The 57671-nt window shown below is 71.5% G+C and carries 43 protein-coding genes and 1 pseudogene (2 of these 44 cut by a window edge); 18 read left to right on the plus strand and 26 right to left on the minus strand.

Annotated elements, in window-relative coordinates; genetic code table 11:
- Positions 1 to 1309: the 3' portion of a glucose-6-phosphate isomerase gene (gene pgi, locus ACIQ9G_RS15210; protein ID WP_403608976.1), read on the plus strand. The gene continues 338 nt to the left of window position 1, outside the view; 1309 of the gene's 1647 nt are visible here — the last part of the coding sequence; its start codon lies beyond the left edge, outside the window; the stop codon is at positions 1307 to 1309.
- A gap of 6 nt (positions 1310 to 1315) precedes the next feature.
- A complete protein-coding gene (gnd, locus tag ACIQ9G_RS15215; protein ID WP_403608977.1) occupies positions 1316 to 2200 on the plus strand; it encodes a phosphogluconate dehydrogenase (NAD(+)-dependent, decarboxylating) in 885 nt (294 codons plus the stop codon).
- Between the two features lie 58 nt (positions 2201 to 2258).
- Here gnd and ACIQ9G_RS15220 read toward each other — a convergent pair whose 3' ends face one another.
- A complete protein-coding gene (locus ACIQ9G_RS15220) occupies positions 2259 to 4049 on the minus strand; it encodes a bifunctional sugar phosphate isomerase/epimerase/4-hydroxyphenylpyruvate dioxygenase family protein (RefSeq protein WP_403608978.1) in 1791 nt (596 codons plus the stop codon).
- Between the two features lie 49 nt (positions 4050 to 4098).
- A complete protein-coding gene (locus tag ACIQ9G_RS15225; protein ID WP_403608980.1) occupies positions 4099 to 4977 on the minus strand; it encodes a shikimate dehydrogenase in 879 nt (292 codons plus the stop codon).
- 142 nt (positions 4978 to 5119) lie between these two features.
- On the opposite strand from ACIQ9G_RS15225, the gene ACIQ9G_RS15230 reads away from it, so the two are divergent.
- Positions 5120 to 5785 carry a TetR/AcrR family transcriptional regulator gene (locus tag ACIQ9G_RS15230; protein WP_403608981.1) on the plus strand — a complete coding sequence of 222 codons (666 nt, stop codon included), beginning with the start codon at positions 5120 to 5122 and terminating at the stop codon, positions 5783 to 5785.
- 225 nt (positions 5786 to 6010) lie between these two features.
- Entirely contained in the window at positions 6011 to 7369 is a 1359-nt protein-coding gene (locus ACIQ9G_RS15235; RefSeq protein WP_403608983.1) for an MFS transporter, read from the plus strand.
- A 156-nt stretch (positions 7370 to 7525) separates the two neighbouring features.
- Here ACIQ9G_RS15235 and ACIQ9G_RS15240 read toward each other — a convergent pair whose 3' ends face one another.
- The gene (locus ACIQ9G_RS15240) at positions 7526 to 7936 is read right to left on the minus strand and encodes a VOC family protein (RefSeq protein ID WP_403608984.1); all 411 of its coding nucleotides are present in this window, start codon (positions 7934 to 7936) and stop codon (positions 7526 to 7528) included.
- A gap of 125 nt (positions 7937 to 8061) precedes the next feature.
- Positions 8062 to 8664 (minus strand): TetR family transcriptional regulator, encoded by a 603-nt coding sequence (locus ACIQ9G_RS15245; RefSeq protein ID WP_403608986.1) that lies wholly within the window; start codon positions 8662 to 8664, stop codon positions 8062 to 8064.
- A gap of 104 nt (positions 8665 to 8768) precedes the next feature.
- Between ACIQ9G_RS15245 and ACIQ9G_RS15250 the strand changes: the two genes are divergently transcribed.
- On the plus strand, positions 8769 to 9686 hold the full coding sequence (locus ACIQ9G_RS15250) for an NAD(P)-dependent oxidoreductase (RefSeq protein WP_403610023.1): 918 nt from the start codon (positions 8769 to 8771) through the stop codon (positions 9684 to 9686).
- Between the two features lie 49 nt (positions 9687 to 9735).
- Here ACIQ9G_RS15250 and ACIQ9G_RS15255 read toward each other — a convergent pair whose 3' ends face one another.
- Together ACIQ9G_RS15255 and ACIQ9G_RS15260 are read right to left on the minus strand one after the other, a co-directional pair.
- On the minus strand, positions 9736 to 10158 hold the full coding sequence (locus ACIQ9G_RS15255; RefSeq protein ID WP_403608988.1) for a hypothetical protein: 423 nt from the start codon (positions 10156 to 10158) through the stop codon (positions 9736 to 9738).
- Positions 10159 to 10307: 149 nt separating this feature from the next.
- Complete coding sequence (locus ACIQ9G_RS15260; protein ID WP_403608989.1) at positions 10308 to 10790, minus strand: PPOX class F420-dependent oxidoreductase; 483 nt, start codon at positions 10788 to 10790, stop codon at positions 10308 to 10310.
- Positions 10791 to 10865: 75 nt separating this feature from the next.
- On the opposite strand from ACIQ9G_RS15260, the gene ACIQ9G_RS15265 reads away from it, so the two are divergent.
- From ACIQ9G_RS15265 to ACIQ9G_RS15275, 3 genes are all read left to right on the plus strand, one after another.
- Positions 10866 to 11447, plus strand: a complete 582-nt coding sequence (locus ACIQ9G_RS15265) for a TetR/AcrR family transcriptional regulator (RefSeq protein ID WP_403608991.1) — start codon at positions 10866 to 10868, stop codon at positions 11445 to 11447.
- The gene (locus tag ACIQ9G_RS15270) at positions 11444 to 12898 is read left to right on the plus strand and encodes an MFS transporter (protein WP_403608992.1); all 1455 of its coding nucleotides are present in this window, start codon (positions 11444 to 11446) and stop codon (positions 12896 to 12898) included. Before ACIQ9G_RS15265 ends, ACIQ9G_RS15270 begins: the two co-directional genes overlap by 4 nt.
- A 67-nt stretch (positions 12899 to 12965) precedes the next feature.
- A complete protein-coding gene (locus ACIQ9G_RS15275) occupies positions 12966 to 14195 on the plus strand; it encodes a serine hydrolase domain-containing protein (protein ID WP_403608994.1) in 1230 nt (409 codons plus the stop codon).
- A 126-nt stretch (positions 14196 to 14321) separates the two neighbouring features.
- Here the strand turns inward: ACIQ9G_RS15275 and ribA are convergent, their stop codons facing one another.
- Positions 14322 to 14981: a GTP cyclohydrolase II gene (gene ribA / locus ACIQ9G_RS15280; protein ID WP_403608995.1), complete on the minus strand. Its 660-nt coding sequence runs from the start codon at positions 14979 to 14981 to the stop codon at positions 14322 to 14324.
- 38 nt (positions 14982 to 15019) lie between these two features.
- Here ribA and ACIQ9G_RS15285 point away from each other — a divergent pair, with 38 nt between their 5' ends.
- The gene (locus ACIQ9G_RS15285) at positions 15020 to 15856 is read left to right on the plus strand and encodes a creatininase family protein (protein ID WP_403608997.1); all 837 of its coding nucleotides are present in this window, start codon (positions 15020 to 15022) and stop codon (positions 15854 to 15856) included.
- A gap of 371 nt (positions 15857 to 16227) precedes the next feature.
- On the opposite strand, the pseudogene ACIQ9G_RS15290 reads toward ACIQ9G_RS15285, so the two are convergent.
- From ACIQ9G_RS15290 to ACIQ9G_RS15310, 5 genes and pseudogenes are all read right to left on the minus strand, one after another.
- Positions 16228 to 17310: pseudogene (locus ACIQ9G_RS15290) on the minus strand (lysylphosphatidylglycerol synthase transmembrane domain-containing protein); the annotation flags it as partial.
- Positions 17310 to 18479, minus strand: coding sequence for a trans-aconitate methyltransferase (locus ACIQ9G_RS15295; protein WP_403608999.1), 1170 nt, complete (start codon positions 18477 to 18479; stop codon positions 17310 to 17312). The pseudogene ACIQ9G_RS15290 and the gene ACIQ9G_RS15295, both read right to left, overlap by 1 nt.
- Before the next feature lie 8 nt (positions 18480 to 18487).
- The gene (locus ACIQ9G_RS15300) at positions 18488 to 19687 is read right to left on the minus strand and encodes a glycosyltransferase family 4 protein (protein ID WP_403609001.1); all 1200 of its coding nucleotides are present in this window, start codon (positions 19685 to 19687) and stop codon (positions 18488 to 18490) included.
- Positions 19684 to 20082, minus strand: coding sequence for a 6-pyruvoyl trahydropterin synthase family protein (locus tag ACIQ9G_RS15305; RefSeq protein ID WP_403609003.1), 399 nt, complete (start codon positions 20080 to 20082; stop codon positions 19684 to 19686). The genes ACIQ9G_RS15300 and ACIQ9G_RS15305 overlap by 4 nt, the downstream gene beginning before the upstream one ends.
- A gap of 325 nt (positions 20083 to 20407) precedes the next feature.
- Complete coding sequence (locus ACIQ9G_RS15310; RefSeq protein ID WP_403609005.1) at positions 20408 to 21385, minus strand: zinc-binding alcohol dehydrogenase; 978 nt, start codon at positions 21383 to 21385, stop codon at positions 20408 to 20410.
- Positions 21386 to 21494: 109 nt separating this feature from the next.
- Here ACIQ9G_RS15310 and ACIQ9G_RS15315 point away from each other — a divergent pair, with 109 nt between their 5' ends.
- Complete coding sequence (locus ACIQ9G_RS15315) at positions 21495 to 22307, plus strand: CDP-alcohol phosphatidyltransferase family protein (protein ID WP_403609006.1); 813 nt, start codon at positions 21495 to 21497, stop codon at positions 22305 to 22307.
- A gap of 100 nt (positions 22308 to 22407) precedes the next feature.
- Here the strand turns inward: ACIQ9G_RS15315 and ACIQ9G_RS15320 are convergent, their stop codons facing one another.
- The 3 genes from ACIQ9G_RS15320 to ACIQ9G_RS15330 form a co-directional block, all read right to left on the minus strand.
- Positions 22408 to 22947, minus strand: a complete 540-nt coding sequence (locus ACIQ9G_RS15320; protein WP_403609008.1) for a hypothetical protein — start codon at positions 22945 to 22947, stop codon at positions 22408 to 22410.
- 131 nt (positions 22948 to 23078) lie between these two features.
- Positions 23079 to 24635: an Hsp70 family protein gene (locus ACIQ9G_RS15325; protein ID WP_403609010.1), complete on the minus strand. Its 1557-nt coding sequence runs from the start codon at positions 24633 to 24635 to the stop codon at positions 23079 to 23081.
- Positions 24636 to 24650: 15 nt separating this feature from the next.
- Entirely contained in the window at positions 24651 to 26537 is a 1887-nt protein-coding gene (locus ACIQ9G_RS15330) for a DNA/RNA helicase domain-containing protein (RefSeq protein WP_403609012.1), read from the minus strand.
- A 592-nt stretch (positions 26538 to 27129) separates the two neighbouring features.
- On the opposite strand from ACIQ9G_RS15330, the gene ctaD reads away from it, so the two are divergent.
- Both ctaD and ACIQ9G_RS15340 read left to right on the plus strand, forming a co-directional pair.
- A complete protein-coding gene (ctaD, locus tag ACIQ9G_RS15335; RefSeq protein ID WP_403610025.1) occupies positions 27130 to 28749 on the plus strand; it encodes a cytochrome c oxidase subunit I in 1620 nt (539 codons plus the stop codon).
- A 2-nt stretch (positions 28750 to 28751) separates the two neighbouring features.
- On the plus strand, positions 28752 to 29357 hold the full coding sequence (locus tag ACIQ9G_RS15340; RefSeq protein WP_403609013.1) for a hypothetical protein: 606 nt from the start codon (positions 28752 to 28754) through the stop codon (positions 29355 to 29357).
- Positions 29358 to 29507: 150 nt separating this feature from the next.
- On the opposite strand, the gene ACIQ9G_RS15345 is transcribed toward ACIQ9G_RS15340, so the two are convergent.
- The 4 genes from ACIQ9G_RS15345 to ACIQ9G_RS15360 form a co-directional block, all read right to left on the minus strand.
- Positions 29508 to 30872, minus strand: a complete 1365-nt coding sequence (locus tag ACIQ9G_RS15345; RefSeq protein WP_403609015.1) for a GH1 family beta-glucosidase — start codon at positions 30870 to 30872, stop codon at positions 29508 to 29510.
- A gap of 29 nt (positions 30873 to 30901) precedes the next feature.
- Positions 30902 to 31741: a carbohydrate ABC transporter permease gene (locus ACIQ9G_RS15350; RefSeq protein ID WP_403610027.1), complete on the minus strand. Its 840-nt coding sequence runs from the start codon at positions 31739 to 31741 to the stop codon at positions 30902 to 30904.
- A gap of 76 nt (positions 31742 to 31817) precedes the next feature.
- Entirely contained in the window at positions 31818 to 32813 is a 996-nt protein-coding gene (locus ACIQ9G_RS15355; protein ID WP_403609016.1) for a carbohydrate ABC transporter permease, read from the minus strand.
- A 14-nt stretch (positions 32814 to 32827) separates the two neighbouring features.
- Complete coding sequence (locus ACIQ9G_RS15360) at positions 32828 to 34144, minus strand: ABC transporter substrate-binding protein (RefSeq protein WP_403609018.1); 1317 nt, start codon at positions 34142 to 34144, stop codon at positions 32828 to 32830.
- A 477-nt stretch (positions 34145 to 34621) separates the two neighbouring features.
- On the opposite strand from ACIQ9G_RS15360, the gene ACIQ9G_RS15365 reads away from it, so the two are divergent.
- Both ACIQ9G_RS15365 and ACIQ9G_RS15370 read left to right on the plus strand, forming a co-directional pair.
- On the plus strand, positions 34622 to 36463 hold the full coding sequence (locus ACIQ9G_RS15365) for a coagulation factor 5/8 type domain-containing protein (RefSeq protein ID WP_403609019.1): 1842 nt from the start codon (positions 34622 to 34624) through the stop codon (positions 36461 to 36463).
- An 820-nt stretch (positions 36464 to 37283) separates the two neighbouring features.
- Complete coding sequence (locus ACIQ9G_RS15370) at positions 37284 to 38228, plus strand: hypothetical protein (protein WP_403609020.1); 945 nt, start codon at positions 37284 to 37286, stop codon at positions 38226 to 38228.
- A gap of 449 nt (positions 38229 to 38677) precedes the next feature.
- Here the strand turns inward: ACIQ9G_RS15370 and ACIQ9G_RS15375 are convergent, their stop codons facing one another.
- Genes ACIQ9G_RS15375 through ACIQ9G_RS15395 form a run of 5 tightly spaced genes read right to left on the minus strand, consistent with a single transcriptional unit; the run spans position 38678 to position 45614 of the window.
- Positions 38678 to 41791, minus strand: a complete 3114-nt coding sequence (locus ACIQ9G_RS15375) for an SUMF1/EgtB/PvdO family nonheme iron enzyme (protein WP_403609021.1) — start codon at positions 41789 to 41791, stop codon at positions 38678 to 38680.
- Positions 41788 to 42984 carry a hypothetical protein gene (locus ACIQ9G_RS15380; protein ID WP_403609022.1) on the minus strand — a complete coding sequence of 399 codons (1197 nt, stop codon included), beginning with the start codon at positions 42982 to 42984 and terminating at the stop codon, positions 41788 to 41790. The genes ACIQ9G_RS15375 and ACIQ9G_RS15380 overlap by 4 nt, the downstream gene beginning before the upstream one ends.
- Before the next feature lie 47 nt (positions 42985 to 43031).
- Entirely contained in the window at positions 43032 to 44186 is a 1155-nt protein-coding gene (locus ACIQ9G_RS15385; protein ID WP_403609023.1) for a hypothetical protein, read from the minus strand.
- 6 nt (positions 44187 to 44192) lie between these two features.
- Complete coding sequence (locus tag ACIQ9G_RS15390; protein ID WP_403609025.1) at positions 44193 to 45161, minus strand: radical SAM protein; 969 nt, start codon at positions 45159 to 45161, stop codon at positions 44193 to 44195.
- A gap of 39 nt (positions 45162 to 45200) precedes the next feature.
- Positions 45201 to 45614 (minus strand): NUDIX domain-containing protein, encoded by a 414-nt coding sequence (locus ACIQ9G_RS15395; protein WP_403609026.1) that lies wholly within the window; start codon positions 45612 to 45614, stop codon positions 45201 to 45203.
- Positions 45615 to 45969: 355 nt separating this feature from the next.
- Between ACIQ9G_RS15395 and ACIQ9G_RS15400 the strand changes: the two genes are divergently transcribed.
- On the plus strand, positions 45970 to 47421 hold the full coding sequence (locus ACIQ9G_RS15400) for a serine/threonine-protein kinase (RefSeq protein WP_403609028.1): 1452 nt from the start codon (positions 45970 to 45972) through the stop codon (positions 47419 to 47421).
- Between the two features lie 52 nt (positions 47422 to 47473).
- Here the strand turns inward: ACIQ9G_RS15400 and ACIQ9G_RS15405 are convergent, their stop codons facing one another.
- Positions 47474 to 50578 (minus strand): SpoIIE family protein phosphatase, encoded by a 3105-nt coding sequence (locus tag ACIQ9G_RS15405; RefSeq protein WP_403609029.1) that lies wholly within the window; start codon positions 50576 to 50578, stop codon positions 47474 to 47476.
- A 313-nt stretch (positions 50579 to 50891) separates the two neighbouring features.
- On the opposite strand from ACIQ9G_RS15405, the gene ACIQ9G_RS15410 reads away from it, so the two are divergent.
- The 3 genes from ACIQ9G_RS15410 to fxsT all read left to right on the plus strand — a co-directional run bounded on the left by ACIQ9G_RS15410 (position 50892) and on the right by fxsT (position 57185).
- Positions 50892 to 51200, plus strand: coding sequence for a trypco2 family protein (locus ACIQ9G_RS15410; protein WP_403609031.1), 309 nt, complete (start codon positions 50892 to 50894; stop codon positions 51198 to 51200).
- Positions 51201 to 51371: 171 nt separating this feature from the next.
- On the plus strand, positions 51372 to 52817 hold the full coding sequence (locus ACIQ9G_RS15415) for a hypothetical protein (RefSeq protein ID WP_403609033.1): 1446 nt from the start codon (positions 51372 to 51374) through the stop codon (positions 52815 to 52817).
- Positions 52818 to 53231: 414 nt separating this feature from the next.
- Positions 53232 to 57185 carry an FxSxx-COOH system tetratricopeptide repeat protein gene (gene fxsT, locus ACIQ9G_RS15420; protein ID WP_403609034.1) on the plus strand — a complete coding sequence of 1318 codons (3954 nt, stop codon included), beginning with the start codon at positions 53232 to 53234 and terminating at the stop codon, positions 57183 to 57185.
- Between the two features lie 58 nt (positions 57186 to 57243).
- On the opposite strand, the gene ACIQ9G_RS15425 is transcribed toward fxsT, so the two are convergent.
- Positions 57244 to 57671, minus strand: partial view of an aKG-HExxH-type peptide beta-hydroxylase gene (locus tag ACIQ9G_RS15425; RefSeq protein WP_403609035.1) — the 3' end only. Its footprint extends 1504 nt past the window's final position; the window shows 428 of its 1932 coding nt (coding positions 1505-1932); its start codon lies off the right edge, out of view — the gene reads right to left on this strand; its stop codon occupies positions 57244 to 57246.

Here is a 57671-nt window from a genome sequence, read left to right on the forward strand (position 1 = left end):
CGGGGAGAATGTGGTGCCCGCCGTGCACGCGGTCCTGGACAAGATGGCCGGTTTCGCGGAGCGGGTTCGCTCCGGCGAGTGGACCGGACACACCGGGCGGCCAATCAGGAACGTCGTCAACATCGGCATCGGCGGCTCCGACCTGGGCCCGGCGATGGCCTATGAGGCGCTGCGGACCTTCACGGCACGTGAGTTGACGGTCCGGTTCGTGTCGAACGTGGACGGCTCGGACCTGCACGAGGCGACCCGTGACCTGGACCCGGCGGAGACGCTGTTCATCGTCGCGTCGAAGACGTTCACCACCATCGAGACCATCAGCAACGCCACGTCGGCGCGTTCCTGGCTGCTGGCCGGTCTGGGAGGCGACGAGAAGGCGGTGGCGCGGCACTTCGTGGCGCTGTCGACGAACGCGGAGAAGGTGGCCGGGTTCGGGATCGACCCGGACAACATGTTCGAGTTCTGGGACTGGGTCGGCGGACGCTACTCCTACGACTCCGCGATCGGCCTGTCGCTGATGATCGCCATCGGCCCGGACCGCTTCCGGGAGATGCTCGACGGCTTCCACGTCGTCGACGAGCACTTCCGCTCCGCCCCCGCCGAGGCCAACGCGCCTTTGCTGATGGGCCTGCTGGGCATCTGGTACAACGACTTCTTCGACGCGCAGACGCACGCGGTCCTGCCGTACTCGCACTACCTGTCCAAGTTCACCGCCTACCTCCAGCAGCTGGACATGGAGTCCAACGGCAAGTCGGTGCAGCGCGACGGGGAGCCCGTGGAGTGGCAGACCGGCCCGGTCGTGTGGGGCACGCCCGGCACCAACGGGCAGCACGCCTACTACCAGCTCATCCACCAGGGCACCAAGCTCATCCCGGCCGACTTCATCGGCTTCGCCAACCCCGTCGACGAGCTCAGCGGTGAACTCAAGGCGCAGCACGACCTGCTGATGGCCAACTTCTTCGCCCAGACGCAGGCACTCGCCTTCGGCAAGACACCGGAGCAGGTACGCGCCGAGGGAGTGCCCGAGGAGCAGGTGCCGCACCGCGTCTTCAGGGGCAGCCGGCCCACCACCACGATCCTGGCCCCCGAGCTGACCCCGTCGGTCCTCGGCCAGCTCGTGGCGCTGTACGAGCACAAGGTGTTCGTCCAGGGGGCCGTGTGGAACATCGACTCCTTCGACCAGTGGGGCGTCGAGCTCGGCAAGGTCCTCGCCAAGCGGGTCGAGCCCGCCCTCACCGAGGGGGCCGACGTGCCCGGCCTCGACCCGTCCACCGCCGCCCTCGTGGCCGCGTACCGCACGCTTAGGAAGTGAACTGACATGCAGCTGGGTTTGATCGGCCTCGGCAAGATGGGCGGCAACATGCGGGACCGTCTCCGCAACGCCGGCCACACCGTCGTCGGCTACGACCGCAATCCCGAACTCTCCGACGTCAGCAGCCTCGCCGAGCTGGTCGAGAAGCTCGAGGCCCCGCGTGTGGTGTGGGTGATGGTCCCGGCGGGCACCGCCACCCAGACCGTCGTCGACGAGCTCAGGGACCTGCTCCAGCCGGGCGACACGGTCGTCGACGGCGGCAACTCCCGGTGGACCGACGACGAGAAGCACGCCGCCGAGCTGGGCATCAAGCGGATCGGCTTCGTCGACGCCGGCGTCTCCGGCGGCGTCTGGGGCCTGGAGAACGGCTACGCGCTGATGGTCGGCGGCGACAAGGAGCACGTCGACCGCCTCCAGCCGATCTTCGACGCGCTCAAGCCGGAGGGCCCCTACGGCTACGTCCACGCCGGCCGGGTCGGCGCGGGCCACTTCGCCAAGATGGTCCACAACGGCATCGAGTACGCCATGATGCAGGCCTACGCCGAGGGCTGGGAGCTGCTGGAGAAGGTCGACTCGGTGGAGAACGTCCGCGAGGTCTTCCGCTCCTGGCAGGAGGGCACCGTCATCCGCTCCTGGCTGCTGGACCTGGCGGTCAACGCCCTCGACGAGGACGAGCACCTGGACAAGCTGCGCGGCTACGCCGAGGACTCCGGCGAGGGCCGGTGGACCGTCGAGGCGGCCGTCGACAACGCGGTGCCGCTGCCGGCGATCACCGCGTCCCTGTTCGCGCGGTTCGCCTCCCGCCAGGACGACTCCCCGCAGATGAAGATGATCGCCGCGCTGCGCAACCAGTTCGGCGGGCACGCGGTGGAGTCCTCGAAGAAGGACTGACCGGGCAGGTCGGCCTACCGGCCGGACGGGCGCCCGGCGCGGGCGGGGCGGTGACGCCTCACCGCGCCGGGCGCTGCGCGTGCTGGGCGGCGAGTCGCACGGAGGCGTTCGGGGCGCCGTAGCCGCGGTGGCCGGGGTCCCGCTGGACGAGTTCGAAGAAGACCCGGCCGACGGTCTCGGTGTAGCAGTGCCGGAAGGCGCCGTCGGCGTCCCGGTCGTAGAGGATGCCGAGGTCGCGGTAGGCCGCCAGCTCCTCCTCGGGCAGCTCGAACCGGGCCGCCAGGTCGTCGTAGTAGTTGGCCGGGATGCGCAGCAGGCGGCCGCCGGCCGCGCGGAAGCGGCCGGCGGCGGCGACCACGTCGCCGGTGGCCAGCGCGATGTGCTGGGCGTGGACGGTGTCGTCGGTGGGCGCCGCGCCGACGGAGAGGGCGATGCGGACGCTGCCGTCGGTGTTGCCGACGGCCCGGCTGCGCAGCAGTCCGTAGGGGTCGGCGACGTCGACGCTCTCCCGGGCGTCGAGCCCGAGCACGCTGCGGTGGAAGAGGGCCGCCTCGTCGAAGTGGTGCCAGGGCTGGGTGAGCGCGAGGTGGTCGACGGACGTCACGCCCGTCTCCGGCCGGCCGGTGCCCAGGGCGTCGAAGTCGGCACGCCAGTCGGGCAGTTCGGGGTGGCCGGTGGCGCAGAAGAAGAGTTCGGTGCCGTCGGGGGCGGCCACCGCGTCCAGCGGCGCGTCGTGCGGGCCGCGGCGGCGCGGCAGCACCGGGGCGAGCAGGGCCTCGGCACGGCGGGCCGCGGCCGCCGGGTCCGGCGACTCCAGCCCGATCGCGGCGAGCTGCGTGCCGTCGCGGCGTGCCGCCCCCGCCGTGTTGACGAGGATGCGGGCCTCGCCCTGCTGCCAGAGGTCGACGGGCTTGCCGTGGTGCCGTGCCGTGCGGGCGAAGCCGAGGGCGCCCAGGACCGCGGCGACCGGCTCGGCGTCCGGGGTGAGGAGCTCGGCGAAGGCGATGCCGGTGGGGACGACGGGCGCGGGCATGTCCGCGACGCCCACGGCCTCCTGGAGCAGGAGCAGCGAGCGGTGCGCGTCGACGGCGGTGGGGCCCGCCTCGGCCTGCCGGAAGACGTCGTTGAAGACCTCCAGGGAGAGCGGGCCGTCGTATCCGGTGCGCAGCACGTGCCGCACGAGCCCGGCGACGTCGAAGCCGCCCTGCCCGGGGAAGCAGCGGTAGTGGCGGCTCCACTGGAGCACGTCCATCGCGAGCTGCGGGGCGTCCGCCAGCTGGAGGAAGAAGATCTTCTCCCCGGAGATGTCCTCGATGCCCTTGGGGTCACCGCCGCGGGAGAGGATGTGGAAGCTGTCCAGGCAGGTGCCGAGCGCCGGGTGCCCCGCCGCCTCGACGATGTGCCAGGCGTGTTCGTAGGTGCTGACGTGCCGGCCCCAGGCCAGTGCCTCGTAGGCGACCCGGATGCCGAAGTCCTGTGCCAGGTCGGCGAGTTCGCTCAGCTGCGCGGCGGCGAGGGCGTCGTCGTCGACGGCCGACGGGGAGACGCTGGAGCAGACGAGGACGGTGTCGGCGCCGAGCCGGCGCATCAGCTCGAACTTGTGCCGGGCGCGGCGCAGGTTGCGCGCGAACTCCGCGGCGGGGACGGCCTCGATGTCGCGCATCGGCTGGTAGAGCTCGATGCGCAGCCCGAGGTCGGCGCAGCGCGTGCGGATCTCCTCGGGGGCGAGGGGGCCGGCGAGCAGGTCGTTCTCGAAGATCTCGACGCCGCCGAAGCCGGCCCGGGACGCGGCCGCGAGCTTCTCGGTGAGCGATCCGCTGAGCGAGACGGTGGCGATGGACGTACGCACCCTGAGTACCTCTCCTTGGCTTCCGGGCTTTCCGTGTTCCGGCCGCCCGCTACTTCCCGGCCCCCACCGCGCCGCCCGCCAGCTCGGCGATGTCCGCCAGCATCCGCGCGCTGTCCGGTTCCCGCCCGGTGAACAGCCGGAAGGCGTCGACGGCCTGGAAGACGGCCATACCGCCGCCGTCGAGCGTGGCGCAGCCGCGTGCGCGGGCGGTGCGCAGCAGCTCGGTCTCCAGCGGGCGGTAGACCACCTCGGCGACCCACAGGCCGGGGTGGAGCAGCTCGGCCGGGAAGGGCAGGCCGGGGTGGGCGGCCATGCCGGTGGGGGTGGCGTGCACGATGCCGTCGGCGTGCGTCAGCAGTTCCGCGAGGGCGTCGGGGGGCGCGGCGGCGGCCCGTCCCGCGCCGAAGTGGCGGGCGAGGGAGCCGGCGAGGGCGGCTGCCCGCTCGGGCAGGGCGTCGACGACGGTGACCCGCTCGGCGCCGAGCGTCAGGGTGGCGTGGGCGACGGCGGCGCCGGCTCCGCCCGCGCCGAGCTGGACCACCCGCTCCAGCGGCGCGTCGGGCAGCCCGCGGGCGAAGGACGCGGCGAAGCCGGTGACGTCGGTGTTGTGCCCGATCGCGCGGCCGTCCTCGAAGACGACGGTGTTGACCGCGCCCAGCGCCTCGGCCTGCGGGGCGAGGGCGTCCAGGTGCCCGATGACGAGCTGCTTGCACGGGTGGGTGACGTTGAGCCCGTCGAATCCCAGGGTGCGGGCGGAGCGCACCAGGTCGCCCACCGCCTCCGGCGGCAGACCCAGGGTGTCGATGTCGAGGAGCCGGTACAGCAGCCGCAGGCCCTGGCGGTCCGCCTCCCGCTCGTGCAGCGCCGGGCTGAGCGACGGGCCGATGCCGGAACCGATCAGACCGACGAGATACGAGTCCTTGGCCACCGCTGACCTCCTGGGCAGACGCCTAATGTACGAACTAGTACGTTAGCTATATCAGCACGTCGAGTCCCGTGGGAAGACCCTCGGGGCCGGGACGCCCGCTGCTTCTAGAATCACGGCACTGGACCTACGCCGAAGGAACGTGATGACCAGCGTCGACGAACCGGCACGACCGAACGGGCGCATCCGCGACGCCGCCCGCACCCAGGCCGAGATCCTCGACGTGGCCACGCAGGAGTTCGCCCGGGCCGGCTACGACGGCGCCCGCGTGGACGAGATCGCCGCCCGCACCCGCACCACGAAGCGGATGATCTACTACTACTTCGGCGGCAAGGAGCAGCTGTTCACAGCCGTGCTGGAACGGGCCTACGGCGTGATCCGCGAGGCCGAGCAGCAGCTCGACGTCGACCACCTGGACCCGGTCGCGGCCATCCGGCGGCTGGCCGAGCTGACCTTCGACCACCACGAGCAGCACCCCGACTTCATCCGCCTGGTCAGCATCGAGAACATCCACGAGGCGGAGCACATCGCCGCCTCGGAGAAGCTCGGCAGGATCGGTTCGCCGGCGCTGGACGTGATCCGCAGGATCCTCGCCTCGGGCCAGGAGTCGGGCCTGTTCACGGCGGACGTCGACGCGGTCGACCTGCACGCGATGATCAGCTCGTTCTGCTTCTTCCGGGTCGCCAACCGGCGTACGTTCGGCGCCCTGTTCGGGCGCGACCTCGTCGACCCGGCACGGCGCGAGCACTACCGGACCATGCTGGGCGACATGGTGATCGCCTATCTGACGGCGGACCGCGCCGCGGACTGAGCCCGCGCCGGGCCTCCGCGGCCGGCGTTTCCGCACGGGCGCGGCACGACCTCTTGACACCCGGGAAACGTGGGCGCAACATCACTGGCCAACCGCTACTAACTACCCAGTGGGTTAATTAACCGGGACGCGCACCCGGTGTGGCCGGCCCGTCACCCCAGGGACCCGGCACTTCTCGACGTCCGCTCTCTCCGCATACGTTGGAGCCCCCCGAAGGAGCCCGCCGTGTCCGTCCCCGCCGCACCCCACGACGCCACCGCCCCGCCCGGCCAGCCGAAGAAGGCGGCGGCCGCCGCCTGGATCGGCAGCGCGCTGGAGTACTACGACTTCTTCATCTACGGCAGCGCGGCCGCGCTGATCTTCCCGAAGGTCTTCTTCGACGCCTCCGACCCGGCCACCGCGACCCTGCTGTCGCTCGCCACGTTCGGCGTCGCCTACGCCGCCCGCCCGGTCGGCGCGTTCTTCCTCGGCCACTTCGGCGACCGGCTGGGCCGCAAGAAGATCATGGTCTTCACGCTGATCCTGATGGGCGTGTCGACCTTCCTGATCGGCTGTCTGCCCACCCGGGGCCAGGTCGGCGGCGCGGCCCCGGTGCTGCTCGTGCTGTGCCGGGTGCTGCAGGGCATCTCGGCGGCGGGCGAGCAGGCCAGCGCCAGTTCCATGAGCCTGGAGCACGCGCCGCCGGACCGGCGCGGCTTCTTCACCAGTTTCACCCTCAGCGGCACCCAGGGCGGCCAGCTCATCGCCACGCTCGTGTTCATCCCGGTCGCCGCGCTGCCCGAGGACCAGTTGCTGAGCTGGGGCTGGCGGCTGCCCTTCTGGCTGAGCATCGCGGTCGCCGTCGTCGGCTACCTGATCCGCCGCAGGCTGGCGGAGACCCCGGCGTTCGCCCAGCAGGCCGCCGTCGAGGGCGTGGCCCGGCTGCCGCTGGCGGTGCTGCTGCGCGAGCACTGGGCGGACGTGCTGCGGGTGGTCGCGGGCGCGCTCGTCGCCTCGGTGAGCACCATCTTCACGGTGTGGGCGCTGGCCTACGCGACCAGCGACGCGGTCGGCATGTCCCGCTCGTCGATGCTGTGGGTGGGTGCCCTCGCCAACGTCGTCGCGCTCGGCGCCATCCCGCTGTGGGCCACGCTGTCGGACCGGATCGGCCGGCGCCCCGTGTACCTGATCGGCGCGGCGGGCAGCGCGGTGACGATGTTCCTCTACCTGTGGGCGATCTCCACCGGCTCCTACCCGCTGACCCTCGTCCTCGGCATCGTCGCCTTCGGTGTCGTCTACAGCGCCGCGAACGGCGTGTGGCCCTCCTTCTACGGCGAGATGTTCTCCACCCGGGTCCGGCTGTCGGGCATGGCGATCGGCACGCAGATCGGCTTCGCGGTCGCCGGGTTCGCGGTCACCTTCGCCGCCGAGATCGCCGGTCCGGGCGGCACCGACTGGTCGTCGGTGGCCCTGTTCACGGCGGCCCTGTGCGTCCCGCCGGTGATCGCCGCGCTGTCGGCCCGCGAGACCCACCGGGTCCCGACCGAACTGCTCGGCGAGCGGACCGGCCGGCCGGCGTCCCAGCCGGAGGCGGTGTCGGCCTGAGCCGCCGGTACGCGGCGCGTACGGCACACAGGACGCACACGGCGCGCAGGACGTATACGGCACGCACGGCGCCCACGGGCAGGAGGCACCTCCTTGCCCGTGGGCGCCGGGCTTCGTGCCCTCTGTTGCCCGTTACCCGTCGCCCCTTGCCCGTGGTCAGGCGTTGGACCACGACCGCCGGCACAGCACCAGCCGGTAGCCGTCGGGATCCTCGACGGTGACACCCCACTCGTTCCAGTACGGGTTGGGCGCCACCACCCGCCTGCCGCCGTGCTCCTCGAGGCGGGCGACCAGTTCGTCCGGCACGGGGCCGTCGACGTAGACCACGAGGAGGTCCTCCTCGGTGGGGCGGGGCTCGACGGGCCGGGCGGGTTCGTGGACGAGCTCCAGATGCCAGCCGGCGTCGGGCCAGCCGACCATCAGCAGGTCGTGCGCGCCGGGCCGGGTGCCACCCTCGGCCCGCCAGAGCACGTTCAGCCCGAGCCCTCCGACCCAGAACCGCTCGGCCGCGGCCAGGTCCCGGGAGGGGCGGGCGACACGGAGGTGACTGCGGCCGCCGACGGGCATGGGTACCTCTTCTCGTCCGCTTCTCGGGTCGTCCCGGATCGTACTGTCATGTCCTCCGGTTCAGCGGCCGGGGGGCTTGTCCGGTCCCCCGGTTCCGCGGCCGGGGGCTTGTCCGGTCTCCCGGTTCAGCGGCCGGAGGGCGGGGCCGCCGCCGCGTCGAGGAGGGGGCCCAGTTCGCGGGCCACGGTCGTCAGGGGGCGCACGTCCCGCTCCGCGCGGGCCATGAGGAGCGCGCCCTCCAGGGCGCTGATCATCAGAATGGCGAGCGACCCGGCCCGGGCGGCCGGCACCCCCATGCCCGTCAGGGCCTCGGCCACCGCCTCCCGCCAGGCCGCGAAGGCCGCGGCCGTGGCCTCCCGGGTGGAGGCGCCGGTGGCGGCACAGTCCACCGTCGCCGCGGCGACGGGGCAGCCGGTGGCGAAGCCCTCGGCCTCGCACTCGTCGGTCCACTGCCGCACCATCGCGGCGAACAGGCCGCTCGGCGTCGGCTCGTCCAGGCCGGCCAGGAACCGGGCGACGCGCTTCCCGGCGTACCGCCCGGCCCAGGCGACCGCCTCGCCGACCAGTTGCTCCTTGCCGCCGGGGAAGTAGTGCTGGAGCGATCCGCGCGGGGCCCGGGCGTGGGCGGCGACGTCCCGCATCCCGGTGGCGCCGACCCCCTCGCGCCGGATGAGCTGGGCCGCGCTGAAGACCATCCGCTCGCGCGGCCCCCGCTGCGACTCGGCCATCGCCGACCTCCCTGCTCGTTGCCCTGCTCCAGCCTATGACCGCCGTCATAAACACCGCTACTATGACCGGTGTCATAACGGTCGCGTCCGGAGGGCGGTCCCTCGTGAACGTCGGTTTCCTCGGCCTCGGAGTCATGGGGCGGCCCATGGCACTCCGGCTGGCCCGCGCCGGTACTCCCCTGATCGTCTGGAACCGCACGGCGGCCCGTACCGCTCCACTGCGCGCGGCCGGCGCCGAGGTGGCGGCGGACCCCGGCGAGGTGTTCGCCCGCGCGGACGTGGTCCTGCTGATGCTGGCCGACGACACCGCGACCGATGCCGTCCTCGGCCGCGGTACCCCCGCCTTCGCCGCGCGCGTCGCCGGACGGGTGGTGGTCCACATGGGCACGACCTCGCCCGCGTACTCGCAGGGTCTGGAGGCCGATGTCCGCGCGGCGGGCGGCCGTTACGTCGAGGCGCCGGTCTCCGGGTCGCGCGTCCCGGCGGAGAACGGGCGGCTGGTGGCGATGCTGGCCGGGGACGAGTCGACGGTGGAGCTCGTACGGCCGCTGCTCGCGCCCCTGTGCCACCAGACCTTCCGCTGCGGGGCAACGCCCGGCGCGCTGCTGATGAAACTGTCCGTGAACCTGTTCCTGATCACGCTGGTCACCGGCCTGACCGAGGCGTTCCACTTCGCCGAACGGCAGAAGCTCGACCCCAGCCTGTTCCTCGACGTCCTGGGCGCGGGCCCGATGGCCAGCGCGGTCTCCGGGATGAAGGCGTCCAAGCTGCTGGCCGGGGACTTCGCGGTGCAGGCGGCGGCCCTCGACGTCCTGAAGAACAACCGGCTGATCGCCGATGCCGCCCGCACGGCCGGCATCGCCTCGCCGCTGCTGGACGTGTGCCACACCCTCTTCGAGGAGACGGTGACCCTGGGGCACGGCGCCGAGGACATGGTGGCGGTACTGCGCGCGATCGAGGCCCGCACGACGGCGGCACCACAGGACCGGCCCCAGGACCCCGCACCTGCGCCCGCGCCATGATCGGCCGGGGCGGCCACGGCCAGGACGCGTCTCACAACTCGCGCAGAATTCAGCCAAGGTGCTGCCGGAAGAAGGTGGCCGCCTCCCTGCCCACCCGGACACGGACGGCGGAGTTCGCGGTCTCCGGCGTGAAGAAGTCTTCGTGGCGGACGTCGGGACCGGCCGAGCAGCCGGTCGCTCCGGGGATGCGTTCCAGGTAGGGCCGGGTGTCGACTTCGTACGGGTTGACCGTGTCCGCTCCGCCCCAGCGGATGCCCACGGGCACCTGGACGGCTGCCAGGCTCTCCGGGGTCACGAGACCGCCCACTCCGGGGGCCACCTGGAAGACCGCCCGCACTCGGCGATCCGAGAGGTCTGCCCCAGCGGCGTCCAGCGCGCGCCGTGACGATTCGTCCAGCGGGTACTTCTTCCGCAGGGCCTCCAGTGCGCCGGGGAATTCGGGGATCTCGGGCAACGGGACGGCCCCTGTCATCACCGCCCGGACGATCCGCGGGAGCCGGATCCCGCAGGTCACTGCGGGACTCGTCGTGCACCACGCGTATCAGCGGCTGCCGCCCGGAGATCGTCATGGCGACATCGTAGGGAGACGATGCCCGCGTGTACGGCGGTTCTCCGCCCGCCTCAGCCCCGTTCGGCGCCGTCGGCGGCCCGCGGAATGCCGTAGACCCGCTCCACCCTGAGCCGCAGCACCAGACGGCGGTCGCGGACCATCGAGGCGCGGAAGTCGTCCCAGTCGGGGTGCTCGCCGAGGACGGCACGGTAGAGCCGGACCAGTTCCTCGACGGTCTCGTCGTGGGGGTCCCGCGCGACGGGTGAGAGGTCGGCGGTGCCCTCGGCGACCGTGTAGGCCCACCGGTCCGGGCTCGTGACGTGGTACGACGCCCGCGGATCGCGCCGCAGGTTGCGCGTCTTGGCGCGGTCGTCGGTGACGGAGACCCGGATGATCCGCTCCTCCGGGTCGTAGGCATGACTGACGTTCGACAGCTGGGGCCGCCCGTCACGCTTGAGCGTGACCAGCACCCCGCCGTGCCCTTCGGAGAGCAGCCGCAGCAGCCGCTCCCGCGCCGGATCCTGCGCGGCGCCCTCGCTCGTGTCTCGGCTCATACCAGGAACAACTCCTGGGGCACCGCCGGACATTCCTCGTAGACACTGTCTACCCGTGACTGGTAGACAGTGTCTATGACTGAGCCCGAGAAGAGCCTGCGGGACCGGCTGGTCGACGTCGGGGTGGACCTGGTGGCCGAGGAGGGGGCCCAGGCGCTGACGCTGCGCGAGATCGCGCGTCGAGCGGGCGTCTCCCACGGGGCACCGCGCCGCTACTTCCCCACCCACCTGGAACTGCTGTCCGCCATCGCGCGCCGCGGCTTCGCACAACTCGCCGTCCGGGCGGCGACCGTGCTCGACAGCACCGCGGCGGATCCGCGCACCCGGCTGAGCGCGCTGGGCGGCGTCTACCTGGATTTCGCGCTGGGCAACCGCGGCATGTACGAGCTGATGTTCCGTCACGACCTGCTGGAGAGCGGCCATCTGGGCCTGCGGGACAGCAGCCTGCCACTGTTCGGCGCCCTGGTGGAGCTGGTGGCCGAGGCCCGCCCCGAGGGGGACGCGCGCGTCGTCGCGGGGGCCCTGTGGGCGAACCTGCACGGCATCGCCCAACTGTGGGGCTGGGGCAGCCTCCAACTGGCCACCGGTACAGCGGACTTCGCTCCCCTCCTGCACACGGCACTCGACGCGCACCTCGGGCCGGAGGGCGGCCGGTGACCCCGTACCACCGGGCGACCGCGCTCGCGAGCAGTGTGGCCGGGGCCGTGATCGTCGCCTTGGACGGTACGGTCCTCACCGTCGCGCAGCCCACGCTGCAACGCGACCTGGACGCGTCGGCCGCGCAGGTCCAGTGGACCAGCACCGGCTATCTCGTCGCGGTGGCGGCCCTGTTGGTGTTCGCCGGACGGCTGGGCGACCGTTACGGGCACCGGCCCCTCTTCGCGGCCGGGATGCTCGGCTTCGGCGCCGCGTCGGCGGGCATCGCCGTGGCCCCCGGGATCGGCTGGGTGATCGGGCTGCGCGTGGCGCAGGGGGTGTGCGGGGCGCTGCTCCAGCCTGCCACGCTGGGCATGGTGCGCACCGCGTTCCCGCCCGACCGGCTCGCCCTGCCCATCGCCGTCCGGACGGGCGCCATCGGACTGGCGGCCGCCGCCGGTCCGCTGGTGGGCGGAGCGCTGGTGACCGGTCTGGGCTGGCGGTCCGTCTTCTACGTCAATGTGCTTCCGGCGGCCCTCTTCGGTGTCCTGGCTCTCGCCACACGCGGACCGGAGCGGGCCGGCCTCTCCCCCGCCGCCGAGCCGGAGGAGCCCGGCGTCCGAGCGGCCACGTCGATGGGCAGGCTGGAAGGGTCTCCGGCCGGACCTGGCCATTCCGCGGTCCCCTTGGACGTGCCCGGGGCTCTGCTGCTGGCCGTGGCCCTCGGCTGCGCGGTGCAGACGCCGGCCGCGCTTCCGGAGCCCGGATGGGCCGGGCCCCTCGCGGCCGTCGTCGCCTGTACCGCCTTCGTCCGGCACGAGCGCCGCACCCCGAGTCCGCTGCTGCCGCCGGACGTGATCGGCTCGGCGGCCGTCGGCTCGGCACTGGCGGTGCTGGTGGCCGCGTCCTCGGCCCTGTTCGGCGCGCTCTTCGTCGGCACGTACCTCCTGCAGGGCACGCTCGGCCTTGACCCCTTCCACAGTGCCCTGCTCAGCCTGCCGCTCGCGGTGCTCATGGTCCTGGCCGCCCCCGTCTGCCCGCCGTTGCTGCGCCGGGTCGGGGCCCGTCGTACGACCGTGGGTGCGATGGGACTGCTCGCGCTGGGCATCCTGGTGCTCGCCCGGGCGTCGGGAGCACTCGCCCTGGGGGTCGGGTTCGCGCTGCTCGGAGCCGGGTTCGGCACCGTGATGGTGGCGGCGACACAGGTCGTCGTCCGGGAGAGCCCCGTGGAGCGGGCCGGGGTGGCGGGCGGGCTCCAGCAGACCGCGATGAACGTCGGCCCGGCGCTGGGCGTGGCGGCGGCCGCCACGATGAGGGGGCTGGACCGTGGCGACGCACTGCCCCTGGTGGTGCTCGCGGGGGTGGCCGTGACGGGGGCGGTGCTGGGGAGAGCTCTGCCGAAACGTTCCGGCACAGTGATCACCGGTCGTCCCGAACCGAGGGACCGTACCCGTGTTCCTGCGCGACGATGAGGTCTGGGCAGGTCCGGGCCCGGAGGGGCCGGGGTGGTCCTCGTACGAGATGAACCGGAGGAGAGCGATGGCACAGTTGCGGCAGGACGTCGACCCGGGCGGCGTGGGGCTGGACGCGAAGGCGCTGGGCCGCCTCGACCGGTATCTCGCCCACCTCGTCGACGAAGGGCGGCTGCCCGGGTTCCTCGTGTCCGTCGCGCGGGGCGGCCGGATCGCCCACCTCACCACGTACGGCCGGCGGGACGTGGCGGCCGGGCTGCCGGTCGGCACGGACACCGTGTGGCGGATCTACTCGATGACCAAGCCGGTCACCGCGGTGGCCGCGCTGATGCTGGTCGAGGAGGGCCGGCTGTCGCTGGACGACCCGCTGGAACGCCATCTCCCGGTCTTCGCGGAGCCCCGGGTGTACGAGAGCGGGTCCGGCGACGACGTACGCACCCGCCCGGCCGCCGGCCCCATCCGGATCCGGCACCTGCTCACCCACACCGCGGGCCTGACCTTCGCGTTCTACCACTCCCACCCGGTCGACGCCCTCTACCGGGCGGCCGGCCTGGAGTCGTCCGTGCCCGCGGGCGCCGACCTCGCCCGGACGATGGAGGTGTACGCGAGCCTCCCCCTCCAGTTCGACCCGGGCACGCAGTGGAACTACTCGGTCGCCAGCAATGTACTGGGCCGGGTCGTCGAGGTGGCGTCCGGGCAGCCGCTCGACACGTTCTTCGCCGAGCGGATCTTCCGGCCGCTCGGGATGACCGACGCCGGGTTCTGCGTGAACGACGAACAGGCCGGGCGGCTGGCCGAGTTGTACGGCCAGACCGACGACGGCGGCATCGAGCCCATCGCGGGGCTTCCGCTGCACGGCCGTCCCCGGTTCCTCTCCGGCAGCGGCGGCCTGGTGGCGAGCGCGCATGACGTGCACCGCTTCATGGAACTGCTGCGCCGCCGCGGCGAACTCGACGGCACCCGGCTCCTGAGCGCCGGCACCGTGGACCTGATGACGAGCAATCACCTGCCCGGCAACGCCGACCTGCGGTCCTTCGGCAGCCGCCCCGCCCACGACGAACCCGGCAACGACGGCGTCGGCTTCGGGCTCGGGGTCTCCGTCGTGATCGACCCGGAGCGCACCCAGGCGCCCTCGGGTCTGGGCATGTTCGGCTGGAGCGGGGTGGCGACGACGACGTTCTGGGTCGATCCCGGCCGCGATCTGACGCTCCAGTTCATGACCCAGGTGCGTCCGAAGAGGTCCCTGCGGATCTTCCCGGAGCTGAAGCGGCTGGTGCACGAGGCGGTCGTGGGCTGAGTCGTCGTGGGCTGAGTCGTCGTGGGCCGAGTCGTCGTGGGCCGAGTCCGAGCCGGTCCGGCCGGGGCCCGGCCCCGGTCCGGGCCCCGCTCTCGGCCTTCGCTCCCGACATTCGCAGGCCTTCGGTCAGGACAGGTGGGCCACCGCGTCCAGGTGCGGCAGGTGGTGGTCCAGCCGTTCGCGCTTGGTGCGCAGATAGGTGATGTTGTTCTCGCACGGCGGGATCAGCAGCGGCACCTGCTCGGCGACCTGGACGCCGTGCCGCTGCAACGCCTCGCGTTTGCGCGGGTTGTTGGACATCAGGCGCACCGAACGCACCCCCAGGTCGCGCAGCATCTCCGCGGCGACCCGGTAGTCGCGGGCGTCCACCGGCAGGCCGAGGGCGAGGTTGGCCTCCACCGTGTCCAGGCCCTCCGCCTGCAGGGCCATCGCCCGCAGCTTGGCGAGCAGGCCGATGCCCCGGCCCTCGTGCCCTCTCAAGTAGACGACGACGCCGCTGCCTTCGGCGACGACGGCGCGCAGCGCGGTGTCGAGCTGGTCGCCGCACTCGCAGTGCTGGGAGCCGAAGGCGTCGCCGGTCAGGCATTCCGAGTGCAGCCGGGTGAGGACGCCCTCCGTGCCGATGTCGCCGTAGACCAGGGCCACTTGCTCGTCACCGCGGTCGTGGTCCATGTAGCCGACCGCCTGGAATTTGCCGTACACGGTGGGCAGCGGGGCATTCACGACGCGTTCCACGCCCGAGCGCCGTGGGGACTTCTTGCCGAGTACGCCGAGGTTTTCTGTCATGATCTGGATCCTAAGCAGAGACGAAAGGCCGGAAAACAATGAGTGGTTCGGGAACGCGGCCGACGGCATATGGTCTGTTGCCGGCGGACACCACGCAAGACGTACGGACGCGGGGGGCGGACCTCTCACGGCAGATCGCGGTCCTCCCGGTGGGGAGCTTCGAACAGCACGGCCCATTTCTCCCGTTGGCGACCGACACGCTGGTCGCCTGCGCCATCGCGCGGGAGATCGCCGACGCGTACCCGGTGCACCTCCTTCCTCCCGTGACGATCTCCTGCTCGCACGAGCACGCGGCCTGGCCGGGGACCGTCAGCATTTCCTCCGTGACCCTTCATGCGGTGGTACGGGACGTCGCGGCGTCGCTCCGCCGGTCGGGCGTCGACGTGCTGGTGCTGGTCAACGGGCACGGCGGGAACTACGTACTGGGCAATGTGGTGCAGGAGTCCAGCGCGCGGGGCGAGCGGATGGCGCTCTTCCCGGCCGCCGAGGACTGGGAGACGGCCCGGGAACGGGCCGGGGTGCGCACTTCGCTGCTCACCGACATGCACGCGGGAGAAATCGAGACCTCCATTCTTCTGCACGCTCACCCCGAAATGGTCCGGGCCGGTTACGAGTCGGCCGATTTCACCGCGGACGACCGGCGTCATCTGCTCACCGTCGGAATGTCCGCCTATACCGCGTCGGGTGTCATCGGCCGTCCTTCCCTGGGATCCGCGGAAAAGGGAAAGGAACTGCTGACGAGCCTCGCCGCCTCCTTCGGACCGTATTTCTCGCTGCTCACCTCCGCGGACCCGTCCGCGAACTCGCCGATTCCCACGGCTGATACGGGAAGCGGGCGCGAGGACGAGGGCGACGGCGAGGGCCGGCGCGGATAGCCGCCGTCGGCCGTGCCGCCGGGGCCCGGTTCCGTCCCGGCGGCACGGATCCCGGCGTGCGGGGGTTCCGCTCCGGCGAAGCCCGGTCCGGCGTGCGGGGGTTCCGCTCCGGCGAAGCCCGGTCCGGCGTACGAGGGTTCCGCTACGGCGAGACTCGGCCCGGCGTTCAGGGGTTCCACCACGGCAACGCTCGGCCCGGCGTTCAGGGGTTCCGCCACGGCGGCACCGGACCCGGCGTTCAGGGGTTCCGCCACGGCGGCACCGGACCCGGTGCGCAGCCCGGTGTACCAGCGGGCGAGGAGGACGAGCGCGCCCGGCAGACTGGCCACGAAGCTGAGCACCCCGTAGACCACGGCGACGGCCAGTCCGGTGCTCGCGCCGAGTCCGGCGGCGCCGAAAGCCCAGGCGGTGACGCCCTCGCGGGGGCCGAAGCCGCCGACGTTCAGCGGCAGTCCCATGGCGAGCAGCGCGAGGATCGCCAGCGGCAGCAGGACGGCGACGGAGGCGGCGGAGCCGGCGACCCGGGCGGCCACGACGAACATCGCGAGGTGCCCGGCCAGGACGACGGCGGAGGAGAGCGCGACCCCGGGCCCGTTGCGGCGGGACAGCAGCGCCTCGCGCGCCTCGTCCAGGGTCCGGCGCAGGGCCCGTCCCCGCGCGGAGGGCGCCCGGTTCAGGCGCAGGGCGAGGAGCACTGCGAGCGCTCCCACGACGGTGAGCGCCGCGGGCGCCACCAGGTGCCGGGCCTGGGTCCGGACCGGCGAGGGAAGGGTCAGGAGCACCGTAACCCCGGTGGCCGCGAGGGCGATCTGCCCGGCCACCCGCTCCCAGACCACGGTCCGCACACCGCGTCCGAGGTCGCCGGCGTTCCGGCCGTGCCGCACCGCCCGGTGCACGTCCCCCAGGACGCCACCGGGCAGGGCCGCGTTGAGGAAGAGCGCGCGGTAGTAGTCGGCGACGGCCGGCCCGAGCGGCAGGCCGATGCGCAGGCCCCGGGCCACCAGTTGCCAGCGCCAGGCGCTGCACACGGTGGTGACTACTCCGATCGCGAGAGCGGCGGCCAGCGTGGGCGTGTCGATCCGGCGCAGCCCGTCCAGGAAGACGCCGGTGCCCAGGCGCCACAGCAGGAGGACGAGGATGGCGGCGCCGGTGACGGTGCCGAGGTGGGTGCGCAGCGCGGGCGAGGTGAGGAAGCGGGCACGGGCCCGTGTCCGTGCGCGTACGGCGCCGGACGGCCCGACCCCGCGGCGACCGTCCGTCTCCTCCGTGACCGCGCCGCCGGACCGTCCGGTATTCGGGGGCGCGTCACCCGACGGCCCGGTCTTCGGGGGCGCGTCACCCGACGGCCCGGTCTTCGGGGGCGCGTGTGCCGCCTCCCCCGCGCCCCCGGACGTCCCGGCCTCCGGGCGCGCGTCCCTCCGTACCGCCCGGAGGTCCACCGTCTCCACGCTCATCAGGCACCGCCCACCGGCTGGGACAGCGCCAGCAGGTCGCTGTGGTGGACGACCACCGTCAACTCCCCCGCCGCGCAGGCCTCGAGGCGCTCGGTGAGGTAGCGGTCGGCGCGCGGCTTCAGCTCGGGGCGCTGTTCGACGGCCGCGCCGACCCAGCCGCGCAGCCACTGCGCGGTCAGCTCCCGCTGGTCGGCGCCGAGCCGCCAGGGGCTCGGGTGCACCCGTACGGCGGCGCCGTGCCGGGCGAAGGACTCGCACGCCACGGCGAGCGCGTCCGGGCCGAGCAGGCCGGTGCGGCGCTGATGAGCGTTGAACGCCTCCGCGATCTCGGCGTCCAGCGGATCGGCGGGGATGAGGTCGACACGGCCCACCACCGACAGCGTGAGCAGGGCCGGGCAGCCGGCCCCGGCGCAGGCGGCGGCGAGGGTGTCGATCTCGTCGTGGGTGAGGACGTCCAGCAGGGCGGACGCCGTCACCAGGGACGCGCCGACGAGGGCGTCCGGGGTCAGCCGGGCCACGTCGCCGCGCCGCGTCTCCACGGTGACCCGGCTGCCGTCGGCGGCCGCGTGCGGGGAGGCGACGGCGGCGAAGTGCAGCAGGTAGGGGTCACGGTCGTGGAGGATCCAGTGCTGGGCGCCGTCGATCCGGGGGGCGAGCCAGCGGCCCATCGAGCCGGTGCCGCAGCCGAGGTCGTGCACGACGATCCCGCCGTCCCGCCCGGGCAGGTCGGCCAGCCGGCTCCGCAGCGGGTCCAGCAGCTCCGTGGCCCGCGCGGCCGCGTCGGCCACCTCCCGCAGTTGCAGCCACTCGGGCGCGTACCGGGCCGGCTCCTCCGGCTCTTCCGGCCCGTCCGCGCGAAGCCGGACGGTGGCCCGCTCACCGGGACGCGGCGCCGGACCGGCACCGGGGATCACGGCGGCCTGCCCCGGCACCGAATCCGGCCCGGACACCGCATCGGGTCCGGCCGGCGAATCCGGCACCGGCACCGGCACCGACTCGTCGCTGCCGGAGCCGGCCGCCGCCAGGTCCACTCCACCACCACTGCTCACGACATCCACGGCATGCGCCCCCACCTCAGAGGACATGGCGCCGAAGGCACCCGGTTGGGCCGGTCCGCCCTCGCCCCGCAGGTCGGCGGTAGCGGCTGGTGTGGTCGTCGTCTTCCTCATGGTCTCCTTCATGCCGCCCTCCGGGGCTCGTCGGGCAGCCGGCCCAGCACGCCGGCCAGGGCGCGGGCGGTCGCCGCCCAGCCGCCGAGCGCGGCGCGGCGGCCGCGGGCGGCGGCCTTCAGACGGCGCCGCACGTCGGCCTCGCCGAACCAGCCCCGCAGTTCGGCGGCGAGGGCCGCGGGGTCCTCCGGCGGGACGAGGATGCCGGGCACCCCGCCGTCGGGCGCGCGGCCCACCGCCTCGCCGACCCCGCCGACGTCGGTGGCCAGCACCGGAACGCCCCGTGCGAGGGCCTCGGTGATCGCCATGCCGTAGGTCTCCGCGTAGGAGGCGAGGACCATCAGGTCGGCGGAGGCGTACGCGGTGTCGAGTGCGGCGCCCGCCTTCGGCCCGGCCAGGTGGAAACGGTCCTGCAGGCCGTACTTCCCGATCAGGCCGCGCAGATGGGTGACGTACTCGGGGTCGTGGGTCAGTCCGCCGACGCACACGCAGTTCCACGGGAGGTCGGTCACCGTGGCGAGCGCCTCCACCAGCCGGTGCTGCCCCTTGCGCGGCGTCACGGCGGCGACGCACAGCAACTGCGAGACGCCGTCGGTGCCGGAGGCGAGGGGCGCGATGTCGGCGCCGGGAGCGGCGACATGGACCCGCTCGGGGGCGAGTCCGTGGTGGGAGACGAGACGCCGGACCGCCCAGTCGCTGGTGGCGATCACCGCCGGGACCGCCCGCAGGACGGTGCGTTCCCGGGTGTCCAGTTCGGTGGCGACGGCCGGTTCGAGTCCGGTCTCGTCGCCGAGCGGGAGGTGCACCAGGACGGCCAGGCGCAGCCGTTCGGCCTCCGGGACGACGACCTCGGGAACCCCGCAGGCCACGATTCCGTCGAGCAGCACGACCGAGCCGTCAGGCAACTCGCGTAGGACACGAGCGAGTTCCGCGCGGGCGGTGGCGTCCGGCCGGGGCCAGTCGCCGTCCACCGCGCGCCCCAGCACCTGCCAGCCGAAGCCGGGCAGGTCCAGGCTGACCCGGCGGTCGTAGGCGTTGCCGCCGCTCGGTGTGGCCGGATCGTCGACACCGCCCGGCAGAATGAAGTGCACGGTGCGCAGGGACATGGGGATGATCCCGACGTGGTCGAGGCCCGCGCGCTGGGCGGGCACGAAGGCAAGGGGCGACGCGCCTCCGGCGGGCGCCCGGTCGATGGTCGTGTCGGTCACAGGGCACGCTCGTAACTCGCCCAGGCGACGTGCGACTCGTGGAGCGTGACGGTGAGGCCCGCGAGTCCCTTGGCGCCCTCGCCCAGGGCGCCCTTGTGGATCCGCTCGGCGAGCCGGTCGGCGATGACCTTGGCCAGGAACTCCGTGGAGGTGTTGACGCCGGCGAAGTCGGGCTCGTTGTCGAGGTTGCGGTAGTTCAGTTCGCTCACGACCGCGCCCAGTTCCTGGGTGGCCAGTCCGATGTCGACGACGATGTTGTCGTCGTCCAGCTGTTCGCGCCGGAAGGTGGCGTCCACGAGGAACGTGGCTCCGTGCAGCCGCTGCGCGGGCCCGAACACCTCGCCGTGGAAGCTGTGGGCGATCATGATGTGATCGCGGACGGTGATGCTGAACAACGGACGACCCTCCAGGTGCGGCGCGTCTGGTCCCCCGGCTGATCCCTGTTGATCCCTGCCGGGGGGATGCCGTGTAGTACGGCTCTCCGCTTCCCCTTGTTCAGCCGTGTCTCACCCTTTTTCTCAGGTCAGACGCTCTTGTTCCGCATGTGTCAGGCCGGCGCACCGCGGCGCTCCTGCCGCTCCGAATCGGCCCTGCCCATCAGACCATGTTTGTCGGAACATGTCCGCTGAACCGTGTCCGCTGAACCGTGTCCCCGCACCGTGTCCGTCGAACCGTCTCCGCCGCACCGTGTCCGTCGGACCGTGGGCGGGCGACGGGGCGTCAGCCGCCGTACGCGATGCGGTGGCACAGCGCGGGAATCTCCCCGGAGGCGAGCCTCGGCATGACCTCCGGCAGTTCCTCGAAGGCGCTCTCCCCCGTGACGAGCGCGTCCAGGGCCGGATCGGCGAGCAGGTCGAGGGCGAGGGCGAGCCGGTCGGCATAGCCGCGGCTGGAGCGGCGGGCCGGGGAGACGGTGCCGACCTGACTGCTGCGGATGGTCAGCCGGCGGGAGTGGAAGGCCTCGCCGAGCGGGAGCGCGACGCGCCGGTCGCCGTACCAGCTCAGTTCGAGGACCGTGCCCTCGGCGGTGAGCAGTTCCAGGGAGCGGGCGAGGCCCTGTTCGGTGGCGCTGGCGTGCACGACGAGGTCGCAGTCGCCGAGGGCGTCCTGGGGTGCGGCGAAGCCGACCCCGAGAGCCTCGGCGATCTTCGCGCGGCCGGGGTCGGCGTCCACCAGCTCGACGCGCGCGCCGGGGAACCGGGCCAGCAGGGCGGCCACCGAGCAGCCGACCATGCCGCCGCCGACCACGGCGATACGGTCACCGACCAGCGGCGCCGCGTCCCACAGGGCGTTCACCGCGGTCTCGACGGTGCCGGCGAGGACGGCCCGCTCGGCGGGCACGGCCTCGGGCACCGGCGTCACGGCGCTCGCGGGGACGACGTAGCGGGTCTGGTGCGGATAGAGGCAGAAGACGGTACGGCCGGCCAGCTCCGCCGGGCCCTCCTCGACCACGCCCAGATTGAGGTAGCCGTACTTCACCGGCCCCGGGAAGTCGCCCTCCTGGAAGGGCGCCCGCATCACGCCGTGCTGACTGGCCGGCACCCCGCCCCGGAACACCAGCGTCTCCGTGCCGCGGCTCACTCCGGAGAACAGCGTGCGCACCACCACCTCGTCCTCGGCGGGGTCGGGAAGCCGCAGGTCACGTATCTCGCCGTGGCCCGGCGAGCGGAGCCAGAAGGCGCGGGCGGAACGGTTCATCGTCGTCCTCCTGAACGATCGGGAAGTTGTTCACGTACGGAGATGTGCACAGGCCGCGGACAAGGTACGCGGCGTTGATCGACTCTGTCACTCGGCCGGAGGGTGTGCGGTGGCCCTGAACAACACTTACGACGCGAGGCTGGTCCAGCAGGAGACCGCTGTGGGAGCGGGCGTGCAGATCCTGTTGCTGGCCCTGCTCGGCACGGCGATCGGGATGGGACCGGCCGGCTGGCTGACCGGTCTGGTCTTCGCGATCGCCACCTGGGCGGTGCTCTCCCGGGCGCTGCACCGGTCGCGGCTGCGCTCCTTCGGCGCGGCCAACCGGGTCACCCTGGGCCGGGCCACTCTCGTCGGCGGTGTGACGGCGCTGGTCGCGGACTCCTTCGAGAGCTCACCGCCGGTGTCGCTGCTGGTCGGCCTGACCGCGGTGGCCCTGATACTCGACGGCGTCGACGGCAAGGTGGCCCGCCGCACCGGCACCACGAGCGCACTGGGCGCCCGCTTCGACATGGAGGTTGACGCGTTCCTGATCCTGGTGCTCAGCGTCTACGTCTCGATGAGCCTCGGCCCGTGGGTGCTGCTGATCGGCGCCATGCGCTACGCCTTCGTCGCCGCCGCCCGTCTCCTGCCCTGGCTGAACGCCCCCCTTCCCCCGAGCACCGCCCGCAAGACGGTGGCCGCCCTCCAGGGCATCCTCCTGCTCGTGGCCGGCGCGGACCTCCTGCCCACGGCGGCGAACTTCGCCGTGGCGCTGCTGTCCCTGACCCTGCTGGTGTGGTCCTTCGGGCGGGACGTGCTGTGGCTGCGGCGGTCGTCACGGCTGCGGGTGGTGGGCACGGCGTCCGCCGAGGACGACGGGATGGACGAGGTACTGGAGCCGTCCGCGGAGGAGATCCTGGTGGAGACGGCACGGGCGGCGTGACGCGACTACGCTCTGCGCCGGTTGGAGAGCCCGGATCGTGCGGGACATGATCCGGCACCGAGGACCGCTGAGCATGAGGAACCGGACCCGAACCGGCCGTCTACCCGACGCCGGCCGCGTCGAGCAGGCGCACCACCTCCTTGCGCCCGTACCCCAGCAGGGACGCCCGGTGAGCGGCCATCAGCAGCAGGTGTCCCAGGATCTCGGCCCCATAGCCGTTCTTGTCGTCGCCGAGCCACTCCTGCGGTTTCTCGATGCCCATGCCGTTCATCACCAGGCCGTGGTCGCGGCGGATCTCCGCGACCGTACCCGTGACCGCGTCCAGAAGGGTCTTCCCCGGGCGCTCGCACTCCAGGGCGAAGCAGCCCCAGTCGGCCGGTACACAGCCTGCGGGCGGATGCGCCCGCAGGGCCGCATGGCGCTCGTCCCCGAAGCCGGCGCCACCGAACTCCTCGTGCACCAAGGAGAACCGGTGGAATCCGGATGGAAGGGGAGGCGGCGGAGGCGTGTACTCCCACCCCGCGTCCTCGTGCAGCCGCCGCTTGACTTCTTCCTCGTCGGCGAGCGTCACGGTGAAGCCCGTCTCCTCGTTCCGACCGGTGGTCGTGCCGTCGGGGTTGTGGCGGAACGACAGTCCCATGCGCGTCTCCTTCGATCCCGTGAGCGGGAACATCCCGTCACACCGTCGAACGAGTCGCCCCCGCCGCGTGTGCCCCGGTCGGGAGACATCACCTGATCGCGTGACGCCGCACGAACCCCGATGACCGGCGCCTACACGAAGACCCAGTTGCGTCCGACCTGGGCGAGTTTCACGAATCGCCCCTTCCCCGTCACCCATGGATGCGGGGTGCGCAGCCGCGTCAGATCGTCCATGGAGACGACCACGGCGTCGAGCTGTTGCGCCACGCTGAGAACGGCCTGGGGCGAGGAGGACGGAACGGTCACGACCAGTCCCTCCTCGATCGCCTTGTCCAGCACGAATTGCTCGTCGTACTCGACGGCGTCGACCAGGTCGGTACCGATGACGGTCACCACATGCCGGTCTCGGAAGCGGCGCCTGATCTCCGCCAGTGCCGAACCGAGCAACCGCATGCTCGGCGGACGTGGCGAAGCGGGAGTGCGCCCGGCGGTCATGATGCCGCGGCCGTCGACCACCAGAACCGGGGTGTCACTGCCTCGGCTCTCTTCCCGTTCGCTCTCCGCACGGGGCGGCGGCGTCTCCGCGTGAGGTGCGGAAATCGCGGCAGCCGGTGGCACCGCCGGCTCCTCGATGCGCCGCAGCAGCCGCTCCAATTCCCTGTCCAGTCCCTGTGCGATGGGGGTGCCGTCCGGCCCGAAGCAGTCCAGTTCCTCGTCGAGGATGACCGTGCCCGCGTGACGGGATTTGGCATGGATCTTGAGGATGCCACTGCGGTCGTAGTGGTAATCGACGTCGAACACGTTGCTCGACGGCTCGGCGTTCGGCTGGGGAACCGGCAGTTCAAGTCGGGCCAGCGGAAACGTGCGTTCGTCATCCGCGGCGCGTTGCCCGTCCCCCTCGACGATCTCCAGGATCACCTTCGAGGCTCCGCGGACAGAGGGCATGGCGCTGCGGGTGCCTCGTGCGGGCAGGGTCGAGTACCTGGGGATCAGCGTGGCGAAGCCGCGCCGCCCGCCCGCTTCGAAGGACAGACCGAGGTCGTGGCTCGTGGCGACCGAGATCGTCGTCTCCGGGATGAGACCGTCGATCTCGGCCGCCGTGATGGCGGCTCCTCTGGCGACCGCCGTCATCGGCTTGCACAGCCGGGGATCGACCACGTCTCTACCCAGCGCGCGTTCGACTTCGCGCCGCACGAGTGGGATCTGCGACGTGCCGCCGATCATCAGCACGGCGTCGAGGTCGTGTGCGGTGAGGCCCACGTCCTGCAGGCACTCCTCCAGTGGGATCAGGGCGCGGCGCACCAGAGGCTGCACGGCGTCCTCGAACTCGTCCCGCCGAAGCACCACCGGTTCGAATCCGCCCAGCGGCTCGAAGAGCACTTGGTCCGTCCCTGGCTGGGACAGCAGGATCTTCGTCAGTTCGACGTGCCGTCTCCAGCGGCGGGCTTCCTGCCGGATCAGTCTGCCCGAATGGCTGTCCAGCTTGGACAGGACCAGCCTCACGAGCTCCTCGTCGAACTCCAGGCCGCCGAGTGCGGTGATGCCGCGCGACGCCATCTCGTCGAAAATGCCGTCGTAATGCTCGAGCACGGTGACGTCGATCGTGCCGCCACCCCAGTCGAAGACCAGGAACCCATCAACGGATGCCTCGCCGAAACCGGCCTCACCATGACGACACCACGCCAACAAAGTCAGTAACGGCCGTCATGCGGCCACCGATTCCCTCGCCACCCCGCCCACCAGCTCCCGCAGCTTCTCCCGCGTCTCCCGGTCCGTCGAGTACACCATCGTGCCGATCATGCCGCGGGTCAGCAGCACCTTGTAGGTGTTGCGGATGAGGCGGTCGACGTCGGCGTCGGGGGTCGACTTCTTGAAGACCGGGTCCTTGGACTGCGTACGGTCCGTGATCCAGCGGTCGTCGCGCCAGACCAGGTCGGGTCCGATGATCACGCCGGACCAGTCGTACTCGAAGCCCTGGGCGGTGTAGACGCAGCCGACCTGGCCGAAGCCGGCCGGGTCCGTGGCCCACAGCGCGGAGGGCGGCGCGCCGGAGATCGCTCGGTCGCCGCGGAGGTTCCAGGGGCGTGCCCAGTCACCGATGACCACGTCGGCCGGGAGCGGATCCCCGGGCTTCGGCTCCGGGGACCAGCGCCAGCAGTAACCCGCGGACATACGGGCGCCGTAGCCCTGGGACCTGCGGGCTTCGAGGAACGCCTCCAGCTCCTGGGGGCTGTCGGCGACCAGCAGTTGCATGCGGTCGTCGGGTTCCCAGAGCACCGGGCCACCGGGCTGGAGACCCAGGAGACGTACCACCCAGCGCAGGTACGCGTCGCTGCCGCCGCAGCGGAACTGGCTCTCCAGGGGTACGACGCGGCACTCCACGCCCTGGGCTCCCGCGGCAGCCTTGATGTCCTCCACCGTGCCCATCTCGCCGGGGCGCACGACCTGGTGCTCGTCGAGGAGGAAGACGGGGACGCGGGCGACGTCGATGAGTTCGTCGATCTGCCGCCTGCCGGTGCGCTGGGCCGCCGGGGTGTAGCGGTTGGCGGAGGTCTCGCGGATGCGATGGGCCTCGTCGCAGATCAGGACGTCGAGGGAGTTCTGCTCGGCGGTCATGAAGCTGTTGAAGTACTTGAAGAGATCCTGCACCTCGCGCTTGCGGGTGCCGGCGACCTTCCGCATCGTCTTGGTGAACGACTGGGAGCCGGTGGCGTGCAGCGCCGGTATCCCCTGCCGGTACAGCTCCCCGAGCAGGGAGAGCGCGATGACGCTCTTGCCGGTGCCGGGGCCGCCGGTGACGACCACGACCTCCTTGTGGTTGGACCGCTTGGCCTTGCGCACCGCGTTGAGCACCATGCGGTACGCGACCTGCTGCTCGTCCAGGAGCACGAACTGCTCCCGCTCGCGCACCTCCTGGGCCGCGACGGACATCAACTGCTTCGACGGAACGGTCCTGCCCGCCTGGAGTTCGTCGGCCGCACGGGCGCCGGGTACCTTGTCGCTGAGCCTGGCCCGGAGGTGGTCGATGAACTCGCCGCGCCGCTCGCCGGTGAACATCTGCCCGCGGTTGTCCAGTTCGACCGCTCGTAGACCGCCCACGCCGAACTCCGTGGCGTTGTGCAGGTACGCCACACCGCTGACCCGGTCCGGGTGCTCGGCCACCGCGCCGTTGAAGTTGACGAGGTACTCGCAGTAGCGACGCACCTGTTCGATCGGATTGAGGATCGGGTGCGCGTAGGCGTCGATCCGGCACAGCGCCGGGTCGTCCTCGTCCGGCTCGGCCTGGCTCCACTGCTTCAGCTCGACGACGACGTACGACGGCTCGCCCGTGGCGGGATGCACTCCGGCGAGGACGGCGTCGGCCCGCTTGCTGTTCAGCGGGAGCGCGTACTCCAGCATCACCTCGACCTCGCCGAGGCCCGCGTCGTTGAGCGCGGCGGCCAGGGCGGGGATGCTCCGCTCCCACGAGCGGGCTTCGGCGGCATTGGGCCGGTGGCCGTGCATACGGACGAACTGCTCGGTGAGGTGGAGGTAGAGCGACGTGTCGAGTGCCCTCGCGGCGATCGTTTTCGCGGACTCGCGGAACAGCAAGGACTTCCCCCAGGCAGCACGAAATGACTCGTGCGGGTGGGGGCATGTCCTTCGAGACTCCACCGTGGTGGAGCGGAAGCCCGTCGGGCCGCAATGACGACGGGTCAGAGACTACCTGGCGGCACCGACAATGGCGCCAGGGGCTGCGGTGACCCCGGCACAGGCACACATTCCGGCCGGACCCCGCGCCCGCCTGGTCACCTGGACAGCAGGCGCGCCAGTCACCCGCCCCCGGGACAGAGGTCCCGGCCGCTGGGCCCATTCGGCGGCGCCGCTCAGGGACCGTTCGACCCTATCCGCACCCCGTACCACCCCGGCGATCATGGGGCGGCGGCCGGAAGGGGCCGGGTCCGGTTTCTCAACCTGTGCGCTTCCAGGCTCGTCGATGCATCGACAAATCGATGAACCGAGCAGATGGGGAGGGCACCGTCCGGTGGACGAGGTGCGGATACAGCAGGGTCCGGCAGGGCGGCCGGAAGACCCGGAGGACAAGGCCGAGACCAAGGCCGAGACCAAGGTCGAGACCGAGGTCGAGGTCGCGTCCGGCGAGGCGGGCGGCCAGGTGGAGCGCAGGGCCGTGCGGCCCGCGTGGGTGGAGTGGCTGACCACCACCGATCACAAGCGGATCGGGACGCTCTATCTCGTCTCCGCCTTCGTGTTCTTCATAGTCGGCGGTGTGATGGCGCTGCTGATGCGGGCCGAGCTCGCCCGGCCCGGACTGCAGATCATGTCGAACGAGCAGTTCAACCAGGCGTTCACGATGCACGGCTCGATCATGCTGCTGATGTTCGCGATGCCACTGTTCACCGGCTTCGCGAACTGGATCATGCCCTTGCAGATCGGCGCCCCCGACGTCGCCTTCCCGCGGCTGAACATGCTGGCGTACTGGCTCTTCCTGTTCGGCTCCTCGATCGCCGCGTTCGGTTTCCTCACCCCGGGCGGGGCCGCCGACTTCGGCTGGTTCCTGTACGCGCCGCTGTCGGACGCGGTCCACTCGCCGGGGCTCGGCGCCGACCTGTGGATCATGGGTGTGGCCCTGTCCGGCTTCGGCAGCATTCTCGGCGCGGTCAACTTCATCACCACGATCGTCTGCATGCGCGCACCCGGCATGACCATGTTCCGCATGCCGATCTTCACCTGGAACGTGCTGCTGACCGCGGTCCTCGTCCTGATCGTGTTCCCCGTGCTGGCGGCGGCGCTGTTCGCCCTGGAGTGCGACCGCAAGTTCGGCGCCCACGTCTTCGACGCCGCCAACGGCGGGGCGCTGCTGTGGCAGCACCTGTTCTGGTTCTTCGGCCATCCAGAGGTGTACATCCTGGCCCTGCCGTTCTTCGGGATCGTCTCCGAGGTCATCCCGGTCTTCTCCCGCAAGCCGATGTTCGGCTACATGGGGCTGATCGGCGCGACCATCGCCATCGCGGGTCTGTCGGTGACGGTGTGGGCGCACCACATGTACGTCACCGGTGGCGTCCTGCTGCCGTTCTTCTCCTTCATGACGTTCCTGATCGCGGTGCCGACCGGGGTGAAGTTCTTCAACTGGATCGGCACCATGTGGAAGGGCAGCCTGTCCTTCGAGACCCCGATGCTGTGGACGACGGGCTTCCTCATCACCTTCCTCTTCGGCGGCCTGACCGGCGTGATCCTCGCGTCCCCGCCGATGGACTTCCACCTCTCCGACTCCTACTTCGTGGTGGCGCACTTCCACTACACGGTGTTCGGCACGGTCGTGTACGCGATGTTCGCCGGGTTCCACTTCTGGTGGCCGAAGATGACCGGCAAGATGCTCGACGAGCGTCTCGGCAAGATCACCTTCTGGACGCTCACCGTCGGCTTCCACCTGACCTTCCTCGTCCAGCACTGGCTGGGCGTCGAGGGCATGCCCCGCCGGTACGCCGACTATCTCGCCGCCGACGGCTTCACCGCCCTCAACACCCTGTCCACGATCGGCGCGTTCCTGCTGGGCCTGTCGATCCTGCCGTTCTTCTACAACGTCTGGAAGACGGCCAAGTACGGCAAGAGGATCGAGGTCGACGACCCCTGGGGCTACGGCCGTTCGCTGGAATGGGCCACCTCCTGCCCGCCGCCCCGGCACAACTTCCTCTCCCTGCCCCGAATCCGCAGCGAGTCCCCGGCCTTCGACCTGCATCACCCGGAGATCGCCGGAGCGACCGGAGTCACGCAGGCCCCCGGTCTGGAAGCGGCGGCGGGGTAGACGTGTCGCACGCCGTCGCCGCGCTGGGAGCCGCGGCACTGAACGCCGCCGGGTGCGTCTGGTACCTGCCCGCACTCGCCGACCTGCGGGCCGGCGCCGACCGTCCCGACTCCCGGCGCAGCGCCGCGGCGGCCTGTGTGACGGGCTGGGCCGGCGTCGGCGCCCTCGCCGTGCTGCTGCTCGTCGCCGAGGGGTGGTGGGCGCCGGGCGTCGTGGCCCTCGTCGGGGCCACCGCCACCACCGCCCTCCACCTGCGGGCCGCCGTGCAGCGCAGGCGTGAGGCGCGGGAGACCGCGCACCACTGGGCGCGGCTCGGACACGTCCCCGCCCCGGCCGGCGCGGGCCGTTCCCGGTACGTCGTCGCCGCCGTCGTGGGCGGTGGGGTCGCCGCCACCGCGGTCGTCGCGGGACTGCGCGTCGTGGCCGGCCCTGACGGGGGCGTGGGTGGGGTGGCGGACCTCGCTCCGGCCACCCTTCTGGGGGTGCTTCTCCCCTTGTCCCTCGCCCTGTTCCTCACCCTCTTCCTCGCCCTCGCGGCCCTGTACGGCGCACGGGCACCGCGCCGTACCACGCCACCGGCGAACGGCCGCCGACATCCCACGCGTTAGGGGCCGGGTGCATCAGGGGCCCGGGCAGATCCCGGCCGATCCACGTCCGGCGTACGGTCGTTCGGTCATACGCAGCCGATCCCCGAACGACCGACCGAACGACCACACCCTCGCCCGAGACCGGACAGCCGGACGGACAGGGCCGGCCCCTCAGGCCGCGTCCCGCGCCCGCCTCCCGTGCGCCCGCGCGATCGCCGCGTACCGGTGGCCGCTGCCCTTGATGGTGCGGGCCCGGGTGCGGTAGTCGACGTGGACGAGCCCGAACCGCTTGTCGTAGCCGTACGCCCACTCGAAGTTGTCCAGCAGCGACCAGGCGAAGTACCCGGCCAGCGGTGCGCCCTTGCGAGCCGCGGAGGCGCAGGCGGCCAGGTGCCGTACCAGGTAGTCCTGGCGGTCGGCGTCGTCGATCGTGCCGTCGGGGCGTACGACGTCCGGGAAGGCGGAGCCGTTCTCGGTGACGTGGATCCTGCGGGCGCCGTACTCGTGGGTCAGGCGCAGCAGCAGGGTCTCGATGCCGCTCGCGTCGATCTCCCAGTCCATGCCGGTGCGCGGCACGCCCGGGCGGCGTACGCCGCGGGCCCGGGGGGCGGGTCCGGAGGGGTCGTCGGCGACGGTGGCCGGGAAGTAGTAGTTCAGGCCCAGCCAGTCCAGCGGGGCCGCGATCGTCTCCAAGTCGGCCGGTCGCTCGGGGAGTTCGACGCCGTACACCTCCCGCATGTCGGCGGGGAAGCCGCGGCCGTGCACCGGGTCCAGCCACCAGCGGTTGATGTGGCCGTCGTGGCGGCGGGCGGCCGCCACGTCCTCGGGGCGGTCGGTGGCGGCGAAGACGGTGGAGAGGTTGTTGACGATCCCGATCTCGGCGCCGGGCGCGGCGGCGCGGACGGCCTGGGTGGCGAGGCCGTGGCCGAGGAGCAGGTGGTAGGAGGCGCGGACGGCGGCGGTCAGATCGGTGAGGCCCGGGGCCATCTTGCCCTCCAGGTGGCCGATCCAGGCCGAGCAGGAGGGTTCGTTGAGGGTGGCCCAGTGGGAGACGCGGTCGCCGAGGCGTTCGGCGACGGCCGAGGCGTACGCGGCGAAGTGCTCGGCGGTCGCCCGCTCGGGCCAGCCGCCCCGGTCCTGGAGCGCCTGCGGGAGGTCCCAGTGGTAGAGGGTGACGGACGGGGTGATGCCCGCCTCCAGCAGGCCGTCGACCAAGGCGTCGTAGAAGGCGAGGCCCTTGGGGTTGACCGGGCCGTCGCCGCCCGGCATGACGCGAGGCCAGGCGATCGACAACCGGTAGGCGTTCGTGCCCAGTTGCCGCATCAGGTCGATGTCCTCGCGCCAGCGGTGGTAGTGGTCGCAGGCGACGTCGCCGTGGTCGTTGTTGTCGATCTTTCCGGGGGTGTGGGAGAAGGTGTCCCAGATCGACGGTGTGCGGCCGTCCTCGGCGACGGCGCCCTCGATCTGGTACGCCGATGTGGCCGTGCCCCAGAGGAAGTCGTGCGGGAGCGCGGCGAGGTCGATGGCGTCGGACACGGAAGTCCTCTCAAAATGGCGGGTGTTGTTCACTTCACCGCTCCGGCGGTGAGTCCGGCGACGAGATAGCGCTGCAGCAGCAGGAAGCCGGCGACCACGGGCACGCTGACGACGAGCGAGGCGGCCATGATCTGGTTCCAGTACACGTCGTTCTGCGTGGAGTAGCCCTGCAGGCCGACGGCGAGGGTGCGGGTGGTGTCGTTGGTCATGACGGAGGCGAAGAGCACCTCGCCCCAGGCGGTCATGAAGGCGTAGACGGCGACGGCGACGATGCCGGGGATCGCGGCGGGCACCACCACCCGGAACAGTGCGCCCAGCGGGCCGCAGCCGTCCACCAGTGCCGCCTCGTCCAGGTCGCGCGGCACCGAGTCGAAGTACCCGATCAGCATCCAGATCGAGAACGGCAGCGAGAAGGTGAGGTACGTCAGGATGAGCCCGCCGCGCGAGCCGAACAGCGCGATGCCGGTGGCGTTGCCGATGTTGACGTAGAGCAGGAACAGCGGCAGCAGGAAGAGGATGCCGGGGAACATCTGCGTGGACAGGACGGTGACCGTGAACACGCGCTTGCCGTGGAAGGCGTAGCGGCTGACGGCGTAGGCGGAGAAGACCGCGATGACCACCGAGCAGACGGCCGCCGCGCCCGCGACGATCAGCGAGTTGGCGAAGTACCGCGCCAACGGGACCGTGGACCAGATGTCGATGTACGGGCGGATCGTCAACCCGCTCGGCAGCCAGCGGAACTTGCCCGTGACGTCCGGCAGCGGCTTCAGCGAGCTGGAGACCATGACGTACACCGGCACCAGGACGAAACCGGTGAGCAGGGTGAGGAGGACGCGCCGGGTCCAGAGGAAGGAGCGCGGGGGTGCCATCGGTGAGCGGGGCGGCGCCGTGCGTGAGGGCGAGGCCGCCTGCGCGGTGCCCGGCAGGCGGGGTGCCCGCGAGGTGCTAGACATCGGCCGTCTTCCTTCCCCGGGAGGTCAGCAGCAGGTAGCCGCCCGTCACGACGAGCAGGAAGAGCAGCAGCAGGACGGACATGGCGGAGCCGGTGCCGAAGTTCCAGGTGACGAAGGAGGCCTGGTAGATGTGGACCGAGATGAGGTCCGCGGCCTGCGGGGCGGCCCTGCCGAACAGCACGTACGGCGTGTTGAAGTCGTTGAACGTCCACAGGAACAGCACCAGGACCAGCACCTGGTTGACGGGCCGCAGCGACGGCAGGGTGATGTGGCGGATCTGCCGCCACAGTCCGGCGCCGTCCAGCGCGGCGGCCTCGTAGAGCTCCGTGGGGATGTTCTGCAGGCCGGCCATGACGATGAGGAAGGCGAACGGCCAGCCCTTCCACACCGACACGGTCAGCAGGGCGACGAAGCTGTTGTCGCCGATGAGCCAGAAGGACGGCTTGCCCGTGAGGTGCAGCTGGTCGTGCAGGACGTGGTTCACCAGTCCGTTGTCGTGCTGGAACATGAACACCCAGGTGATCACGGCCGCGTAGACGGGCAGCGCGTACGGCACCAGGAACAGCGCGCGCAGCAGGCCCCGGCCGCGGAAGGTGTCCTGCATGCAGATCGCGGCGGCCGTGCCGATCAGCCAGCACAGGCCGACCGACAGCAGGGTGAAGCCGACGGTGACGAGGAAGGAGTGCAGCAGCGCCTGGCCGACGGGGGCGTCGAAGTCCACCGAGACGCGGTAGTTGCCGAGGCCGGACCAGGGGGCGGAGCCCCAGTCGCGGATGTAGAACTGGGTGAGTTCCTTGAAGCTCATCACGATGCCGATCACCATCGGCAGCAGATGAACCAGGAGTTCGAGGAGCAGCGCGGGCAGGAGCAGCAGGTACGGCAGCGCGGCGCGGTGGATCCGCCCGGTGCGGCGTGGGCCGCGGGCCGCACCGGGGGAGCTCTCGCGCACGGCCGACGCGCCTGCCCCGGTGGGGGCGGAGGTCGTCATGACGGTGTCCGTACTCACTGCGCGGGCATCTGCTGCTGGGCCTTCTCGAGCTTGGCCTTCACCGACTCGGTGGTCACCGCGCGCCCGGCGGCGGCGTCGGCGAACAGCTCCTTGACGGCCGTACCGACCGTCGTCTCGAACTGGGACTCGTCGGCGACCTGCGGCAGCGCGGCGGCGCTGGTGGCCAGGGTGTTCTTCAGGACGGCGTTGGCCGGGGTGGTGAACGCGGGGTCCGACTGGGCGTTCCTGACCGGCGGGATGGAGCTGTAGGCCTTGTTGAGGATCTTCTGCTCGGCGTCGCTGGTCATGAACTTCACGAACTTCGTGGCGCCGTCGAGGTTGTGGGTGTTCTTGAAGACGGCCATGTTGATCCCGGCGACCATGGAGTTGACCTGGGTGCCGGTGCCGGGAGTGCCGGAGCGCACGGGCACCGGGGCGATGCCGTAGGCGTCCTCGCTCATGCCCTGCGACTTCAGGTTGGCGGAGGCCGACTGCCACAGCAGCATCGCCGTCCTGCCCTTGGCGAAGTCGCTCACCGACTGGTTCTGCGCGTACTCGGCGTTGCCCTGCGGGACGACCTTGTCCTTGGCCATCAGGTCGACGTAACTCTTGACCGCGGCGACGGCGTCGGGGTTGGTGAAGTCCGGTCTGCCGTCGGGGGTGAAGAAGTCGGCGCCGTGCTGCTTGGCGAAGACGAAGACGTGGTGGATGTTCTCCGAGACGTTCGAGCCCTCCGCGCCGAGGACCTGCTTGCCCTTCGCCCGGATCTTCCTGCCGTCGGCGACCAGCTCGTCCCAGGTGGCCGGGGGCTTGGCTATGCCGGCGTCGGCGAAGATCCGCTTGTTGTAGTAGAGCGCGTACGCCATCGAGTACAGCGGCACCGCGGCCGGGTCCTTGCCCTGGGCGCCGGTCGAGCCGAGCGCGGAGTCGACGAAGCGGTCCTTCCCGCCGATCCGGTCGAAGTTCTTCCCGTCCCACGGCAGCAGCGCGCCCGTGGACTGCAGGGAGGCGCTCCAGGTGTTGCCGATGTTGAGGACGTCGGGGCCCTGGCCCGAGGTGGTCGCGGTGAGGATCCGGTTCAGCAGGTCCGACCAGGGGACGACCTCCAGTTTCACCTTGATGCCCGTCCGCTTCTCGAACTTGTCGAGCTCCGGCCGCAGGACCTTCTTGTCGATCTCGATGCCGGCGCCCTGGTTGGACGCCCAGTAGGTGAGCGTCTTCGGCGAGTCGCCGGAGCCGCCGCCCGTGGGCGAACCGCCCCCGCAGGCCGAGGCGGCAAGGGCGAGAGACAGGGTGACGGCGCCTACGGCCGCGGCTCGGATGCTGCGCATGGCTCCTGGTGTCCCCTTCCGGGAGTCGAGAACGAGTCGAGAACGCCGAGGGAGATCCCTGGCACCGCCCCGTTCGGCTCCCGAAGTCCTCATGACTTAATTTAGAACGTGAGTTAAACCTCGTGGAGGGGGCTCGTCAAGGGATGCGGCAGAGGACGATTCGGGAGGTGGCGCGGGGCGCCGCGACGCGTTCGCCGGCATACGGCCGCGGGTGGCCGGGTGACCTGCGACGGGACGCCGGCGCACAGCCGCACGCCCCTTGGGCAACGGTTGGGTCTCGACATCCCCGAAGGCCGGTCCCCACCACGCGAACCCACCGGGGTATCAACGGCTGCCGGCTGACGGTCCATCATCGTGAGTTGAACGAATTTGTGGGCGCACCTCTTGACGCTTCGTTCACGCGGATGAAGCATTCAGCACCGAGAGAGCGCTCTCACACCCCACTTCGTTCACTTCCTGAACCAGGAGAGCCGCCCCATGCCCCCTGTCTCCCCGAACACCCCCGCCCGGCAGCCGCGCTCCGTCGGCCGCAGAACCGTCCTCGGCGCCGCCGCGGCGGCCGCTCCCGTCCTGGCCGGACTGGCCGCGACACCGGCCGCGGCCGCGACCCCCACCCCGCCCGCGGGCGGGGTGACCGGGCGGCCGCCCGCCTCGCGCGGGAAGCGGTGCGCCCTGCCCGGCGGCGGCGACCTCGGCCCCAACGTCCTGGTCTTCGACCCGTCCACGCCGGACATCCAGGCGAAGCTGGACGAGGTGTTCCAGGAGCAGGAGTCGGCCCAGTTCGGCACCGGCCGCTACGCGCTGCTGTTCAAGCCCGGCACGTATCACGGCCTCAACGCGCAGCTCGGTTTCTACACCTCCGTCGCCGGCCTCGGCCTGTCCCCCGACGACACGACCATCAACGGGGACGTGACGGTCGACGCGGGCTGGTTCAACGGCAACGCGACGCAGAACTTCTGGCGTTCGGCCGAGAACCTCGCCCTCGTCCCCGCGAACGGCACCAACCGCTGGGCGGTCGCGCAGGCGGCCCCCTTCCGCCGTATGCACGTGCGCGGCGGCCTCAACCTCGCTCCGTCCGGATACGGTTGGGCCAGCGGCGGCTACATCGCCGACAGCCGGATCGACGGCCAGATCGGCCCGTACTCCCAGCAGCAGTGGTACACCCGCGACAGCGTGATCGGCAGCTGGCTCAACGGCGTGTGGAACATGGTGTTCTCCGGCGTCGTGGGCGCCCCGGTGCAGAGCTTCCCCAGCCCGCCGTACACCACCCTCGACACGACCCCCGTCTCCCGCGAGAAGCCCTTCCTCTATCTCGACGGCAGCCGGTTCCGGGTCTTCCTCCCGGCGAAGCGGACGAACGCCCGCGGCGTCACCTGGGGCAACGGCACACCGCGGGGCACCTCGCTGCCGCTCACGCAGTTCTACGTCGCCAGGCCGGGCGTGACCGCCGCGACGCTCAACCAGGCCCTGGCCCAGGGACTTCACCTGCTGCTGACCCCCGGCATCTACCACTTGGACCGGCCGATCCAGGTGAACCGGCCCAACACCGTGGTCCTCGGCCTGGGTTACGCGACCCTCGTCCCGGACAACGGCGTCACGGCGATGAAGGTCGCCGACGTGGACGGCGTACGACTCGCCGGGTTCCTGATCGACGCGGGGTCCGTGAACTCCCCCACCCTGCTGGAGGTCGGCCCGCGAGGCGCGTCGAAGGACCACTCCGCCAACCCCACGACGGTGCAGGACGTGTTCGTGCGGATCGGCGGGGCGGGCGCCGGCCTGGCCACCACCAGCATGGTGATCAACAGCCGTCACACGATCGTCGACCACACCTGGATCTGGCGCGCCGACCACGGCACCGGCGTCGGCTGGGAGACGAACCGGGCCGACTACGGCCTGGTCGTCAACGGTGACGACGTCCTGGCGACGGGCCTGTTCGTCGAGCACTTCAACAAGTACGACGTCCAGTGGTACGGCCAGCGCGGCCGCACCCTCTTCTTCCAGAACGAGAAGGCGTACGACGCCCCGAACCAGGCGGCGATCCAGAACGGGCCCGTGAAGGGCTACGCGGCCTACAAGGTCGGCGACAACGTCACCGCCCACGAGGCCTGGGGCCTGGGCAGCTACTGCTACTACAACGTCGACCCCACCATCGTGCAGCACAACGGCTTCTCGGCGCCAAACCGTCCCGGCGTGCGCTTCCACGACGTGCTGGTGATCTCCCTGGGCGGCAACGGCCAGTACGAGCACGTCATCAACGAGACGGGGGCGGCCACCTCGGGGAGTTCGACCGTGCCGTCGACGGTGGTGTCGTATCCGTGACGGGGTGGCCGGCTCCACCGCCCCCGTGAGGACAGTGCGGCAATGATCGAGTGACCGCCGTTCCCTCCCGTGCTGCGGGGAGGGAACGGCGCGAGGGCTGCCGAGCCGCTGCCGGGTCCGTGGCGGTCGGCGCCGGATTCGGCACGGGGGCGCGGCCCGCCGGGTGGGTCGTGAAGGTTGCCCCAGCCCTGGGTGCGGCTGCGCAGCCGGGTCGCACAGCGCGTCGCGCAGCCGAAGAGCCCGGCCGGCGCACCGACGGCACCGATCATCGCCGTCCTCGCACGCACGGCCCCCCGTGGACCCCGCCCCGGCGCGCCGACAGGTCGCCCCGCACGCTGCCGCGAACTGCCTCGCCCGCCGCCCTGTTTGACGTAGGGGCGTCCACGGACCGGCTGTCCGAGGCTCGGCGGATGGGCTCGGTGAACGAATCCTCGCCGTGCCGCGCACCGAGGGATGGCCCCCGCCAGCAGAAGGGGCCGGGGGACCTCCGGGAAGCTGGGTGACTCCGTGGCTGTCGCAAGCCACCCCACCGTTCTTCTCACCGCGCATCGCGCTCACACGTCTGGCGGCACGTGAGGGGTCCGAAGTGGCCGCTGACACTTCTCTCTGCTTCTAATCGCATTAGCCCCGTTCGGGCTCGTTCTCGGCTTCCCCGCTGCCTCATCCCTGGGGTCGGCGGAACTTCGCATGGAGAGAGGTGTGCTCGATGAGCCCTCATATACATGGACAAGGCCCCGGTCCTTCTCCGCACTGGTCCGCCGGGTGGCGCGGTCGGCGGCGCCTGACGACACTGGCGACGGCGTGCACGGTGCTGTCCGGCATGATGCTGCTGCCCGCGACCGCCGTGCCGAATGCCGGCGGTACGGCGGGTCAGAAGCGGGATGTGCACCTCGTCTTCGATTACACCGGAAGAGTGGAGACCGTCAGGATTCCTGCCGGGGTGACCGTGACGGTCATCGCGGACGGGGCCGGTGGCGGTGCCTGCGACGCTTCTCGGGGTGGAAGGGGGGCGCAGGTGACCACCACGCTGCGGCCGACCACGAACCCGACCACGTACCGGGTCGAGGTGGGCGGAGCGGGTCGGACGGCGTGCGCGACGCCCAACGGCCGTGGCGGTGACGGCGGCTTCAACGGCGGCGGTGACGGCGGCAGGCGTCCCGCCGGTGGGTCGATCGACGCCGGAGCCGGTGGGGGCGGGGCTTCAAGTGTCGGTGTCACCGGAAGGCTCCTGGTCGTCGCAGGCGGCGGCGGGGGTGGCGGCGCCGCCTATCACCAGGGCGGTATCGCGGTGCGCGGCGGGGACGGCGGCAATGGCGGGCTGCCGAACGCGACGGCCGGCGGTGCAGGGCGCGCGGCCGGCAACGGCTCTCCGGGGCAAGGGGGAGGCGGCGGATCGACCACCGCGGCCCGCGGGGGTCCCGGTGGGGAGGCCGGCACGGGCTGTAACAGCACCGACGGAGGAACAGGGGGACGCTACGCGGGTGTCAACGTCGGCACCGGCGGCGTTGGAGGCTCGGTCCGCAGCCCCGCCGGCGGCTGCCCCAACGCTGCGGGACCTGGCGGAGGCGGCGGGGGCGGGGACTTCGCCGGCGGTGGCGGCGGGGCTGCGGGCATCCCGGTGGGCAGGACCGGTATCGCGGGTGGGGGCGGGGGCGGCGGGGGCAGCAGCTACGTCCGGTCGGGAACCGGGACGAGCTATGAGCTCTCGTCGACCGGGACGCAGGGCCACAACGGCCAGGTGATCATCGGCTGGTCGACCGGCTGACGTCTCCGGCCCGGGCCGCGCCTGGTGCCGCGGCCGGGGCGAGTGGCTGGGACAGTCGCCGGAGGGTCGTTCGTTCGGGGCGGACGGGCGTAGTAGTGGCGGCGGGCTCAATCGCCCGCCGCCCATCGCCCGCCGCCACCACTCCCGGGCAGCAGAGCCGGGGGCATCACCCAGTGGACAGGCTGCCCAGGCCGCAGCCGGGGCAGCGTCGCCGCCCGGTACGGACCGTGCCGGCCCCCGGGCGAACCCAGACGGAGCCGCCCGTGCCGCCCGATCCCCGAGCCGTCCGACAGTAGGGGCTACTCGGTCCGGACGACCTTGCCCTCGGCCGTGTGGCGGCGCGTGCCCCGTCGTGGGGCGGGACGGGCCACAAGAAGGAGTAGGCCGGGGCCCGAAGTCTCGACGCGCCGCGCCTCCTGGCCGCCGGCGCAGTGGGCCGCCGGTCTCCGTCAGTGAAGTCGCTTCATCACCCGGAAGCCGACGTCCCATTCGCGGTCCGCCTCGCGCACCGTCACGTTCGTCCTGGTCTTGACGGAACACCAGTAGTGGGCGAATGATCCGCCCTTGATCGGGAGATACTCGTCCTCGGCCGGCCTGCCCCGCAGCCCGCCGAACCAACCCGTACGCCGGGTTTCGCGGTCGGGTGCGCAGAGCTCCCAGACGTTCCCCCCGCAGTCGAAGAGGCCGAAGTGGCTCACCCCTGAGGCGAAGACGCCCACTGCGGTCGTGGTTCTGATCGCGGCCTGCCTGCTGTTGCTGCGGCTGGGCGAGAAGTCGTTTCCCCAGGGATAGCCTTCGAAGCCGTCGCCCGACCTCGCCGCCGCCATCCACTGCGCGACCGTGGGCAGGGCCACCCGTTCCCCCCTCAGTTCCCCCAGCCAGTCGCAGAACGCCAGCGCCTCGTGAGAACTGATACCCACGACCGGGTGGTTGGGGAAGTCGAACGGTGGGCCGTACTGCTCGGGCACGCACCACCCGAGCCGGTTCCGGTAGGCGATCCCACGCCTCCTCCAGTGGCGGTCCTTGCCGTACCCGCCATCGCGCAGAAACACCTCGTACTGCGCATTGGTGAGCGGATACCTGCTGATGCTGAAGGCCGGGACGGTGACGGAGACGGACGGGGACAGAGGAACCCGTTGTTCCGGTATGAACACCCACTCGATGGCGGGCACGGCGGCCGTCGTCAGGTGTCCGACGCCCACGCCCGGACGGTCGTCACCGACCATGCCCAGAGCGCGGCCGAGTGCCGCGAGCTCCGCCGGTGGACGCACCACGCTCTCGGCAAGCCGCTGCTTGACGACCCCCCGAATGACCTGACGTGCCGACTCGCTGGGCAGATCGCCGTTCTCCCGGATGCACATCGCGGCCGTCTCCGGCTGCGCACGCCCGAGCCAGGCGACGAGCGGGCCCAGGCTGCCGTGGAATCTGGGGACGAACCCCAGCACGGCCCGCCACGGCGTTTCCACCCACCATGCCGTCGGATCGATGTACGCGTCGACGGATATCCCGTCCGGAATGCCGGCGGACAACGCCGAGGCCGCGAAGTAGTCACGGATCACACGGTGCCGGAACGCGACACTCGGGCCTTCCTGACCGACGATTCCGGCCAGCACGGCGGCCTCGATGAGCCGGCCCCCGGCCACCTGCCCCGCATCGACCAGCAACGCGGTCGCTGAGGCCAGGTCGTAGCACTCCCGGCGTTCCCGAATGAGCTGCACGGCGAGAGGAGCGAGACCGGAGAACAGCTGGTCGAGCGTGATGTCGCGGTATCCCACCTCCGCGTGCAGCCTGGTCCACAACGATTGGACCAGGTTGTGAAGGACGTCCGGCTTCGACAGGTCGACGTACTCCCCTTCCCTGCGAATGGTCACCATGGCGCGCAACAGGAAGGGGGTTCGCGCCAGTTGGAGGGCGGCGGGCGGGTCGCGCAACAGCTTGAGACGGAGAGTCGCCATCTCGCCGGGGAGCCTACGGGGCACTGTGGCGGAAAGGGACCACAACTGGTCGCGGGAACCCCCGGCCGCTTGCCAGCTGTCGCGGACCACTTCGTAGTCACGTCCGGCGAGTCGCCAGAAGACGTCCTCCGCGGCATTACTGCCGAGTTCACATTCCAGCTGACGCAACACCTCGGGGGGGTCCAAGGGCAGCAACTCGACCTCCACACAGTTCGGCACCGACCAGTCGAGCCCACGGGTGGTACGGGTCGACAGGATGATCGACGCGTGCGGGTGGACACGCATGAAGTCCAGAACATCGGCCTGTTGCCGGGGCGGCATCTCGTCGAACGCATCGCAGTAGAAGACACATCGGTGGAGAAGTTCGTCCTGCTCCACGCCGTAGAGAAAGGGCAGCGCTCGACGAAGCATGTCCTCAACGGCGAAGAAACCGGGCGCCGTGTCGCCGTGGCTGGTCACCTGCACGGGTATCGCCGACTCGTCGACCTGGTACGCGCGGCACTGCGCCAGCGCCAGGAGGTCCAGCAGGACACTCTTGCCCATCCCGGGCGCACCGCTGACGATCATCCGGCGCACCTGCGTGCGGTGCACGTAGTCGGCGACGTCCGGAACGAGGGTGTGTTCGGCGCTGATGGCCGTGGACCGCACGTGCGCCCTGGTCACCACGGACGACCGCTCCAACGAGTCGAAGGACGGTCCCATGCCGCTGAGCCGGACGTCGCCGACGAGCCGGCCCTCCAGCTTGCGCGCCAGCCGCCGCACATACTGGCGTGCGTCGGCCACCGGAGGTGCCGCGGCGGGCGTCGCCCAGGGGACCAGTTGCTCCGAGCGCACGCTGCCGTCGTAGCCCCGTGACGAGTAGAACACCGGCACCTGCGTGGTGTCCCCGGCGGTCCGCAGCCGCTCGAACTCCGCCCGAACCTGACGGGCGACGGCCTCCATGTCCGGCAGTCGTCCCGGCGTGGTCGGCAGCTCCCTGAGCAGCACCGAGGACAGCCGTCCCGTCCCGGCTCCGGTGAGGTTCACCGCGAGGTCGCCTTCCCGGGTGGCGCAGAGAGTGAACTGGTCCGTCTGGCCCAGTTCCCCTCGCGGCAGGGACACGGTCGGCAGTCCCCGGCGCAGCTCACGGTGGGACACGAAGCGCCGGCACGCGTCGACCATCAGGATCTGACGCCTGACCTTGGCGAACGTCGTCGAGCGAAAGGCCATCATGAGATCGTCCAGGTCCACGTTGCGCAGCACTTCCTCGTGTGCGTCGCAGGTGAACAGCCGCAGCCGGCCCTCGGGGTCGGTGATGCCGTGGCCTCCCCAGAAGAGGAAGAGAACGTCGCACGGGTGCTCTCTGACCACGTCGAGCAGTGCGGCGTGGATGGCGTCACAAGTCGGCTCCTCCACGTTCATGCCGGTCCGCTGTCGCCAGTCGTCCAGGGCGGACGGGGCCGCGCTGTTGGCGAAGAGACTGATGTTGGCCGCGGGCGTGCCCATGGTGAGCAACCAGTCCGTGAACCGGAGGGCGTCGGCCGCGGGGCCCGCCAGTTTCCAGTCCCGCCCGGCGGCGTAGGTCTCGACGCCCACCACCAGTGCCCGAGCTCTCAGGAACTCGTTCATGGGCAGACGTCGAGTACGGCCTCGCAGCACTGGCTGTTGAACCAGTAGGCGCTGTGACAGCGGGGGAACGGCTGGCCGTTGTCGACCCGGACGTCGCGAACCCGGTCGCCGAACAACGGGCGGGCGACGTATGCGAGGAAGTCCCGCTGGTCGTAGATGTTGACCCATTCGGGGAAGTTGGGCGGGAGAGAGGCGCCCGCGCGCAGCCCCCACAGCGCGTCGAGCTCCCAGAACAGCGGAGCCGCGGTGCCCACAGTGACGAGGCGGACGTCGGACGGGGCCATGGTGGCGAAGAGGTCGACGCAGATGATGCCGCCGAGACTGTGCGCAACCACCGTCACCGGCGGTTCCAGGGTGCTGATGCGGTCGGCGACGAACTTCCGGATCGCGGCGCCGTCCCGCTGGTAAAGCAGGATGTCGCCGGCGACGAGGGACGCGGAGTCCGTGAAGGCCTGCCGCCTTCGTGACACGTAGGAGGTGGTTCGGCCCGCAAAGAAGGTACCGATCCGTTCCTTCGCCCAGCCTCCGACCACGCCACGGTACTCGTCGTCCGTGGCCTGGAGCAGCGTACGGATGAACTCGTCCCTGACGTTCGAGTCGTAGAGGACCCGCGGGTGGGGGCCGCCTTCCTGCTCCGCTCGACGCAGCGCCTCCGCAACCGTCGCGCGGACCACCACCGGCCACACCTCGACGGCTGCGACCCCGCTGTCCTCCAGGTCGCCGAAAGCCCCCGACCCGGCGAGCGTGCGGCAGGCGCCGGCGAACTGTTCGGCGAGTCCGACGCGGCCGAACTGTTGCCTGACCTCGTCGGATGCGGTGAACCTGCGGTATCTGCCCACAAGGGCCCTGCCCGCCGGCTCGCGGCCCGGATGGAAGCCCCCGGCTTCGGAGTCCGTGGCATCCGTCAGTGCCAGCAGGCGGAGTTCGAAGAGCGGATCGTCCTGCAGCCGATCCCACACCAGCACGCCCGAATCATCCGGTACGCCGTGCGAGTCCATGCCCCGTGCCTCGTCGGCGACCGGGATCGATGCCCCCTGGGCGAACAGTTCGCTTCCGTATCGGCCGCCCCAGAAACAACCGTGCACCGTCAGGTCCGGGCGCCGGCCGCGCAAGGACCGGGAAAGGGCGTCGAGGGTGGTGTCGAAGGACGGGGCCCGAACTCCCGTGCCGTGGACGAACAGAACAGCCGTCACTGTGATCCCCCTGGTGGTGTGGTCCCGGCAGCGGGCGACCAACAGACCTATGCCGTCGTCAGTCGCTGTTCGATCGTCCAGCGGATTGCTCGTCGGTGCCATGCGTGCGCGGTCTGGAGAGCCAGCGCGGTGGTGAAGGTCAGCGATTCACCTGTACCCACATACGGGACGGACTTGACGTAACGGCCCTGCCGGGTGTTTCCCACGATCGGGAAGTCCCAGCCGTCGCGTTGGCGCGTGGTGCGGAGGTACTGGAGCGGTCCGAGGACCAGCCTGTGGAACGGGTCCACGTCGAGTTGCAGGAGGGCCAGTGGTACGGCAGGTGTGTAGCCCTGCAACGCGATCGCCTCGCGCGAGTCCGGGAGTGTTCCCGCCGCGATCTCGAGGCTGGCGGCGCATGTCGCGTTGCCCACGGCCCTGGACAGCGCGCGGACACCGGAGCGCAGCAGGTCGCCGTTGTCGGTGGTGCCGCACCGGCGGATCGCCCACAGAGCCATCACGCTGCTCGTAGGCTCTGGTTCCCCCGCGTCTGTGTGCCACAGACCGCTGCGCCGGCGTCTGGTCCGCTTCAGGTGTCCGACGGCGGCGTCGACGGAGGACTGGACCGCGGCCTTGTCCATTCCGTGCGATCCGTCGCCGAGAAACTCCGCGGTCAGGCGCAGCGTGTACGCGCACACCGCGGTCAGAAAGACGGAGGGCGGGTTCCGGGCATCGCGGCTGAAGCCCCAGGCGCCGTCCTCGTCCTGCGCATCGATCAGCCACCGCACCGCGGGCGCGTACCGTGTTCGGTTCCCGCCCCGGTAACCGGTCGCGATGAGAGCCCAGAGCGACATGGCCGTCGCCCAGACGTTCCGGGAGAACGAACTCCAGCACTCGGCTTCCGGGTGCCGGGCGTCCTCACCGACACCGGCGGCCAGCGCGTAGTGGGTGGACCACAGATACCCGTGGATTCGCTCCCTCATCGAGGCGTTGAGCAGACCCATGCGATGCAGGGACAGGAGAACCGTGGCGGTGGTCTCGGGGAGCGACTCCGACGGTGTGCCGACCTGTTTGGGTACGCCGCAGTCCGGGTTGAACGAGGCGAGAAGCGGCTCCACCAGGTCGTAGAGCGGGGCTCCCCAGAAGTGCTCCGAGAAGTGAAGGTCCCAGTGATGCGCGCGGTCGCGCACAAACGCCAGTTCGCCGTCGGTCCAGACGCTCATCGGCGTTCACCCTTCATCGACGACCTGCCCCCGGCTCAGACGGGTCTTCTCCAGTACGCATGACATCTCCAGCCCCGCCTCGGCCACGGCGTCGCGCAATTGCGGGTTCACGTGCCGGAGCGCGGGGCAGTGCACTGAGCTCGTCGGTGCGCACAGCATCGCCTCGGTCCGTCGTCCCGGCCGGCCGAGGAGTTGGCTTCCCGACCAGGTGTATGAATGCGCGTCAGGAACGTCGATGAACATGGGACACAGGAACACACGGCCGTCGGGCAGGAAGAGCAGATTGTCGTGGCTGCGTACCGCGCAGGACCTTCGGTGGTTGTCCGCCGGAACGAACGTGCGCTCCAGACGGATGTCGGTCGAGAGGTTGGCCGACTCTTCTTCGATTTCCCTGGTCAGCGCCTGCCACTCGGGTACGGACAACACCATGTCGGGTGTGGCGAACCCCCGGTTGGAGACGTAGTGGATGTTGACCCAGGTGAGCCCCAGGCGCTCACAGAGCCTGAGGATGTTGACGGCATCATGCGCGTTGGTCCTGCTCACCGACATGATGCCGAACAACTGATAGCCGCGCTCCCGTGCATGTGCGATGTTGGCGACCATGCGCTCGAAGGCCCGCTTGCCCCGGACGGCGTCATGGGTCTCGGGGCCCGAACCGTCGATGCTCACCCCGACCGTGGGCGGTCGCAGCCCCTCGAAGTGATCGACGAAGGCCCGGAAACCGTGCAGACCGTTGGTGACGAGCCGCGCGTGGAGTCCCTGCTGCTGCACCAGGTGGACCGCGTCGACGATCCGGGGATAGAGGGTCGGTTCCCCGCCGAGGAACGTCACTTCTTCGGCCTGCCAGCGCTGCCGGACATCCGCGATCAGTCGCGTGAGGGACTCGAATGCGAAACTCTGCGCGGTCGCCAGGTTGTCACCGACGAAGCAGTGCGTGCACCGTAGGTTGCACCGATAGGTTATGTAGATGTCCACGGATCGCACTCGCACGGAAGCCCCCCGCCCTCCTGGTCGCTATTGCACAGTGCGGTACGTCGCCGTCCCACGGAAGCCGGCCAGGAAGCCCATGGCGTCCAGAACATCGATATCGTCCTTCGTCGCCCAGACGAACTGGTCGTGGTCGGCGGGATCGAGTTGCACCTCGCCGTCCACGTAGCGGCAGAGGAAAACCGTCTGGAAAGTCTGGCGTTTCGGCAGGGTGGCCAGATTCGTGTACGCGTAGAGCAGGCGCTCGATGTCGACCTTGATCTTCGTTTCCTCGAAGACCTCGCGCACGAGCGCCTCTTCCAGCGTTTCACCCGGATCGACGGTTCCTCCGGGCAGGTCCCACTTCAGAGGCATGTAGTCGTCGACTGCTGACCTTCGGGTAACCAGGAAGCGTCCGTCACGCTCGATGAGGGCATGCGCTGCTCCGTAGAACAAGGTCAATTCGAATTCACCTTCCGTGCGCGGTCGACTCCGGCACCTTTACGCCTCGTTGAGGCCGGAGAGGCCGGAGAACAAGACTGGTGAAGGATTGTCCACGCTGCGGTGGCCCCTGTCACTCAGCCCATCAAGGGTAGCGTCAACTCGACGTGTTCGGAGGCCACTTGATCGGTCCGATTTACGATCGTCCCATTTGACGATCTTGGCATGACGATGACTGCCATAATGAAGTTGACTGGCGGTAAGCGATCAAATAGCGCACGGGACTGATGGCCGGTCGGCGGGGACACCGGCTTCCCTCCCGGCTCCCGGCCTGCTCTAAGGTGGCGCGGACAACGCACAGGGGGAGGTTTTCGGGGTGCAGCAGATCGGCGCCTACACGATCGAGCGGGTGCTTGGTGAGGGTGGGATGGGCACCGTCTATCTGGGGCGGTCGCGCGGGGGGCGGAGTGTGGCCGTGAAGGTCGCCAAGCCGGAGTTGGCGCGGGATCCGGGGTTCCGTGAGCGGTTCCGGGCCGAGATCACCGCGGCCCGTGCGGTGGGTGGGTTCCACACCGCTCCGGTCGTGGACGCGGATCCGGACGCCGAGGCTCCCTGGCTCGCCACCGCCTACGTTCCCGGGCCCACCCTCGCCGAACTGCTCACCGCCCGGGGGCCGATGGACGCGGCCGCCCTGCGGCAACTGGGGCTCGCGCTCGCCGAGGCGCTGCAGGCCATCCACGCCTGTGGCCTGGTGCACCGCGATCTGAAGCCCGGCAACATCATCATGGCGGACGACGGCCCCCGGGTCGTCGACTTCGGGATCGCCCGGGCCGTCGAGGCGTCGCGGCTCACCGTCACCGGCGCCGCGCTCGGTACCCCCGGGTTCCTCGCGCCGGAGCAGGCGGAGGGGCTGCCCGTCACCGCCGCCGCGGACGTCTTCGCGCTGGGCGCAGTGCTCGTCGCGGCCGCCGGTGGCAGCGCCTTCGGCGAGGGTACGCCGATGATGCTGATGTACCGGTCGGTGCACCAGGACGCCGACATGTCGGCCGTGCCGGCGGGACTGCGGGCGACCGTGGCCCTGTGCATGGCCAAGGATCCCGGTCAACGACCCAGCGCCGGAGAGCTGTTGGACCTGCTCGCCCCTCCGCAGGGGAGCACCCCGCCCGCGCACACTCCGCCCTCGTACACGCCGACCGCGTACGCACCGGCCCCGTATGCACCGGCCGCCCTGCCGGCCCACCCGCCGCACGGCGTGGCCACTCCCCCGCCCGCCGGCATCGCACCCTCTCCCGCCCCCGCGACTCCCGCGACTCCACCTCAGCCCGGCCACACGACGCCCCCACCGCAGCCCGGCCAGGCGACACCCCCGCCCCAACCCGGCCACGCGACACCCCCACCGCAGGCTGCCGCGGCATCTCTCCCCACCGTCTCCGCGCCTTCGCCCTATCCCCCGTACCCGGCCTCGCCGCCTCCGCCCGCGCCGCAGGGGTTCGGGCCGCCGGGGTTCGGGCCATCGGCGGCCGCGGGTGAGGCGGCGCCCGGGGGGCAGGAGTTCCTGGCGATGGACCACAAGAACGCCGTCGTCGCCGACGCGCACGGTATCTCCCTCGGAATCAACGGCCACCCCGTCGACTTCCCCTGGTCCGCCGTCCGCGCCGTCACCCACAGCGAGTCGGGGCGCGGCCTCGCCCTCACCATCACGCTCCACTTTCACGACGGAGCCACACGTTCCTGCCGCATCACCACACGCAACGAGGACGAACTGGACGACTGGATCGAGCAGTTGACCCTCGTGGTCGAGCGCTTCCTCGGCCAGGGACGGCAGTGAGCCGCAGTGCGGCGGCAGCGGGGCCGCGGTAAGGCCGTGCCGGCGGAGCGGCTCAGCCGTCGCAGCAGCTCTCCGCGCCCTCCGCGGGCAGCGGCTGCTCGGTCCAGATGACCTTGCCCTCGGCGGTGTAGCGCGTGCCCCAGCGTTCGGCGAGCTGAGCCACGAGGAAGAGGCCGCGTCCGCCCTCGTCCGTCGTGCGGGCCCGCCGCAGACGCGGGGATGTGCTGCTGCCGTCCGTCACCTCGCAGATCAGCCGGTGATCGCGGATCAGTTGCAGCCGGATGGGGGCGCCGCCGTACCGGACGGCGTTGGTGACCAGTTCGCTGACGATCAGCTCTGTGGTGGGCACCTGCTCGAACAGGCCCCACTTCTTGAGCTGTTCGGTCACGGCCCCGCGGATCCGGGGGACCTCGGCCGGGTCGGCCGCCACGTCCCAGTGCACCGTGCGTTCCGCGTCCAGGGCACGGGTGCGGGCGACGAGCAGGGCGATGTCGTCGCCGGGACGGTCGGGCAGCAGGGCGTCCAGGACGGCCCGGCAGGTCTCCTCCGGCGAATCGGCGAGCGGCCGTGTGGCACCCAGGGTGCGGCGCAGCAGACTGAGCCCTATGTCGAGGTCCTGGCCGCGTTGCTCGATGAGCCCGTCGGTGTAGAGGACGATCCGGCTGCCCTCGGGCACCTCGATCTCGCAGTGCTCGAAGGGCAGGCCGCCCAGCCCCAGCGGCGGGCCCGTGGGCACGTCCACGAAGTCGACGGTGCCGTCGGGCAGCACGAGGGCGGGAGGGGGGTGGCCGGCCCGGGCGAACGCGCAGCGCCGGGACACCGGGTCGTACACCGCGTACAGGCAGGTGGCGCCGATGATCCCGTCGTTTCCGCCGCCGTCGGCGTCCAGGCGGGCGACCAGGTCGTCGAGATGGGTGAGGAGTTCCTCGGGCGGCAGGTCGAGGGCGGAGAAGTTGTGTACGGCGGTGCGCAGCCGGCCCATGGTGGTGGCGGCGTGCACCCCGTGGCCGACGACGTCACCCACGACGAGAGCCACCCGGGAGCCGGACAGCGGGATGATGTCGAACCAGTCGCCGCCCACACCGGCCTGCGCGGGCAGGTAGCGGTGGGCGACCTCGACGGCGTCCTGGACGGGCATGCCCTGCGGGAGGAGGCTGCGCTGCACCGCCAGGGCCATGGTGTGCTCGCGGGTGAAGCGGCGGGCGTTGTCGATGCAGACCGCGGCCCGGCCGACCAGCTCGCCCGCGAGCCACAGGTCGTCGTCCTCGAACGGGCCGGACCGCTCGGCACGGAAGAAGCTGACCACCCCGAGGGTGACACCGCGGGCCCGCATGGGCACGGTGATCAGCGAATGCATTCCGGACGCGAGGAGCTTCCGGCTGCACTCCTGGTCGTTGGCCGCCCAGTCCACGGCCCGGTTCAGATCGGGTTCGAGCACGGGGTTCCCGGTCTGCAGGCAGCGCTCCTGCGGTGAGGCGGGGAGCCAGCCGACCTCCTCGCCGACGGCGCAGAGCGGCGAGCCCGGGCGTGCCGCCCCGAGCGCCACGCGCCGCAGACTCTCGCCGATGGCGACGGGTTCCTCGCCGCTCAGGACCGAGTCGGGCAGGTCGACGGTGACGAAGTCGGCGAACCCCGGCACCGCCGTCTCCACCAGCTCCTCCGCCGTGCGGGTCACGTCGAGGGTCCGGCCGATGCCCACGCTGGCGTCGTACAGCAGTTCCAGTCGTTTACGGGCGAGCAGGGCGAGCCGGCCGACCCCCGGCTCACCCAGGAGCAGCAGCCCCACGTGGGTGTGGGGGATCTCGTCCCCGGGAGGCGTCGGTGCGGTGGCGGTGGCCTGGGCGGGCGGCGGGGTGACGGGTTCACTCCGGTCCGCCGGGGGAAGGGCGTCGCTGCCCGCGGGGGGAACGGTCCGGCCGTGATCCGCCAGGGGCACGCCCCGACCCTGATCCGCCCCGGGCCTCTGGCCGGGACCCCGGTCAGGCCCCCGGTCAGGCCCGCGGCCGGGCGCCCGCTCGGGCCGGGGCGCCGATGGCCGGGGCCTGCCACGGACCTGGCCCCCTGTCCCGGTCCGGTCCTCCTCGAGCAGCGCCGTCGGGCCCGAGGCCGCCACCGCCGCGGTGGGTCGCCGCGGTGCCGCGACCGTCGGTGACGGCGTCGACGAATCGGTCACCGGCGTGCGGGCGTGGCACGGCTCGGGTCCGGCGGGCGCCGGGATACGCCACTGAGGCCCGGCGGCGATGGCGGCTTCCACGACGATTCCGGCCTCGCCGGAGGCCGCACACACCTCGCGGCAGAGCAGTACCGCGGTCCGGCCGTCGGAGAGGGTCACCTCGGTGGCCACCTGGTGCGGGGCGGCGATCAGCTCCTGCGCTCTCTCCCGGAGGACGGCCCGGTCGGCGGGGCCGATCAGGGCCTCGGCCGGGGCCGGGCAGGGCAGGGGCTCCCCGAGTGGTCCGGTGGGTCCACCGGCGGCCCGCCGGGTGTGGAGGAACGCGGCGAGCAGTTCGCGCTCGCGCCGCGAGGACTGTTCGAGCAGCCGTTGCTCGATCTCTCCGGCGGCCTGTTGCACGAGGGGCAGCATCGTCGGATCCGAATGCCGCCGGAAGCAGGTGAGATCCAGTACGCCTTCGACGCGGCCGCTGAGCGGATCACGGATGGGCGCGCCGGCGCAGGCCAGCAGGCGCATGCAGTCGGCGAAGTGCTCGCGGCCCAGGACGTAGACAGGGCGCCGTTCGGCCAGTGCGGTGCCGACGGCATTGGTGCCCGCGCTGGACTCGGGGAAGCCGAAGCCCCGGACGACCTGTGCCGCGTCCAGGTGCCTGTTCAGCTCCGCGCCGCCGCCCCGGCGCGACAGCACGCGCGCCCGTGCGTCGGTGAGGATGACACTCACCGGTGGCCAGTCCAGCGCGGCCTCCAGCCGGTCGAGGACCGGGGCCGCGGCACTCAGCAACCGCCCGTCCTGGTCCAGGTCCTGCTCGCAGGTGAGGACGAGCTGGTCGGGGACGAGCCCCAGCGACCTGCACCGCTGCCAGGAGGTCAGGATCGGGGTCCTGACGATTCCCCCCGTGTCCTCGATCCGCTCTCCCGCGAGGAACCGTTCGTAGACAGCGGCGAGACCGCCACTGTCATCCCAGCCGACCGCCAACTGGATCACTCCCTCCCCGTACAGGCGTACGAGATGGCAACCAGTATGCAGGATTATCCCGACATTTATTACTCAGCTTTAACAATTACGACATTCAACATGTTTACCTTGTTTCATCCATTTTGCACGGCCCCTCTCCACCCCCTCCTCTCCACCCCCCTCCTCGCCGTCGCCCGCCCTGCCGTCGTTCGGGTACGCGAAGCGCCGCACGTGAAGCGCCCCCCTGCGCGCTCCTGCGGGTTCCCCTTTCGGTGGCCGAGGGCGAGCAGGTGGCCACCGCTGCTTTGGACCAATCGCGGGCGGCGCCGATAGGATCCGCGGTGTGGTCGAACTCGCCGAACTCATCAGGGACTTGAGGCATGAGCTGAACGAGGCGCTGACCGGCGGCCCGGCCGGCCCGGTGCGGTTCGAGCTCGGGCCGGTGGAGATCGAGGCCACCGTCGCCGTGGGGCGGAAGGGCGGGGCCGGCGGCAAGGTGCGGTTCTGGGTCGTGGAGGCCGGCGGGGACGGGCAGTTCGAGACGTCGCGGACCCATCGGATCAGCCTCACCCTGCAGCCGAGGCTGGTCGCCCCGGACGGAGCGCGGCGCGGTGTCCTGATCTCGGGAGACGAGACCGACGGGGAGCGCTGACATGCCGGGGCCGCCACAGCCGTGGTTCCGGCTTCTCGACCCCCTGACGTGTGCGGACGTGTGGCCGTACCCTGGTCGGCACGGGCAGTGGGAACGCGGTGACGGCTGGTGACGACGGGGGAGGTCACAAGCGTGGAAGGGCGCAGTCCTGCGCGGGTTCGCAATGAGTTGGTGGCCGGCGTCGTCGACGTGCTCCAGGAGTCGGCCACGATGCGGCACACGACCAGCGCCGACTTGTTGGTGACCATGCTGGGCCAGGAACTGGACGCGCCGGTGGAGCCGTTACGGGGGGAGACGCTGCGTCCGTGGCTGCTGCACCTCGTCGAGAGCTGCGCGCGGGTTCCCGACGGGCTGTCCTGCCTGGTGCGTTGCCTCGGCTACGTGGAGCAGCGGTCCGCCGGGGTGACGGCGCTGCGGCGCCTGGTGGACGAGTGGGAGGCGGTCGACTTCTTCGAGGGTGCCGATCTGCACCCCCTGCGGCCGGTCCTGCTGGAGCTGCGCTCGGCCTCGGCGCTGGCGGCGATGGCCCGCCGGGCCAGCCGGTCACGCACCCAGGAGCTGCCCTCGTGGTGCGACACGGGCTGGACCGTCTTCCTGCGGCTGGCCGGTGACAACGCGGCGGCGAAGGAGCTGCCCGTGAGCATGGCGTTCCTGTCCCTGGCCGCCGACCAGTTCGTCGAGGACGGGCAGATGGAGGCGGCCGAAGTGCTGCGCCGCTGGAACCGCCGGCAGTCCCGTGCCTGGCGGCTGGAGGACCAGCTCGCCCAGTGGCAGCGCGGCAGTGTCACCGAGCCGGCCGTCTCGCTGATGCCGGCGTATCTGATGATCCAGTTCGAGCCGGACGGCGTGGACCCCGACCGGTACTACCTCTCCCACTGGCGGCAGTCGGACTCGGAGGGCTGGCACCCGGTCCCGGGCGAGACGCTGCACCTGCACCGCAGCCAACTGCCCACCGAGGTCGAGACGTTGATCGAGCAGACCGAGGAGCGCTGGTCCGACCTGCGGCAGCCCGTGGTGCTCGAGTTCATCCTGCCGTGGGAGCTGCTGGGGGAACCGGTCGAGTGGTGGCACAAGGAGTCGGACTCCGGCTCGCCCACTCCCCTGGTGATGGACTACACGGTTCTCGTCCGCAGTTTCGAGCGGCTGCGCAAGGCCGCCTGGCACCGGCCCTGGCACAACAAGTGGCGTCAGTACAAGGACCGACCGGCGGACACGCACTCGTACTGGAACCGGCCCGGCCACTCGCACTTCCACCTGGAGCGGGAGCTGAAGGAGGACGAGAACGCCGTATGCCTGGTTCTCAGCGAGCCGCCCGGTACGGATTCCGCCACCGGCCGCCAGGAGTACCTCGCGGGGCTCAGAGCCGGGGTGCCGGCCATGATCTGGCATCGCGGCGACTGCTCCGATCCGGCCTTCAAGGAGGCGGTGGCGGACATCGTGCAGGACCGGGGACTGGGCGGACTGCTGGAGCGGGCCGGAAGATGGCGCAAGGACGCGCTGGCCATGGGGCCGGAGGGGTGGGACAACCACGTGGGACGCCATCTGGCGATCCTGCTCGACGACCCGGAGCGCAGGCCCGGCCCGCCGGGCCCCCACCATGCGCCGGTGCGCCAGTGACCGGGGCGGCCGGGGGCACGGGCGCACGGACCGCCCGCCTGCGCGGGGAGGTGCCCGGAATGAACCAGCGTGCCTCCGCCGGCCCGCTTCCGCGCCACGCCGGCCCTCCTGCTTCCGGCATGCTTTTGCACACGCCTCGCGCGAACCGCCGTGCGCACTTGCTCGGGGAGTGGACGCGCTGCGAGGCTTTCCCCGTGGCTGTCACGCCTGCCTGGAGTCCGCGCGACTCCGCGACACTCCCGCCGTCACCTCGACGCCTGCCGCCACATCGACGCCTGCCGTCACTACGATGCTCGCCATCACCTCGACGTACGCCGTCACCACGCTGCTCGCCGTCACCTCGACGCCTCTCGTCACCACGATGCTCGCCGCCAGCCCGACGCCTGCCCTCACTCCGACGCCTTGAGAGCACCCATGCACGATGACGACGGGCTACGGCCGGCACAGGCCGCGCGGACACGCCGGGAGGCCGCTCAGGTTCTGAGCCGGCTCGGACGGCCGGACGGACCGCACCCCGCGGAGGCGGTTCTCGTCGTCGACGCCCATCAGACGATGCGGGTGTGGGACCGGGCGGTCCGCAGCGACCTGGTCGACCAGCTGGAGCGGACGGAGAACCTCACCCGGGTGCGGGTGCTGCCCCTGCTCGGGACCGACGAGACGGACCCGGCGCGGGTGGGGCTCCAGGAGCCGCTCGGCGCGGCCCCGGCGGGCACCCACCGGGTGGTGCTGGTGGTCACCGACGGTCTGGCGGCCGGCTGGCGGCTCGGCGCGGTGCAGCCGCTGCTGCGCACCTGGGGGAGCACGGACCCCGTCGCCGTGCTGCACCTGCTGCCGCCGCACCTGTGGTTCCGCACCGGGCTGAACGTGAGCCGCGTGCGCATCCGCGCGGCCCGGGCCTGGGCGGCCAACCGCGCCTGGGAATGGGAGGAGCGCGAGGCCCCGGCCGGGTTACCCGGCGCCGGCGACTCCGAGGGCGAGACCGAGGGGGATGCCGTCGTCGTCCCCGTGCTCGCCCTGACCGGCCGCTGGGCCGGCGCCCTGACCCGTCTGGTCGCGGGGCCGGAGCACCAGTGGCTGGACCTGTCCGCCATCCGGGCGCAGGCGTGGAAGAGCCGGCCCGACGCGGCGCGCGCCCTCCCCTGGGCGGAGGACGTGCCCGATCCGGACAGCACGGTGCCCGCCGCGGTCCGGGTCTCCGACTTCCGGGCGGCGGCCAGTCCCACCGGTTTCGCGCTCGCCACCCGGCTCGCCGCCGCGCCGCTGAGCCTGCCCGTCATCCAGCGGATCGTCGCGACGACCCCGGACGCGGGCCCGGTGCACGTCTCCGAACTCCTGATGAGCGGTCTGGTCCGGCCCACCGGGACGAGCGGGGAGGGCGCGGCGGACGTGGCCTTCATCTTCGCTCCCGACGTCCGGGAGGAGCTCCTGGCGCTGGGACGCCGCAGCGCCACCGCACGGGTCCTGCACGACGTACGCGCGGTCCTGGCCGAGGACACGCCGGCCGGATCCCTGTTGCCACCCCCCGCCGAACCCCTCGACACCCTGGCGATGCCACGCGTCAACCGGCGCAACATCGCCTTCCTCCGCGTGGAGCTGACCGCTCTGCGGGCCCTGTCGGGACGCTACGACCAGCGTGCCGCGATGTTGGCGAAGGTGCTGAGCTGGCACGATCGGCGATACGCGGTGAGCCTGGAGAAATCGCCACGTACCGCCTCGGGACACGCGCACTCCGATTCGGCCCCGGCGGTGGTCGAACACGGTGCTACGACTGAACCCCGGACCGCTTCCGAAGGAGCCTCTCAGATGTCGACGACACCCCAGCGGACAGCGGAGGGGGACCGCACCACACAACCGCGCGTCTGGGGGAATCTGCCGCCCCGGAATCCGAACTTCACCGGCCGCAGCGAGCTGCTGGAACTGCTCGCCCAGCGGCTGCGCGAAGGCACGACGACGGTGCTGCCGGAAGCGATCCACGGCATGGGCGGCGTCGGCAAGACACAGCTCGCGATCGAGTACGCCTACCGGCACCAGGCCGAGTACGACGTCGTGTGGTGGATCCCCTCGGAGCGGCCCGGGCAGATCGGCCAGGCCCTGGTGGAACTGGCCCAGCGGCTGGGCCTGGTGACCACCACGGAGGCGAACATCGCGGGCCCCGCCGTGCGCGAGGCGCTGCGCGAGGGACGGCCGTACTCCCGGTGGCTCCTCATCTTCGACAACGCCGACAACCCGGAGCAGGTCCGCCACTACTTCCCGCAGGGGGGCAACGGCACGATCCTCGTCACCTCCCGCAACCGGCGGTGGGGGCAGGTCGGCGGTTCCCTGGAAGTGGACGTGTTCACCCGCGAGGAGAGCAAGGAGCTGCTGCGCCGCTCCGGGCCGCCGCTGAGCGACGCCGAGGCGGACCGGCTGGCCGAGGCTCTGGGCGACCTGCCGCTGGCGCTGGAACAGGCCGCGGCCTGGCGGGCGGAGACCGGGATGCCCGCCTCCGAGTACCTGCGGCTGTTCGAGAACAAGCGCATGGAGCTGCTGGAGGTGGCGCCGCCGCCGGACTACCAACTCCCCGTCGCCGCCGCGTGGAACGTCTCCCTCGACCATCTGGAGACCCGAAGTCCGGCCGCGCTACGGCTGTTGCAGCTGTGCTCCTACTTCGCCCCGGACCCGATCTCCCGGTCCATCTTCTCCGGCCTCGGCAACAGCAGCATCTTCCCCGAACTGGACGCGGCGCTGAACGACCCGATGAGGCTGGCCCGTGCGATAAGGGAGGTGAACCGCTACTCGCTCGCCCGCATCGACCACCGTACGAACTCCATCGAGATGCACCGGCTGGTGCAGCTCGTGCTCAACAACCGCATGAGCCTGGAGGAACAGTCCCGTATGCGCCACGGGGCACACACCCTGCTGGCCGCCGCGGACCCCAGGACCCCCCAGGACCCGGCGAGTTGGCCCCGCTACTCCGAGCTCTACAGCCACGTCATCGCCTCCGAGGCGATCAAGTCCGATCAGCCCTGGGTGCGCCAGCTGGTCAGGAACGTCGGCGAGTACCTCTACTGGTGGGGCGACCACGAGGTGTCGCTCGACTTCTCCGAGCAGGCGTGGGAGGCCTGGCTGGAAATCTTCGGCGAGGAGGACCAGCAGACGCTGCTCATGGGGCAGAAGCTGTGCTTCCTGTACTGGGTGGTCGGACGCTTCGACGACGCGGCCCGTCTGGTGAGCCACCTCAGAGAGGTCTACGAGCGCACCGCCCCCGCGGACCGCGAGGACACCCGGGAGGACGCGCTCGACGCGCTTCAGCTCGAAGCCGCCGTGCGCCGGGTGGAGGGCAGGTTCGCCACCGGAGCGGAGCTCGACCGGATCGCCTACGAACGGGCGCACCGGGCGTTCGGCGAGGACGACCCCACCACGCTCAACACCGCCCACAACCTCAGTGTGAGCCTGCGGCTGATCGGCGAGTTCCAGCAGGCCCTGGAGCTCGACCGGCGGACCCTCGCCCTGAAACTGCGCCTGTACGGGCGCGAGGGCCGCACGACCCTGCACTCGGAGACGCACGTCGCGATCGACGTGCGGGAGACGGGGGACTACATCGGGGCCCGCGCCCTGCAGGAGTCGGTGCTCAGCGGCTACCGGACCGTGTTCGGCCGGGGCAACCCGGCGACGGTGGAGGCGATGCGCCAGCTCAGTGAGGCCTGCCGCAAGGAGGGCGACCACGTGCGCGCGCTGGAGCTGGCCACCGAGGCGCACGCGCAGTTCACCCGCCGCTACGGCGAGACCCACCCCCAGTCGCTGGCGGCGGCCCTGACCCTGTCGGTGGCGCTGCGCCAGAACGGCGATCTGGAGGCGGCCCGGACACGGGGCGTCAAGGTGTGCGAGGGATACCGTCAGATCTACGACCCGTACCACCCGCACGCGCTGTCCGCGGACGTCGACCTCGCCGTGACCCTGCGTCTGCTCGGCCGGCCCGACGAGGCCCGGCGTCTCGACGAGGCGGCGCTCGCCTCGCTCACCGACCGGCTCGGCGCGGGCCACCCGCTCGCGCTCGTCTGCGCCATCAACCTGGCCAGTGACCTGGCCGCGCTCGGGGAGCACGAGGAGGCGCGGCGCCGGAGCGAGGACTCGCTGGCCCTGTGCCGGGTCACCTTCGGGCAGGACCATCCCACCACGCTGGCGTGTGCGGCGAATCTGTCGCTCGACCTCATTTCCGTCGGGGCGGAGGCCCAGGCCGCCACCCTGCGGGAGGACACCCTGGAGCGCATGGAGCGGGTGCTCGACGTGCCCCGGCTGCAGAGCGAGTCGGGCACCCGGCACGCGGCCACCGTGCAGTTCAGGAACCGTGAGCGGGCCAACTGCGACATCGACCCGCTGCCGCTGTGACCGGCCGCGCGGCCGCCCCGCCGGGCGGCCGCGCGACATCCGGAAGGCGCGACGGCCCCTAGCTCTGCGCCGCCCCGCCGGACCCCAGCCAGTCCGCCAGGTCCACGGGGTCCGCGCGGCGGCCCGTCGCGGCCTCCAGGGCGTCCTGGAGGGCGCGGGCCCGTTCCGGGTGGCGGAGCAGCAGCCGGGACGCTGCGCGGTGGGCGGGGTCGTCGGCCAGGGCCCGGCCCAGGCCCGCCCAGGCGGACACGGGCGCGCCCTCGCGGGTCAGCCGGTCCACGTGGGCGGCACGGGCTCCGGCGCTGTCGCCGCGGGCCAGCAGGACGTCGGCCGGGTCGGCGCCGTCGACTCCCCCGGCGTCCCCGTCGTAACCCGCGGCGTCGTGCCGCCAGGGTCCGTCGGGGTCGCCGAGGTGGTGACGGGCCAGGACGGCCGCGCCGTCCAGGAAGCGCGCCTCGGTGTCCGGCGCCAGGATCGGTTCGGCGG

It is taken from the genome of Streptomyces sp. NPDC096152 (assembly GCF_044763235.1).
In the GTDB taxonomy this organism is placed as follows: Bacteria; Actinomycetota; Actinomycetes; order Streptomycetales; family Streptomycetaceae; genus Streptomyces.

What these genes read in the sequence shown, in the direction of transcription:
- ACIQ9G_RS15310 (WP_403609005.1), bottom strand. Translation starts at nt 21,385, where the DNA reads ATGAACCGTTCCGCCCGCGCCTTCTGGCTCCGCTCGCCGGGCCACGGC.
- ACIQ9G_RS15370 (WP_403609020.1), top strand. Translation starts at nt 37,284, where the DNA reads ATGATGCTGCTGCCCGCGACCGCCGTGCCGAATGCCGGCGGTACGGCG.
- ACIQ9G_RS15260 (WP_403608989.1), bottom strand. Translation starts at nt 10,790, where the DNA reads ATGAGCCGAGACACGAGCGAGGGCGCCGCGCAGGATCCGGCGCGGGAG.
- gnd (WP_403608977.1), top strand. Translation starts at nt 1,316, where the DNA reads ATGCAGCTGGGTTTGATCGGCCTCGGCAAGATGGGCGGCAACATGCGG.
- ACIQ9G_RS15240 (WP_403608984.1), bottom strand. Translation starts at nt 7,936, where the DNA reads ATGCCCGTCGGCGGCCGCAGTCACCTCCGTGTCGCCCGCCCCTCCCGG.
- ACIQ9G_RS15230 (WP_403608981.1), top strand. Translation starts at nt 5,120, where the DNA reads ATGACCAGCGTCGACGAACCGGCACGACCGAACGGGCGCATCCGCGAC.
- fxsT (WP_403609034.1), top strand. Translation starts at nt 53,232, where the DNA reads ATGCACGATGACGACGGGCTACGGCCGGCACAGGCCGCGCGGACACGC.
- ACIQ9G_RS15285 (WP_403608997.1), top strand. Translation starts at nt 15,020, where the DNA reads ATGAGTGGTTCGGGAACGCGGCCGACGGCATATGGTCTGTTGCCGGCG.
- ACIQ9G_RS15245 (WP_403608986.1), bottom strand. Translation starts at nt 8,664, where the DNA reads ATGGCCGAGTCGCAGCGGGGGCCGCGCGAGCGGATGGTCTTCAGCGCG.
- ACIQ9G_RS15355 (WP_403609016.1), bottom strand. Translation starts at nt 32,813, where the DNA reads ATGACGACCTCCGCCCCCACCGGGGCAGGCGCGTCGGCCGTGCGCGAG.
- ACIQ9G_RS15365 (WP_403609019.1), top strand. Translation starts at nt 34,622, where the DNA reads ATGCCCCCTGTCTCCCCGAACACCCCCGCCCGGCAGCCGCGCTCCGTC.
- ACIQ9G_RS15255 (WP_403608988.1), bottom strand. Translation starts at nt 10,158, where the DNA reads ATGACAGGGGCCGTCCCGTTGCCCGAGATCCCCGAATTCCCCGGCGCA.
- ACIQ9G_RS15360 (WP_403609018.1), bottom strand. Translation starts at nt 34,144, where the DNA reads ATGCGCAGCATCCGAGCCGCGGCCGTAGGCGCCGTCACCCTGTCTCTC.
- ACIQ9G_RS15265 (WP_403608991.1), top strand. Translation starts at nt 10,866, where the DNA reads ATGACTGAGCCCGAGAAGAGCCTGCGGGACCGGCTGGTCGACGTCGGG.
- ACIQ9G_RS15320 (WP_403609008.1), bottom strand. Translation starts at nt 22,947, where the DNA reads ATGGGACTGTCGTTCCGCCACAACCCCGACGGCACGACCACCGGTCGG.
- ACIQ9G_RS15385 (WP_403609023.1), bottom strand. Translation starts at nt 44,186, where the DNA reads ATGAGCGTCTGGACCGACGGCGAACTGGCGTTTGTGCGCGACCGCGCG.
- ACIQ9G_RS15350 (WP_403610027.1), bottom strand. Translation starts at nt 31,741, where the DNA reads ATGGCACCCCCGCGCTCCTTCCTCTGGACCCGGCGCGTCCTCCTCACC.
- ACIQ9G_RS15295 (WP_403608999.1), bottom strand. Translation starts at nt 18,479, where the DNA reads ATGAGGAAGACGACGACCACACCAGCCGCTACCGCCGACCTGCGGGGC.
- ACIQ9G_RS15275 (WP_403608994.1), top strand. Translation starts at nt 12,966, where the DNA reads ATGGCACAGTTGCGGCAGGACGTCGACCCGGGCGGCGTGGGGCTGGAC.
- ribA (WP_403608995.1), bottom strand. Translation starts at nt 14,981, where the DNA reads ATGACAGAAAACCTCGGCGTACTCGGCAAGAAGTCCCCACGGCGCTCG.
- ACIQ9G_RS15375 (WP_403609021.1), bottom strand. Translation starts at nt 41,791, where the DNA reads ATGAACGAGTTCCTGAGAGCTCGGGCACTGGTGGTGGGCGTCGAGACC.